The following is a 57,671-nucleotide window of genomic DNA, read 5'->3' as shown; positions in this document are numbered from 1 at the left end:
CAGCGTCCAGCGCTTGCGCCGCATAGCGTCCATCGCCGCGTTGCGCGCGATCGCCGTCAGCCAGGTACGCGGAGAAGAGTCCCCTTTGAACGTGTGCAGATTGCGGTACGCCTTGATAAAGACCTCCTGCAAAATATCTTCCGCTTCGCCGCCGCGATCCCCCAGCATAAAGTACAGGTACTGATAAATCTGGTCGTAATACAGGTCGAACCACTCGTTGATCTGCCGTTCCCCGTCGTTTTCCCGCATCTGCGCGGCTCCGGCTTCTTCCCCGTACCCCGCCGATGTTTCTTCACTCAACGCCGCTCCCCCTCTCCCGTGCTTCTTTTTTTATATTAGACGGTTATACTCGCAAAAGTATGACACTTCGCCTGCCGCGGCAGAGTTGTTTTGCGGTTCGCGGCCGGTGTAGGATGGACGATGGAACAAAAAAACTTCGTTAAAGGAGAGATTTCCATACAAGTCCGTTTAAGCGAGTATACCCCGGATTGGGCGCTGCGGTTCGAGCGGGAAGCGGCGTTTCTGCGCGGCGTGTTCGGCGGCGAAATCCTGCGCTTCGAGCACTTCGGCAGCACCTCGGTTCCCGGCATGAAAGCCAAACCCGTGATCGATATGATGGCGATCGTGCGCGATATTTCGGCGATCGACGGCTACAACGACGAGATGATCGCGCTCGGCTACGACGCCGCGGGCGACTGGGGCATCCCGGGCCGGCGGCTCTTCCGCAAAGGCGGCGAGGAGCGCACGCACCATATCCACTTTTACGAAGCCGGCAGCCCGCAGATCGCGCGGCATCTTGCGCTCCGCGACTATCTGCGCGCCCGCCCGGACGAAGCCGCGGCGTACAGCTCGTTTAAAGAAGAGCTGGCGGCGCGTTTCGAAGAAACGAGCGGCTACAGCCCGGCGAAGAAAGCTTTTGTGAGCGAACTGGAAAAAAGGGCGCTGGCGTGGGAGAACGGGCGGAAACGCAGAGGGGAATAAGGAATGTTGGCGCAGGCCCGGGAGCGGAAACGCGGCGGCGAGCAAGGAGCGCGCAAGCGCAAACAGCCCGGACGGCGGTCCGGGCTTTCGCGTTTGCAGGCGGGCGGATTCGTTAAATGCCGGCTGTGCGCAGATACGGATCGCTAACGGACATGCGATCCGTTACAGCGATTCGCAGCGGCATTTGCTGGTTTACCGCCTTTCTTCCGCATAAACAGATCCCTTTACGGTCGCTTGATACCGCGCGCTTGATGCCCCGGCGGCGATCAGGCCTTGTCCTCGATCTCGATCGAGACTGGGGTGCGCTGGAGGCCGCTTCCATTCAAAAGCTCGACGTTCCACCGATCCGCGGCCGGGTCGTACTCCGCCCCGCGCACAATCGCAAAGTCGCCTTCGTCGATGTCGATCTGCCCGATCGCCGCGCGGATAACGTCCGCTTCCGGCAGATCGGCGCCTTCCGGCGCATCGGCCTGCAGGATATTCACCTTCTCGGCTCCGGCCTGGCCGGGGTAAGATTCCAGAACTACATTTCCTTTGGCCCAGGCTTCCACTTTCATGCCAATTTGAATCTCTTCCGGCGCGCCGCTGAACCAGGTCGCGTCGTAATATTCCGAATCGCCTCCGTTTGCGCTGAAGTCTTGCGATTTCGGCGAAACGACCAGAATGCCGGTGCCGCTCTTCTCGACCACGTAGCCGACCAGCCCGGGAAACTCTTCCCCGGGTTCGACGTCCCCGTCCGCGTCGCTGCCGCCGGAAGACCCGCCGGCGGAATCGGCTCCCTGGCCCTGCGCCGGCTGCCGCGGTGCGTCCGGTTGGACGTTTTTAGCACCGCACGCTCCCAATCCCCATGCAAACAGCAGCAGCGCAAGAAACGGAGCAGCCCTCAAAATCGCCATCCGCTTTTGCCGATTCCTCCCGTTCCGTCCGACAGGTCCCGCTGTCCGTATTCCTTTTCTCAACAAGATCGCCTCCTCGTTATCCGGTTTCTTTTCAGACGCAAACGGCGGCGCGGAAGTTGCCCCGAAATGAAAAGACAGTCCGAAACGAAAGTCCGAAACGACAAAAAGTCTTCCGCCGCACCCGAGGGAAGGCAAAAGACTTTTTTACAACGGCTTGCTTGCGGTTTGTTTAAGCGCGGCGCGGCAATGATGCAAATCCGCATCAATTTGGGCCGATTGGTAAGGAGCTACCGGGCAATCGTGCATATGCGCATCATTTTTCGGCAAATCAGGGCTTTTATCGGCTTAACCGGCTCTTTGCCCGTCAAATTGATGCCTATACGCACAAACCGCTCGAATAAATCCGTTTTCCGGCGAAAATGATGCGTATATGCAGCAATGATACGACATCCGCGAGCAGAAGAGGCTTTGTGCGACGGGCTTTCGCTCAAACGGTCCGCTACATTCCCAATTTCGCTTCGCGCAGCCCGCGCCGCAGTCCGTCGAGATCCAATCCGTCCGCCGCGAAAGCGGCTCGGATCAGGGCCGGCGGCGTAAACTCGTCGTATTTGCCGAGATAAGGCGCTTCGAATTCGTCCAGCAGCGCGATCGAATCTTCCATGCGCTCGCTTTCCGATACGATCAGATGCTCCAGTTCGGCGGCGTCGGTGCGTCCGGCGACCACCATGTAATGCGGCTCCATCGGCACGATCGAGCGCAGCGACAGCTGCTGCGACAGATTGTTCTTGAGCAGGCGCTCCAGCGTGCGGAATTCGCGGCTGCCGACCCACGGCATCACGAACAGCGAATCGCCGCCCGCCGGCAGCACCAGGCGCTCGGTCAGGCCGGTCTCGCGCGACAAACGCCGGGCGCGTTCGAGCCGGGCCGCCGCGTTGGGCGCGAGATACGGGTAAAGCGTGCTTTCCCGCAAAATATCGCGCATCTTGCGCACGATCCGCGTGTGCATATCGCCGCCGGCGCCGAGCCAGAGCGTATCGACTTTGCCTTTGGCGTGCTTGACGTAGACGGCTTTGTGGCGGTTGTCCACTTCTTCGACTTTCCAAAGCCGGCCCGCGAGCGAGAAACAGTAACCCGCCGGCGGCACGGTCGTGATCGAACCGATCTCTTCCGAACCGTCGTACACCGAATGTTCTTCTTCATCCTGAAATACGGCGTAGAAGCGGTAATGGCCGGACACCCGCTCGCCCATCAGGCCGACGATCAGATTGCCTTCTTCGGTCTGCTCGATGTGGTCCGTCGCCAGCAAATACTCCAGCAGCTCGCGGTACTGGTCCGTCGTAAAGTTGGCGAACGGAGGCAGCGTCAGCACGGAGCGCGCAAGCTCCGACGCTTCCGCTTCGCCGAAGCTGCGCAGCACGCTCATCGTCTGGTGGTACAGCAGCCCGAGCGGAAGTTTGCGGACGACCTGCGGCTCGATCCATTTTTCTTTGACGTACAGCTCGCACACCGCGATCGCCCGCAGCAAAGTCCACGGCATGCGCGCCGGAAGCTGCGCTTCCTCGTCGTCTTCTTCCGCGCAGACGAACATCATCTCCGCGACCGCGCCTTCGCGGCGGCCGGAACGGCCGAGCCGCTGGACGAAGCTCGCGCAGGAGTAAGGCGCGCCGAGCTGCATCACCCGCTCCAGGCTGCCCAGGTCGATGCCCAGCTCCAGCGTCAGCGTCGCCGCCGCGACCGCCGGGCCGTAGCCTTCGCGCAGCGCGGCTTCGGCTTCCTCGCGCAGCATGGCGGAGATGCTGCCGTGATGCACGTGGAACACATCCGGCTGCTCGCGCTGCGCCGCGATGCGGCGCATCTCCAGAATCGTCGTCTCGGCGACGGTGCGGCTGTTGGTGAACACCAGCGCTTTCTTCAGATGCGTATGGTCATAGATAAAGTTGTTGTACGACTTCTTCGCGTTCTCCAGCGCTTCCGCCTGCCGCTCGTCGCGGGCATCCGGCATGGCGAAGTTCTCGATCGACAGGCGCAGCTTGCGCCCGCCCTGCGGCGAGACCAGATCGACCGGGGTATGCGTGCCGCCGGCCAGCCAGGACTTGACGGACTCGTAGTCGCCGAGCGTCGCCGACAGGCCGATGCGGCGCGGCGAGCAGCCCGCCATGCGCGACAGCCGCTCCAGCTGGCTCAGCACCTGCGCGCCGCGGTCCGCGCCCATGAAGGCGTGCACTTCGTCGATCACGATAAAGCGCAGATCGCCGAACAGCGCCGGAATCGCGTTGGGGCGGTTCATCAGCAGCCCTTCCAGCGATTCGGGCGTAATCTGGAGCACGCCGGACGGATTGCGCATGACTTTCGTTTTCTCCGACTGCGGCACGTCGCCGTGCCAGTGCCAGACCGGGATATGCGCGTCGCGCAGCAGTCCTTCGAGGCGCTGGAACTGGTCGTTGATCAGCGCTTTGAGCGGCCCGATATACAGGATGCCGACCGAACGCGACGGCTCCCGGTCGAGCAGCGTCAGCGCCGGGAAGAACGCCGCTTCCGTTTTGCCGGACGCCGTGCCCGACGCAATCAGCATATGATGGCTTGTGTCCAGCACGACCCGGCCGGCTTCCACCTGCACTTCGCGCAGTTCTTCCCAGCCGTTGCGGTAGATATATTCCTGGATAAACGGCGCCAGCCGGTAAAACGGATGATCCGCGCTCACAGGTCAAGCTCCGCAAGAATATCGCCTTGATTCTCGGGCGGCTCGCTTTGCGAAGACGAAGCCTCCGGCGGGGCTTCGCCGTGATGCGAAGGCGAGGCGTCGGCCGGGACGCGCAGCGTCTCGACGTTCTCGCCGCCGCGGAAGCCCCCGCCGCGCGGACGAGGCGCGGCGGGGGTCTCCGGCTGCGCCGCGCCGGAGCCGTTAAGGGCGGTGTCCGCTTCATTGGCGGACACGCCGTATTGCGTCCGCTCCGTGCTTGGAGCGGACAGCGCGTTCCCGCCGGCCGCGTAGCCGTCGGCGAACAGGTCGCCGCGCGGACGAGGCGGTTCGCCCGGTCCGGCCGCAGCGCCGCGCGCTCCGCGGGCTTCGGGCGAATCGGAGCCCGAAGCGTAGCCGCCGTAACCGCGGCCCGGCCCGTAGCTCTGCGCGCTCCCGGCTTCGCCGCCGGAAGAGCCCGCGCTTCTGCCGCCCTGCGGGCCGTAGCCGCCCGGAGCCGGGCTGCCGGAAACGAAGCCCGTTTCACCGGCGCTCCGCTCCGCGCGGTCCGCGTCCGCGGCGGACGGAGACCCGCCGCTTTCTCCGCCGCGCGCGCCCAGTCCGGCGAACGCGCCGCCCGGAGCCGGACGGTTCATCGCGTCCGGCAGCAGCTGGTCGAATCCGCGCTCCGGATACTGGTGCAGCGTGTTGAGCAGGTCCATGAAGTCGCGCACGACTTCGCGCGTCGTCAGCAGCGCGTCCGCGCCCATCCGGCCGAGCTCGGATTCCATAAAGCGCATCAGCTGCCCCTGATCCAGCGCCGCCGCGTAGCCGTAATGCGACGCGTGCAGATCGCGCAGCTTCTCCAGCAGCACGAGGATTTCCGCGTGCGACAGCATCTCCAGCCGCAGGATCGGGCCGGCGTAATGCAGCATGCCCGCGCCTTCGCCGAAGCGTCCGGCGACCAGGCGCGAGCGCAGCGCGTCGTAGCTGAACAGCCCGCGCCGCTGGTCTTCCACGAACTGCGGCGTGCCGCCGAGGAAGATGCCCAGATGCTGCGCTTTGCCCTGCATCGTATCGTTGAAGATCGTCAGCAGCTTTTCATAATTGCTCTGCCGGGAAACGGTATTCGTAATCTTGTACAGATTGACGCCTTCGTCGATAAACAGCAGCAGTCCCTTGTAGCCGATCTGCGCCATGAACTCCGCCCACAGCTTCGTGTAATCGTACCAGTTGTCGTCGTCGACGATCACCCCGACCCCGAGCGCTTTGCGCGCTTCGGTCTTGGTCGGGAACTCGCCGCGCAGCCAGCGCAGCGCATTCTGCTTCAGCTCGTCGTCGGACAGCTTGTAGCCGTTCCAGTAGGCCGACAGCACGCGCGCGAAGTCGAACCCGTGCACCATATGTTCCATATTTCCGGTCACTTCGAAAATGCGGCGTTCCACTTCCAGCGGCAGTTTCTCGTCGTCCGGACGCAGACCGCTTTCCGCCATCGCCTGCTGCTGAAGCGCGCCGAACCATTTTTGCAGCACCGCTTCCAGCGCTCCGCCGTCCGGCCGCGTACGCGTGGACAGATGGGTCATCAGCTCGCGGTACGTCGCCAGACCCTGTCCTTTCGTGCCGACCAGCCGCCGTTCCGGCGACAAATCCGCGTCCGCCACGACAAAGTCGCGGTCCATCGCATAGTTGCGCAGAATCTGGATCAGGAAACTTTTCCCGCTGCCGTACCGGCCCGTAATCAGTTTAAACGCCGCGCCGCCTTCGGCCACGCTGCCCAGTTCCCGCAGTACCGATTCGATCTCCAGCCTGCGTCCGACCGCTATATATTCAAGTCCGATCCGCGGCACCACGCCCGCGCTCAGCGAGTTCACCAGCGCCGACGAAATCCGTTTGGGGATCTTCGTTTGATTCATGTCAGTCACCTCCGAATGTTGCCCTGCCCCTGTCTTTACCCTGCCATCCCCATACTTTCGTGTTGTATTCTAAGCTGTCGTCGTCGCCTTTGTCCACCCGATCGGGAACCGAAAGCAGGGATCGAACCGGGCCGAAAGCCGATTTCTCTCGCCCGCGCAGCTCGAACGGCAGTAATCCGCTTGAATGCTCCGTCTGAACGCTCCGCTTGTCCGCCAAATCGACGCATGTAATGCAAAAATCCAACTAAATGTTCCGCCTACTCGCCTACTCGGCATATAGCATGCAGTTATCCACTTTATCCGTCTTCATTCCCTCCAAAATGAGCGAGAACAAGTAAATAAGATGGATTTTCGCAGCTCATTCAGGCATCGGCGGCTTTTGATCGGAAACGAAGCGGATTTTTGCGCTTTATTATCGCGCGCCGGCTTTATTCCAATTCCGGCGCCTGTTCTTCCGCTCGCCGGACACGATACAGGCATTCCGCTACGTTCCGCGCAGCCCTTCCAGCATCGGGATGTATTCTTCCAGCACTTCGCCGCCGTCGATCAGCAGATCGCCGATCGCGTCCATCGCCGCTTCGTTGATGCGGTCGACCAGCGTTTCGGGCAGCTCGCCCGAAGCGCCGGCGATAAGCATCCGCTCGGCGTCGCTCAGCCCGAGCAGCACGGCGCGGATCATGCCGCGCTCGGCCGGGCCGAGCAGCGCGGCGAAGCTCCGCCACTCGTCGTCCAGACCGGACACGTCCCAGCCGTCCGCCGCCGCTTCGCCGGCGGAAGCGGCAGGAGCCGAGGACGGTTCGGCCTGTCCGGACGAAAGCGCTCCGCCGGCGGCATCCGGCGCAGGCGCAGCGTCCGGAGCCTGTTCCGCAGCGGATCGCGCAGCCGCTTCTTCCGGCGGCCGGACGCCGGGATCGGCGCTCCGGTCGGAGAACCGATCCGCAGCCTCCGCCCCAGCTGTATTGGAACCGGTGTCCGCCGGCATCTGTCCAAGTCCGCCGTCCGGCTCCGCGTTCGGAGCCGACGCCCGGTACTCCGGACGCGCTCCTTGAAGCGCAGCTTCATCCGCGTTTCCGTCCCGCCCGTCCGCGGCTTCGCCCGGATCGAACGAAAGAGCGCCGGGAACCGGCTCGTCCTCATGGCGTTCCGGCTCGAACGAACCGGACTCTTCAAACTCCGCGTCCTGTTCGAGCTGTTCGAGCGTTTCTTCTTCCATGCTTCCCGCCGGCTGCCGCGGCGCGCCGACTCCCGGCTCCGCGCTTTTCGCTTCGCTTTGGGCAGCCGGTTCCCCGGCCGCGCCGCCGGTCATCAGGTCCCCGGTCAGCATGCGCATGACATCGTCCGAGTCCCGGCGCAGCTTGTCCAGTTCGGCCAGATCGAGCTTGACCTCCGGCCGCTTGGGCGGTTCGGGCAGCACGCGTTCTTCCGGCGGCAGGAATTCGCGCTCCGCCGCCTCGGCGATGACTTCGACCAGCTCTTTGTCGAGCTGGATGCCGCGCAGCCGGCCGCCGAACTTGAAGCGGGCGCGCAGCTCGTTCTCGGTCTGGCGCAGCAGCTGCGTCATAAACTGGCGCAGAGGCGCATGCAGACCGAGCTTCGGCGCGCGGACCAGGAACGTCCGGCCGTACAATTCGGGATCGTAAACGGCGCTGCGGAACAAATAGCGCTCCGTAATCCGGTTATCGGCCGCGCGGAACAATCCCGTGAGGCGAATGCCGCGCGTGCGAACCAGATAGTCGTCCACCGCCGCGACGATACGAGGCGCAACGCGGCGCATCGTTTTTTTGCCGGATTCTTTGTAGAAACGGCCCGCTGCCGCGTCGTAATCGGATAACCGCGCGATCAAATCCCAGTTCAGGTCCACCGGTTCGGCCGCGAACCGTCCTTCCAGTTCCAGATCGAGCAGTTCGCCTTTGAGCTGGCCCGCGGTCTGCTCCAGCGCCGGCGAATCCGGCAGGTCGAGCGCATGCACGAGCGCAAACTCGCGCGCCCAATCGCCCATATAACCGTCCAGCCGGCGAAACCGCGCCCGATACGCTTCCCAGACGCGAATCATTTCGTCCAGTCCGGCGCGCGGGTCGTCCCATCCTATGCCATTAATCAGTTCGTAAATATATAAGAAGAGATACGACAGATCCGTCTCGTGCTTGCGCCCTGCGCGGAATTCGCTTCTCCAATAAAAATACCATCGCTCCTGCTCCGGCTTCATTGCCCCGTAAGTCGGCCAGTAGCTGGAAAACGGCACAAACGGCGCTTCCGGCCCGATCCGGTCCGCCGTCTCGCGCGCGAGCCGGACGAACTCCCGCTCGGCCGACTGCGGCTGCACCGGGCGCACGGGACGGGCGTCGCCGCCTTGAGCGCGGCCCGGCGGCTTGCGGCCCGCGCGGCGCGCTTCCGCTTCGCGGCTTCCGGCGCTTCCCGGCTGCCGCCCGGACGAAGGCTCCGGCTTCGACGTGCGCGTATCCCGCGGGTCCGGCTGCGGCCATGCGGCCTCTCCGGCACGCGGCGGAATCGCCAGTCCGCGCCCCGGCTTCGCGGCCGGTTCGACCGTTTCTCCGTCGAGAAACAACTCCGCCATGCCGCCGCTTTCGCGCTTAGGCGGACCGAGCCGCAGATCCGGCACATCCCGCAGCGCGGGTCTTGCGCTTGTCCGCGGCGCGGACTCCCGGTTCGGGTCCAGCAGCAGGGCGCCGCGCGTCAGCGAATCGAACAGCTTCAACAGCCGGATTTGCACCGCCCGCACCCGCGCGTCGTGCATAAAGCCTTCTTCCGAATAAACCGCGATCCGCAGCCTCGCTTCGGCCGAGTCCAGCCGGCTGAACAGCCTCGTCTCGTCCGAGCGGACCGCGATATCCGGTTCCAGCATCAGCAGAATATCCGCTTTGAGCACTTCGTCGAAGTCGGTCCGCTGGAGCAGGGAAGAAGGAAGCAGCGTCAGTCCGCCGCTTCGTCCGGCACGGTCCGAGGCGCTGCCGGAGAGGCTTTGATCGGCCGGGCTTTGATCCGATGCTTCCGCTCCGTCTGGCGAACGATCCGAATCGTCGCTGCCGTCGGTTTCCTGTGCGGCGGCAGCCGTGCCGGAACCCGAGTCTTTCCGCAGCCCTCCGCCGGCCGTTCCGGATTCGCTTCCGGGAACCGACCGCGTTTCGCCTTGCGGCTCCGGCCGGGTTTCGCCTGCCTCCGCCGTCCGCGCGTCGCCGACCAGCGGCGCTCCGCCCAAACCGGCCGCTTCGGCCAGCGCCGTCAGCAGTTCGCGCCGCCCGACCACGAGCAGCCGGCAGTCCGGCGCTTCGGCCAACTTCTCGGCCGCCCAGATCCCCAGCTCCGCCAGCTGCCGCTCGGCTCCGCCGTACAGGCCGCCGTTCATGCCCCAGCCGGCCAGGTAGCGCAGATGCGCCAGCGCCGGCCGCTCTTCGCCGGCCTCCGCGCGCTTCGGCCCTTCAAGCTCAAGCGGCAGCTCCCCGGCCGCGCGTTCGCCCGGCAGCCCGAGGCGCTGCCGGTAAGAAAAGCCGGCCGAGATCAGGCCGGCGGACCCTCCGCCCGCGCCGTGCTCGCGCAGGCTCCGGGCAAATTCAGGCGCTTCGAGGTCGATCCATCCGTCCTCGAAGCGCAGATACCGGCGCCCCTCCGTCCAGGCGCCGGTCAGCTCGGCGGCCGTAAAGCGCCGCCCGCCCGCGCTCAGCACGGGCTCGGCGCGCACGACGCCCACGCCGCGCTCCATGACGGGGCCGCCGCGGAGCGACCAGCTCCAGTCGGCCGCGTCGTAGAGCCGGTGCAGGTCGTGGAACTTCGCCGCGCCCTCTCCCGTCACGAGCGGAGCCCAGTCCCGCTCGACCAGATGCGCGAACGCGGCCAGTTCGTCGCCGCGGACCGTTCCGCCGCTTTCCGAGCCGAGCAGCCGCTGGACTTTGCCCGGCTCCGGCGCCGGACGCAGCCGCAGCGCCGGGCTTTGCATCGGCTCGCCATGATCCGCCGCGGCTCCGCCTTCCACCAGCACATACCCGTCCAGCTCCGGCATCTTCCGCGCACGTTCGCCGTACGATACCCGAACCTCGGCAAAATCCGGGCCGCAGTCCGGAATCTCCACTTTTCCCGCCGGCTCCGGCTCGTATTCGATCTCGCTGCGGACGATTACGCCGCGACCTCGCATATCCGGCACCGCGCGCGTCAGCAGTTCTTCCCATTCGTCCGCTCCGATCCGCCGCCCGATCCAGTCCAGATCGTCTTCCTCGAAGCCCGGCAGGTGAATCAGTTCGTAACCGTGGTCGCCGAAGCGCCCGAACCAGCCGGGCTCCAGATACAAAGACTCGGGCAGACGGCCGATCAACGAAGTCCGCTCTCCGTCCAGAAAGAACGTCAGCGCAAAATCTTCTTCGCCTTCGACGATCATCGCCAGTTCGACCTCGTCGCTCATATGCAGATGCAGCCCCGCGGCCGCTCCCTGTGCGATCGCTTTGAGCAGCGTGTCGCGCACGACAAGCAGCCGCGAAGGCCGGATCGGCGTTTCTTCCCGGTTCAGCCGGTACTCCGGCAGTATATATCGCGGCAGCGGGGACAGGGCGTCGCGCAGCAGCACGGGTCCTTCCCCGTCGGTCGCGCTGAGCCAGAACCGTCCCTGATTATCCGCACTCAAATACAGGTGGTAAGAATAAGTCGCCGGTCTTGCAAAAAAATCGCTCATTTCCCGCCCCTAGTTTCGTAAAGTAGTGGATGCTCGGATCCATAGATTCTCCTGATTTTTCGATTCGTTCATTATACCATCGTTTGCGCCCGGATGAACGGATTTCGATCATAAAAGGCGAACCTGTTTTCGCTTCTTTCCGCGTATCCCAAAAAGCCGTCTCCGGACGCGGTAGGGTTCGACCCTTGCCCGGCATCGGAGACGGCCTGCTCATTTTTGGGGGATCTTCGTTTGAAAACGAAAGGTTCGGCTTCCGGCGATCAAGGCTTCGCCTTCATCAGCAGCTGCACGACTTCCGCGCGCGTCGCCGACTCGCCCGGCGCAAACTTCCCGCCTGTCCGCCCTTGAATCAGGCCGGCTTCGTTCAAAGCCGCCGCCGCCGGACGCGCCCAGGCCGGAATCGACGCCGCGTCGTTGAAGGCTGTCGCCTGCCCGCCTGCCGGCAGTCCCAGCGCCCGGCTCAATACGACCGCCATCTCGGCGCGCGTGATCGGCGCATTCGGACGGAACGCGCCGCCGGCGTCGCCCTGGATCCAGCCCAGCGCGTACGCCTGCGCGATATCGCTTTTCGCCCAGGCGCGGATCGCGCCGACATCCTTGAACGCAGGCAGCGCCGCTTCTTTGCCGGAGCTTTCCGAAGGGATAAGCGTCCGCGCCAGCATCGCGACGAACTCCGCGCGCGTTACCGCGCCCGACGGACGGAACGTGCCGTCCGCATAGCCTTTGACGATGCCCCGGGCAGCCGCCTGGCGGATACCGCTTTCCGCCCAGTGCCCGGCCGTATCCGTGAATTCGACGGCCGCCTCGCCGGTTCCGGCGCTGCCCGCGCCCGGTTCGGATACCGGGTTGTCGTTAACGGCCAGCACCGCGAAGCGGGTAAAGTGATTCACTTCGACCGTGATCCGTCCGCCGTCGATCTTCGTATCCGCTCCGCCGATTCGTACCCACGGCGTATTCGGCTCGGTCTGATAGAACGCCGCCGCCTGCTCGCCGCCCGCCAGCAGCGCCGGATCGAACGCCAGCGTCAGGCTAACCGGAAGCAGGAAGTTCGACGGCACGCTTTTGGTCAGCTCATAGACCGTGCCGAGCGGCTTCGCCTCGGCGGCAAGGCCGTTGTCCGCAGAAGCCAGCGCCCGCATCCCGATCTGCATCGGCTGATTCGTCGCCCCCGCCGGAATCTTCAGCAGGATATCCGCGCCCAGACTCACTTCGCCGGCGCTGCCGGCCGGAAGGGTCAGGCTGCCGGCCGTCGAACGAACGGGAAGATTCACCGCCGGTTCCGGAGTCGTCACGGTATTTACCGGGCCGGAGTATGCCGGAACCTCGGTCACAGGAGGATTCACCGGAGGAAGCACGGGCGGAATCGCAGGCGCTTTCTCGACCGTTACTTTACGCACCGCTTCGCCCGTCTGGCCGAGCGGATTCTTGACCGTGTAGCGCAGCGCATACGTTCCCGGCTCGCGGTTATTGACCGTTCCTTCAACCTGAATCCGATCCGTCAAATCTTTGTAAAATTCATCCGCCGCCGTCGCCAGAGGATCGATAAACGCTTCGCCTTCTTTGATCGTCATTTCCGCTTCGCCGAGCAGCGTTACGACCGGAGGATCAATGACATGCACGATTCGTTTGACCTCGGACGATTCGTTGCCCGCCAGGTCCGTTACCCGGTAATTCAACTCGTATTTGCCCGGGCGCTTCGTATCTACCGCTTCGATTCCTTCCACGACGATCGAGTCGGTCAAAGGTGTTCCCAGCGCATCCTGCGCGGCCGCTCCCGGATCGGAGAAGGTACCGCCAAGCGCTGCGGCCATCGGATTATCGCCATTCAGCGTGATGCTCGGCGCTTTGGTGTTGTAGACCACTGTCAGAGTGTTCGAGGCTCCGCCGACATTGTTCGCATCGTCCGTTAGCGTTCCTCCCGGCACTCGTACATGAACTTCGCCTTCCTTATCGGGCGTAACGGTAAACGTGTAGGTCGCGCGGTCTACCGTATCGAAGTTCGATAGTTTGCCGTTATCGGCCTCGACCTCCGAAAGGCCAAACCCTTTAACCGATTCGCTAAACTTCGCGGTCGCTTTAAAAGGCTTGTTCGTCGGAGTTCCCGATTCCGAGGTCAACTCCACAGTTGGACTTACGGTATCGTAAATCACGCTTGCCGGCAAAGAAGCCGTATTCGGATTGTTGTCCGCGTCGTAAGCCGCGCCCGCGGCCACGCTAACCGTAACCGGTCCGTCGGACTGCGGAACCACTTTAAAGCTGTAGGTCTTCCCGCTGCCCGCAAACTCCTGCACTTCCGCGCCGACCGCCGACACGCCCGCTGCGGTAAAGCGCGTCACGTCCTTGCTGAATGTAACATGCGCGGTAAAAGGCCGATTGATAACCGGATCCGAATCCAGCGTTAACGTCGCGGCGGGCGGCGTGAGATCTTTCCAATGCGCGAAAAGCGTCAAGTCCTTATCGAGCGCGGAAGCTTCCGTAATGCGAACGCCTCCGGCACGTTCCGTATACCATCCGTCAAAGCCGAAGCCCTCATAAGCCGACGGTACGGGAAAATTAATATTTCCCGCCGACGCTGTTTTGGCGTACACGATCTTTTCGGGAAACGTTGCAGCCGGCCCGTTCGCATCGAATTTCAGCGCATACCGATTGCCCGTCACCGGTACGGCGATTGCGCCCTGATTGATCATGCTTCCGTCGTTTTGGATACTCCCCTGGCCGCCGATGGTTCCCAGGTTGGTGACCGTTGTGCCGACGGGTACGATCAGTCTTTTGCCCGCTGCGATATTAATTGCGCCCGCGTTGCTGAGGGAGAATGTCGGATTGGAACTACCAGCTCCCGCCCCAATCGCTGAAGCCTTTGAATCTCCTCCTGTCGATACGGTGACATTTCCGCTTGCGATAGAGATATTTCCTCCTTCGCGCCCATAGCCTCCCCCGATTCCAGCAGCATGGTTCCCTCCTATCGCGGTTACCGTTGCTTGAGAGATGTTTATGGTTTCCGGTGCCGACCGGTATCCCCCGCCGATTCCGGCGCCGCCTTCTCCCCCAACCGCTGTTATCGTTCCCCCTGATATGTTAATTGTTCTTATTGATCCGCCCATGCTGCTTCCGATTCCTGCGCCATTCGACCCTCCGTTTGCCGTCACAGTTCCGCCGGATACATCGATCGTCCTTCCCGATCCGGATAAGCCGGTGCCGATTCCCGCAGCATGCATGTCTCCGCTCGCCGTCACTGTTCCTGCATGGATTTGTATTGCATCGTATGTGCCTGAAAAACCTGCGCCGATTCCCGGTGCATTAAGTCCGCCCGCTGCTGTTACATTTCCGCCGTTGATGATAATCTTCCCGACTGAAGCACCTGATCGGCCTCCGATTCCTGCGGAATTATGGCCTCCTTGTGCTATCAGCGTTCCTCCGCCGTTTGCTTCAAGCGTAAAAGAAGCTCCCTGCTGTACTTCAACTGCCGCCGCAATATAACTATCATCATTAACAATCGACAGATTATATCTCGCAAGGTCCAGCGTCAGATCTTTCCCGAAAGGAACGGTCAGTATACTATTCGTTCTTGAAATATCTTCTTCCAGCACAATCGTATCCCCGCTCGCTGCATTTGCAAAAGCCGCCGTCAGCGAATCCCAATCTTTTACCCCGATAGTCTGCGCGTGCGCAAACTTGATGCCGCTTCCGAGCAGCATGCCCGGAACGATCGCCAGGATCAGCGCGAGGCGAACCAATCTATGTGCCGACGTCCAAGCCGTGCGAAGTCCCGCTTTACTTTTCATGTTTGTATTTATCCCCTCTCGCGGCACGAGAAAATCGCTTCCCGACTCGCTTTGTCGTATTGCAAGTATAAGAAGAATATACGCATTTGAATACATCTATTTTCAGATAAAATTCAAGGCAAAACAGGCATCCGATCCGCCCGGTTTAAGGGACGTTCGGACGCCTGTGACGGATTTAAATCTTGAACTGCCGGATGATCCGGTTCAGACGCTCCGCGCTGTCGTTGGTTTTCTGCGCTTCTCCGGCTATGCCGCTTGCTTTATTCACAACCGTATTCGTTTTGTCCGCGATCTCTTCCGTGCCTTCCGCCGAATCGTTGTTGGACGTCGAGATTTCGTCGATCGCCTGCGCCAGGTTCTGGACGGACGCGCTCAGCTGCTCGCTGGTCGAACTGAATTCGGAGACCATCCGGTCCATATAGTTCGCGTCGTTCAAGTAAGATTCGCTCGTTCGGCTCATCGTCGCATAGTCTTCGATAATCCGCCCCGTCAGCAGTTCCATCAGGCGCTGCGTATACTGCTGCAAGTCGCTTACCGACCCCGTCACATTGCCGGTAATCGATTGAATCTGGCCGACGGTGTTCTTGGAAGCGTCGGCCAGCTTGCGGATTTCGTCCGCGACCACGGCGAATCCTTTGCCCGCTTCGCCGGCTCTCGCGGCTTCGATCGAAGCGTTGAGCGCGAGCAGATTGGTTTGCTGGGTAATTTGCAGAATCGACTCGCTGAGTTCCTTGATCGAATCGACGGATCTGGAATTTTCCAGCGCTTCGTGCAATCCCGGTTTGACTTCTTCGTACACGTCTTTCATTTCGGCGATCGACTGCTCCAGCGCGATCTTCAGATCGCCCGCGCGCTTACTGATTGCCGCCGCTTCTTCCGCGCCTTGTTGGGCGCCGCGGGCGATCGATTGGATCGCTTTTTCGAACTCGTTGGTGGAAGCGTTGATCTGCTGCGCGGACGCTGCCGTTTCTTCCATGCCCGCGGACATATTTTGCGTCGTGGCCGATACGTCCTGCAGTTCTTTGTCCATATCCGTAAACATAAAATGCACGGTATCGGACACTTCTTTGAGATACGACGATTCCTGATTGACCGATTCAATCACATTTTTCGTGTTGTCGTGCATTTTGTTCATCGCGCGAATCAGCACGCCCGTCTCGCCCGCGCTGTTTTCGTATTTTTGCGGCAGCCGCCGGGAGAAGTCTCCCTGGGCCATCACTTCCAGCTGCTCGGACGCCAGGCGGATCGGCCGGACGATGCCGCGCACCAACAGGAAAAGCACGGTTAATGCAACAAGCAGAGCGACGACGGTAATTGCGATCATAGTCGCCAGCATATGATACAGGCTGTTCATATAGCTGCTCACCGGCAGATAGGTGACCACATTCATGCCCAGAGCGTCCAGTTTGACGAACGAAGCCATATAGCGGACTCCGTCGATCGTGACGTAACCCGTGCCGTTTTCGGCTGTGGAGATCTGCTGCAATCCTTGCTCGTTGTCGAGTCGGGTAAAGTCCGTTTTGAGCACCTGGTCAGTATCGTGCGACGCGATCACGATTCCTTTGTCGTCCGTGACTACGGTGCTGATGATCCCGTCGTCTTCTTTTTGCGTAATTTCGCCCAGCCAGACATTCACATTGATAGGCAGCGCAAACACGCTCAATATTCGGTTCGTGGCCGGGTCTTTGACGGGCGCCGCGATCGCGATGGCGGGAAGCCCCGTCACTGGCGAAGTTTGCAGATCGCCTACAACGAGATCGCCGCTGTCCAGAACGGGCTTGTACCACGGCGAAGTCGAGAACATATCCGTTCCCTGCGATTTGCCGGCTATGCCGTCCAGATAGACTTTGTCCTGATACGTGAAAAAGATATTCTCATACAATCCGTCGGAAGCATTCAGCTTTTCGGTGAGATTGTCTTGAATCCGCTTGAAGTCCGCCTGATCGGCCGCTCCGGTTTCATTCAGGTTTTTGAAAAAATCGACGTTGAACAGTTCCCGGGAAATCGAGGTCGTCATATTTTTTTGAGCCGCGATCGTCATTTCAAGTTCGGTTATTTTCTCATTCGCTACTCGTGTCAACGAATCGGTATTCATCGTTTCGTATGAACGGGTCGTCATGTACCCGATCGCGATAACGGAAACGACCATGGATACCACGATACACAAAGCGGCAATCGTCAATATCCTTGCAAACAAGCTTTGCGTTCTGCTTCGAAACCATTTCATCACTACTTTTGCTCCTCTGATTTAATTTTAGTGAATGATCTATGCTGCGACTTATCAAAATCAGTTCCCGGCAGACAGAGATTTTGCTCCCTAACTGTCCGTATCTGTTCTTCGGCATTTGAGCCGGAAGTATGTATAGTTCGCTCTATTTAAATCGCGAAATCCAGGCTAGTACCTTGTCAACACTAAAGGTAGGAATACGCTCCCCTGAGATTCGTACCTGAAGCGTGTACGAAGTCTCCGACGGAATCGCACCTAAAGCGTGTGCGTTTCAGGAAAACGTAAACCTGTGATTAAGAGTTGAAAGGGTACTAACCGAAAGCCTTTTCTGCTTTGGACGCCAAAAAATCCGCTTCGTTCCTTGCATGTTTCAATCCACGGACAGAAGTTCCAATCCCAAGCGTCGTCCTTCCGCCAACGCTTCTTCGCGGCTGCCGACTTTCAGTTTGGCGTAAAGGTTGCGGATATGCGTCCGCACCGTCTCGTAACGAATGCCGAGTTCCGCCGCGATCTCTTTATTGGTCCGATTGCCGCCGATCAGCGTTAGCACTTCGATCTCCTGCCCGGTCAAAATAAGCGCCAGCGCTTCGCTTTCGTCGGATACGCCGCCGAAGCGGGCCAGCAGCAATCGGGCGTAAGCCAGCGAAGGACGCTTTTCTTCCCGATTGTCTTTGCGCGACGCCATCAGACCGGACAGCAGTTTGCGGATCGGTTCGCCTTGATCGACGAAAACGCGAACGAATCCGTGCGGCTCCGCTTCGAAAAGCACGCCGCCCAGACGGTCGTAGGCTGCTTCGCGCCGGCCTTCCCGCTCCAGCAGTATCGTATCCAGCACGCCGATCGCCACCTGTAGATACACATTCCCGCGTACAAACGCGTCTTCGCTCAACCGATCGAGCAAAAAGCGCGCTTCCGCATTGTCCTCCAGTGCCGTGCGAATACGCAGCAGATCGAATCGCCGACGAAAGTCGGCCGCTGGCGATACGGGTTCGGAGGCTTCCGGCGGCCCGGCGAAGCGCCGCACCCATTCATGGGCGAGTACCGGTTCTTCTTCGTCCAAAGCCAGCAGCGCCAGCTCGGCGGCGCAGGCGCAATCCGCTTCCTGCAGCCGCAAACGCGGAAGATCTTTGCGCAAACGCAGCAGCGCGTATTTCGCCTGGGTTCGCTCGCCCAGCGCCCGATACGCGCGCGACAACGCCAATCCGGCAGCCGGGGCGCAAAAAGCGGCGGATCGGCGGCCCGATACGGCCCCCGTGTAAGCCTGCTCCGCGACGCGCGCCGCTTCGGCCGCTTCGTCGTATTCGTATAGCGCTTCGGCGCGCGCCGCCGCGATCACTGCCGCTATTTCGTGGCCGCCCAGCAGCGCGGACAGCTCGTCCAACACCGGCAGCATAGCATTTTTGCCGATCGCCGGCGCGCCGTTTGCCGGTTCCCGGCCGTAAGCCCACAGCAGCGAAAAAGCCGCCGGAAGCGCAAGTCTCGCGAACGCCGGCTGTTCTTTTTCCCGATCGTCGAACGGACCGGCCGAACGCGCGAATTGCAGCATCGGTTCGAAATCCCGATTTGCGACAGCCGCGTATAACGCGTTCAGCGCGTCGATCGTTTGCCGAACCGCTTCGACCCGGGCTTCGCGTTCATGCCCGGCTTCGCCCTGCAAGGGTTCGCGGCCTATCCGCCGGGCTTCGTCCAGCAGATGCCGCGCGCGGACCCTATCCCGCTCCCCGAGCAGCACCGCATAGACAAGCGAAAAATACAAAAAAGGATCGGCCCGCAGATGCCGGACCGGAATATCCGCCAGCCGGGCCGACAGCCAGGCGGCGTTCACGCTCTCGCCGCGCCCCGAATCGACGGCCGGCAAACGAAGCGTCCGTCCGGCTTCGGCGTAATGTCCGCCGTCGAGATCGTGCTCCAGCGCGGCGCTGTACCGGCCTTCCCGAAGAAACGCTTCGGCGGCAAAACGCAGCAGCGTCCGCCGGCGCCCCGGCGATTCCCGGTCCAAGCGCCGCCGCAAAAAGCCGGCAAATCTCCCGTGCAGGCGAAACCAGCCTTGTTCCGGTCCGCAGGGCACGATCAACAGCTCCGTGCTCCTGAACAATTCTTCCGGCAGCGGACCGGTTTCGCCGTGCCCGAGCGCGCGGAGAATTCGTCCGTTCATGCTTCGGAGTACCGAAGCATCCAGCAGGAAGCGCTGCGTATCCTCGTCCGCCTGCGCCCAGATCTGTTCGTCCAGATACCGGTCAAGTTCGGCATCGCTTCGATCCATCGCCGCGATCCATCCTTCGGCCGACCGCGTTCGGTCGCGTGCGTCTTCACGGGAGATCGCCTCGGCTTGACGTCCGGAGCGGCCGAAGTAAAAAGACTCGCCTTCTTTTTCGGTAAAACGCAGCTCGCCTTGTCCCAGCAAAGCGATACGCTGACGCGCGATCAGGCGCGCCGCCGCAAAAGGCGGATAGCCCCGGCCCGCCGCCATCACCCGCAGCGAAGCCGGCTTGTGCTCGGCGAAAAAAGCGATCGACTCAAGCAGGCTGCCGCTGCGCAGCACATGCAGGTTATCCCATATCAGCGTCGGCCGTCCCGATATCCGTTCCAATTCGTCCAGCAGCAGCGCGATTCCGGATTCATTTTGCCCGATGCGAAAATATGCGAGCGCCTCGCCCGCACGCTCGGCAAATTCCTGGCCTGCTGCATCGTCCAGCGCTTGAACGGTACGCGTCCAAAATGCCGCAGCGGAATCGTCCCGCGCTTCGACCGCGATATAGGCAGCCGCTGCTGCGTTTCGCTCCGACCACTGCTTCAGCAGCGTCGTTTTTCCGTATCCGGCCGGGGCGGTCACATAGACGAGCTGATCTTGCGACAGCTCGTCCAACCGTGCGATCAGCCTCGGACGTTCCACAAGCCGAAGCGCTTCGGATTCCGGTTGGCGATTCGACGTTTCCGTATCTTTTTTTCGTTTCATCCCCGCTTCTCCTCCCGGCCGAATTTTACTTTCATTATAAAGAAATACGCGTCGAATGAAATCACAAATTGCGAAGGATTTAGGCTTCTTCCTGTCGAATTCCCTTTTCAAGTTCAATCATTTTAAAATTGAAAAGAAACGAAATCCGGTTCTTCTCCACCTCTTCCACGATTTTCGTTTCCTCTCCGGGAGTGAATCTCAGCATGAATACGCCGCCCGTTTCTTTTTCCGTTACGCCTTCCGTCGTTCCTTTATTGAAAACCAAATTGGCCGCGCCCCGTTCCGCCGCCGACGCGATCGTCCGCCAACGCCTGATCGAACGCCTGAACGAAGCCTCGGATCGGCGCGTCGTTCGGATCGTCGCTCCGGCCGGCTTCGGCAAATCGACCCTGCTGGAGCAGTGGTCCGCAGGATCCGGCCGCGCGACCGCCTGGCTGTCGCTGGATGCCGCCGACAACGATACCGTCCGCTTCTGGTCGTACGTTTCGGCCGCGATCGACGTCGTGCTGCCGGGCTTCGCCGAAGCTTCGGCCGATGCGATCCGGTTGATTCAGCCGGGGCGGCACGAGATGCCAATCTTGCGTTTGCTTGATGCTTTTCACGACATGACCGAACCGCTCGCGTTGATTTGGGACGATTTCCATCTGATTTCGGAACGCTCGCTGTTGGAGTCTATCGCTTTTTTTGCGGACCGTCTTCCAGACGGCGTTCAATTGATCTTGTCGTCCAGACACGAAGAAGAGTTCGAACTTTTCAAAACGGACGGCCCGTCCCTTATCCTCGTCGACCGCGACCAACTGCGTTTCCGCCCGGACGAAGGGATCGATTTCTATAGGGTCGGCATGTCGCTTCAATTGTCCTCCGACGAGTCGCTGACCTGGGTCAGACGCACCGAAGGTTGGATTACCGCGATGAAGCTGGCCGCTTTGTCCATGCGCGGCGGACAGCGTTCGTCGGAGCTGCTTCAACGTTTCTCCGGTTCGTCGCACCTGATGGAACATTATCTGATGGAAGAAGTGTTCGAGCGGCAAAGTCCCGAACATCGACGCTTTTTGCTGGACTGCTCGATTCTTCGCCGGATGAATGTCGCTCTGTGCGAAGCCGTAACCGAAGACCCGTCAAGCGGCGACAAACTGCTTCAGCTGCAAAAAGCCGACCTGTTCTTGATTCCGTTGGACGACGAAGGGCGATGGTTCCGATTCCATCATCTGTTCGGGGAATTTTTGCGCGAACGGCTGGAACGGGAATCCCGGGACCGGATCAAAGCGCTGCTGTCCAGAGCCGGAGCATGGAGCGAACAAGCGGGATCGTTCGAAGAAGCGCTGCAATATTATTTGTCCGGCGAACGTTACCGCGAGGCAGTCGCTTTATTGGAAGAAATGCTCGGCAAAGTCAGCAGCATGGACGATATATGGATGAGCCGCCAGTTCGCTTGTATTCCGGAAAATATTTTGTTGGAAAAACCGCTGCTGTATTTTTCTTATCTTCATCTGGTACTGCTTGCGGAAGAAAACATCCCGGCGGCGGTGCATATGCTGGACATGGCCGAGCGTTATCTGACCGAAAACGAAAAAAACTGGAACGAAAAGAAAAAAAACGATTACCGCGGCATCTTTTATTTTTTGAAAATGCTCTACGCAGCCACGATGAGAGATCAGGAGATGGCGGGTTACTATATGCAGGAGTCCAAAAAATTCGCGCCTTCGGGGATCAAACTGATCTTCGCGCGTTCCAAAAACTCCGGCGTGCCGAGCGTGTCCAAAGAACATATGCAGCAGGAAGGCATGGTTGCCGGCGAATTCCTCGTTCCTTTTTTGCAGCAGATGATCCAGCCGATGAATCAGTTGGGATTGGCCGGACCGATCATCGCCTGCCTGGCGGAAACGCAGTATCAATACGACGAGCTGGAAAATGCCGAAACCAACGCCAGACTGGCTTTCGAAGCGACGGAACCGGGTCTGGTCGGTTTTCTCGCCGAACTGCTGCTCCCCGCCGGCTTTACGTTGTCCCGCTCGCTGCTGGCGCAGCATCGGATCGAAGAAGCCCGGCGGGCGTTGGAATATACGCGTCGTCAGGCGATCGAGCTCGGCATGACGCATTCGATCGTGTATTGCGACGCCGAGATCGCCATCATGGATTGGCAGGCGGGCCGAAAACAACCGGTAGAAGACTGGCTTCGGTTGTACGGCATGTCCGAAAGCAGCGACCCGGAAGATTTCGATTCTTCCAATCTTTACGAGCATCAGTATCTGGCGAAATTTTTGGTCTGGCAAAATCGGGACGAACGGGCCTGGGCGCTGACGAACGCTATGCGGCTTTCGGCCAAACGCAATAAAAGATTCCAACAGCAGATCGAGATCGAGCTGCTGCAGTGCGTTTTGCTGGAACGCGCTTCGCAAAACGGCGCGGATCAGGCGGCAGATCTGCTGCTGCGGATGCTGCACGACACGGAGGCTCACGGTTTTCTGCGTCTGTATCTGGATGCCGGCTCCGTTATCGAACGTCTGCTGATCCGCATCGGCGAGCAGTGGACCGGCAAAAGCGAAGGTCAAACCCCTTCCGCCGCGTATGTGCATGCGCTGCTAAGCAAGCTGGGCCGCGGCGATCTGCCGCGCGAAAGCGCCGATCCTTCTTCGCCGCTGACGGCGAAAGAACGGGAAGTGCTGACCCAGATCGTCCAGGGACGCACCAACCAGGAGATCGCGGAGCGGTTGAACGTGAGCCGCGGCACGATTCGGGCGCATATCAACAATATTTACGGCAAACTGTACGTCGGGACGCGCGACGAAGCGGTGCGGCGGGGCAAGCTGTTGGGGCTTTGAAAAGTCCAATCTTGAAAGTGCGCAAAAAGCCTTTTCCCGATATCGATTCGGGAAAAGGCTTTTCTTCGATTATCCGGGTACTGCCGGGATTGCGATTCGTTGAGCGATTACTGATAGGCTCTCATCAGCACTTGTACCGTTTCCGCACGCGTCGCCGCCGCGTTCGGCGCAAAAGCTCCGCCGCTTCCGCCCTGCAGGATCCCGGTCGCCGTCAGCGCGGCTGCCGCTTCGCGCGCCCAGGCCGGGATGGCGTTTGCATCGTTGAAGCGATTCAAGGCGGATTCGTCCGCACCTTTGAGCGTCAACGCCCGGTACAGCATCGCCGCCATTTCCGCCCGCGTGACCGCATCGTTCGGCCGGAAGTTGCCGCCCCGGTCGCCCTGGACCCAGTCCAGAAGGCGGGCTTGCGCGATAGAAGCGCCGGCCCAATCGCGGATCGACGATTGATCCGCGAACGGCGCGGCGGCGAGAGGTGTCTTTGCTCCGCCGTTTGCCGCCTCGTCATTCGCGATCGGCGAAAACGCACGGACCAGCATCGTCGTGAACTCCGCTCGCGTGACGGCTCCCGACGGACGGAACGTGCCGTCCGCATAGCCGTTCACAAGACCGAGCGACGCCGCTTCGCGAATCGCGCCCGCGGCCCAATGACCGGTGATGTCCGTGAACGCAATCGCCGGAGTATTTCCGGTATCGTCGGTATCGTTCGGGTTCGGCGCGGCGGCGGTATCGCTTACCGCCAGTACCGCGAACTTTGTAAAGTGATCCGTTTGAACGGTGATTGCAGCGACGCTTGGCGCCGCCGAACCCACCGCGTTTCGGCCCTGCTCGATCGCGCCGCCGTCCATCCGTACCCACGGGCTTCCGTCTTCATTCCGGTAGAAGACGACGGCTTGTTCGCCCTCCTCCAGCTTCGACGGATCGAACGAGAGCGTCAGCCCGACCGGAAGCAGGAAGTTGGCGGGCGCGGTCTTGGTGAGTTGATACACCGCGCTCAGCGGTTTGGCTTCGGCGGGCAAGCCGTTATTGGCCGCCGTCAATACGTTCATGCGAACCTGCATCTGTTGATTCGTCGCGCCTGCCGGAATTTGCAGCCGGGCATCGCTTCCCAGGCTGACCTGTCCGGCTTGTCCCGCCGCCAGTGTCAGGTTGCCGTCGGTCGAAGCGATCGGACCCGGCAGCGAAGGAACAGGCACACTTGGCGTCGCGGAGGACGGTGGATTTTTAGCCGGAGGCTGGACGACCGGCGGTTCGACGACCGGCGGTTCCGCTTTTTTCGTCACCGTCACCTGCCGCTGCGCGTTTCCCGTTTGCCCGATCGGATTCGTAACCGTGTAGTTCAGCGTGTACACGCCCGGCTTGCCGGTATCCACGCCGCCTTCCGTGACCACCGTATCGCTCAGATCGCCGTGGAACGCATCCGATGCGGTCGCCCCCGGATCGACAAAACTCGCGCCTTCTTCAAGCGTTATCGCCGCTTCGCCGTTCAATTTCACCACCGGCGGTTCGATCACGTACACCGAACGCGTGACGGTGGACGTATTCGCTGCCGAATCGCTGACGCTATACGTCAACTCGTACGTGCCGGCTTTGTCCGTATATACATCACCTGTCACGCCGATAAATTCGATCAAATCTTCACCCTGCGCATCCCGCGCCGTCGCCAACGGATCGACGAACGGGGTATCCAGCGCAACCGCCATTCGCGCCGAACCGTTCAACGTCAGCGTGGGGGCGGTCGTATTGTAGTTCAGGCTCAGCGTATTCGAAGCCTCGCTGGGATTGCCCGCCGCGTCCCGGGCCGCTCCCGTCAGCAGGTTCACCGTGACCGAACCTTGCTCGGTCGGCGTCACCTCGAACTCATACACGCGTTCGCTCACCGTTCCCACCGCTCCAACCGTGCCGCCCGTTACCTCGATCTTGCTTGCATCGAAACCGGTCACGTCTTCATCGAACGTCGCGATGACGTCAAACGGCCGGTTGGTCGGATTGCCCGCATTCGTCGTCAGTTCGACAAGCGGCGAACGATTCTCGCTCCACTTGGCGTATAAGGTCGTGTTGACCGTAACCCGAGTCGAAAAGTCGAAAACATGCACTCCGTCGGCGTCGGTATACCAACCGTCAAAGCGATACCCTTCCCGCGTCGGATCGACCGCGGGTTTGGCAACAAGATCCGTTACGGGATCGGCTTTCGCATCGATCACCGGCGTTCCGCCTTGACTGTCGAAGCGTACCACAGCCTGTTTCGGTGCTATCAGGAACGACGTGTGAAGTCCGGCTGCCACCTGCTGCACCGATCGCATATTCGGAATCTTGATCGGTCTGTACTGACTGTAGGTGTGACCCAAACCCAGTTGGCCAGACCCGTTATTACCAAACGCATATACCTCGCCGTTTTCCATGAGCGCCAACGTATGATACGCTCCTGCTGCGATTTGTTTCACTTCGCTTAAATTCGGGATTTCGGTCGGCGTTAATCGATTGACGTTATCGCTTAAACCCAGTTGGCCATAATAGTTATAGCCAAACGCATACACCTTCCCGTTTTCCATCAGCGCCAACGTATGATACTCTCCTGCTGCGATCTGTTTCACTCCGCTTAAATTCGGGATTTCGGTCGGCGTTAATTGATAGCCTATAGCGCCTACACCGAGTTCGCCAGAACTATTCATACCAAATGCATACACCTTCCCGTTTTCCATCAGCGCTAACGTATACACCCCTCCTGCTGCGATCTGTTTCACTCCGCTTAAATTTGGGATTTCGGTCGGCGTTAATCGATAGCCGGTATTGCCCAGACCCAGTTGTCCAGCATTATTCCCACCAAACGCATATACCTTCCCGCTCTCTGTCAGCGCCAACGTATGATACATTCCTGCCGCTACCTGTTTCACTCCACTCAAATTCGGGATTTCGGTCGGCATGGATCGATTAACAATATCGCTTAAACCCAGTTGACCGTAGGTGTTATCGCCAAACGCGTATACATTACCGCTTTCCGTCAGTGCTAACGAGAAGTTGTATCCCGCCGCCACCTGTTTCACTCCGCTTAAATTCGGGATTTCGATCGGCGTCAATCGATTGAGGGTATCGCTTAAACCCAATTGACCAGATTCATTGGAACCGGACGCATACACCTTCCCGCTTTCCGTCAAGATCAATGCATAGCCAAGACTTCCTGCCACCTGTTTGATCGACCCTGACGAGGTCAGCTCCGTCGGCAGCACTCTATGCCTGGTATCGCCCAACCCCAGTTGACCATAAGTATTACTCCCAAACCCATACACAGCCGTATTTCCTTCCGACGCTTGCGTCGTCTGTGCTTGCACCCTGGTTTCCCCGCCGATTCGACCACCCGCAAAAGGCCAGCTCAAAAGAACCAGCGCCAACACCAACATGACTTTGATTGCTGTCGCGCTTGTTCGGGTTACTTTCTTCAATCTCATATTCGTGCTCCTTCGTCGAGGTTCATCCTCTGTAATGGTCTAGTTTTTTATCAGTATAAAAAGAAGGCGGCAGTTTGAACACCACCCCCTGGGTAGATTGCCGTTTTTCTTTTCAACGCAAAAAAACCGATTCCCGCCACTTGCGACGGGAATCGGTTCTTGAAAAGCAAAACGTTCATGTACGTATCCGTGCTCTAATCGCTTACTTCTGCCCCAGCGTCACGTGCACCACGTCGCCGGCTTTGCCGCCGAAGACGATCATGCCGCCTTCCGGCAGCACGGCCCGGTTGGAACCGCTGGCGGTCGAGATGTTGACCGGCGTGCCGTCGGCGTCGTAGACCGCGAAGCCGGCGCCCTGCGGGGCATCGACCGTCAGCGTTTTGCCCGCCGCGCTTGTCGGAAGCTTGAACCAGCGAGCATCGCCGGAAGCCGGGATGGTCACGATGGAGGAATGGCCGGCGTACAGCTTGGCCAAGCCGTCTTCGCCGATATAGGTCCGGCCGTCGGCCTGGAGATATTCGGCTCCGCCTTCATGCGTGAAGTCCAGATCGAACACGTCGCGTCCGGTCATGACCGGGATCTCGATCGCGTTGACCGCGTGATCCGCGTCGACGATCTTCGTGCTGTTCGCATACTCGGCGTCCTGGTCGAGCGTAATCGTCTTCGACAGCACCGACGGCGAGAGGTAGAAGAACGAATTGATCTTCTCGTCCAGCGCGTAATACGTTTTGCCTTCGCGCGCTTTCCAGGCTGCGGTCACGTCTGCGCTCAGCTTGTTGTCGCCGAGCTTCTGGTATTCGTAGTACGCCATCAGCGGACGGCCGAGACCCGGCAGTTCCATGCTGCTGCGGATACGGATATACGTGTGGCCGTTCGTCTGGTCGTCGAAGCTGAGCAGCGTCGTGCCGTCTTCGCTGGTAAATTCCTTGTCTCCGGTGTACACATAAGTTTGCGCCGGAATCAGGTCGCTCATTAGGGCCGGCAGTTTGATTTCGCCGTTCTCGATCGCGATCTCGCGCGTCGCGCCCTGGTTGCCGTACAGGCCGGAATAGTTGTTCAGCTCGGCCGGCATTTCTTTTTTCACCGGTTTCTCGAACTTGTCTTCCGGCAGGATTTCTTTAATATTTCCTTTCTGCTTCAGGTACTCCAGCAGAATATTGCTTGCGGCGGTCGTGTTGAAGATCGACGAACCGCCGGAGCTGAGGACCGCGATCGAAATGTCTTCTTTCGGCAGGGCGACCAGCGCCGAGTGGTACATGATCGTATCGCCGCCTTTGGTCACGGCCTGGATGCCGTACTCGCCGAACGGTTCAAGATTCACCGCGTCCCATCCGAGCCCGAAGCCGAAGCTGTTGTCTTCGTCTTTGACCCAGACGCCTTTGCGGTATTCTTTCTGAAGCATCGCCTGCGTCGATTTCTCGGACAGGATCTGCGGATATTCGCCCGTCAGCACTTCCGAGAACTTGGTCAGTTCTTCCGCGCTCGCATACACGCCGCCGGTACCCAGGATATTCGCGTTCTCCGCCGGCATCGCTTTTTCAAACAGCGGGAAGCGGACCGGCTCGAGCAGCTCGCGGTCGAACCGGTTCAGCGGCGTCTTGGTCGAAGTCAGCTCAAGCGGCGCGCTGACATAGCGCTCCAGATACTCGGTGTAGCTCATGCCGCTGACGCGTTCGACCATCAGCTCCAGCAGTTGGAATCCGTCGTTCTCGTACACGGAATATTCGCCCGGATCGGACTTGAGCTTCTCCGTGCGCAGATTGGTCAGCAGCGTATCGTGGTTCTGCGTATCGTTGTCGTTCATCAGGATCGTGTTCTTGTAATGCGAACCGTACAGGCCGGCCGAGTGGTTCATCAGCATCCGCGGCGTAATCTGCTTGTAGCGCTCGTCCGCCATCTGGAACTCCGGAATATAATCGGTCAGCGGACGGTCGATATCCACTTTGCCCTGGTCGACCAGCATCATCGCCGCGGCGGTCACGTACATTTTGCTGACCGAGCCGATGCCGAACATCTCGTTTTGGGAGATCGCCTGCTTCTGCCCCGCGTCGTCCAGCGTCGTTCCTCCGGATAAGACCAGTTTACCTTTGTCGCGAATCGCGTACTGCACGCCGGTTACGCCGTAATTGCTCATCAGCGCTTCGATCATTTCCTGCGCTTTGCCCTCGACCGGATCTTTTTCTTTCGCAGCCGTCGTTGTCGCCGCGGAAGCTTCCGCCGCCCAAGCCGTTCCCTGTCCTTCCGCTACCGGCAGCGCCAGCAGCAGAGCAGCCATGGCGGCCGCGCCTGTTTTTTTCAATCCTTTTATCGTATTCATCGTCATTTCTCCTTCCGGGGTTGTCGGTTTCTTTTTTATGTTCCCAGCATACTGGAAAAAGCGAAAAAGCGCGTATAAATGCCCCGAAACGAAAAAAACGATCCCTGAACGACACTTTTGCCGCGGGATCGTTTTTCATTTTTTATTTGGGAAAAGGCAGCACCACCATATTGTCGAAGGTCAGATTCTCCGTCTCGACCGTCATATGGCCGCCGTATTTGTCGCACATGCGCTCGATATTCGTCAGGCCGAAGCCGTGATCGTCCGAAGCCGGCTTGCGGCTGCTCAGGTCCGTTACTTCGCGCTCCGTCCGGTTGCGGATCCGGATAAACAGCCCGGTCTCGCTCGAACGAATCTGGATGCGGACACGGCGGTCTTCGGCGACTTTGACTTTTTTGGACGCTTCGACGGCATTGTCCAGCATATTGCCGAGCACCACGCACAGATCGTAGCGCTCGATCGGCAGCTCCGACTCGCGCAGGCTCAGCTCCGTATCCATGCGGATGCCGTTGGCCTGCCCGACGTTCAGCGCGTTCGTCACCAGCGCGTCGACGACCAGGTTGCCCGTATTCACGCGGCGGTACGCATTGTCGATCTGGTTCAGCGTGGTCCGGATATGCTCGCGCGCTTCCTCCGTCCGCCCCCGCTCGATGCACTCGGCCACAAACAGAAACTGCTGGTTCGTATCGTGGATAATCCGCTTGATTTCTTTGAAGCTGTGCACCGTTTTCTCGTAATTGGCGTCCTGGTAATCCATCTGGTTCTGGAGCTGCATATTCTGGTTGGACAGCTGGAATCTGGCGATGACGGTATCGAGCACGTATACGACCAGCACATTCAAGACGATAAACCCGAACACGGATACGAAATAATGAATATTTTTCTCCATATAAGCGGTAAGGACGTTGACCTGGTACACGCTGACGACCGGCACGCCGAGAAACAGCAGCGAGTAGCGAGATTCCAGCGGAAAGCTGCGGCGCTTGACGACAAGCCGGATGATCTGGATAACCGCGAACATGACGGTGCAGCCGATCAGCAGACTGCCCGCGACGAGCAGCCGGCCCGGATCTTCCAGCGGCGCTTGGCCGGTCGGCGAAAATACGGGATCGAGCAGATACAGCGAAATGGAATTGATGAGCGTAAGCAGCACGGCGTACAGCACGGCGAACACGATCTTGAGCCGCAGCTGCGCGTAGTAGCCCTGGGCGAGTACGAAGATGACGAACAGCGCGAGCAGCGAGGAAGCGGCCGGCGGCAGGTTGGTGGACAGATACACAAAGTTCAGCGGGACGAAAGCGGCGATCCAGTACTTTTTGGACGGCTTGCTTTTCTCGCGGCCGAACACGGCATTGAAGTAAAAATTCACCTGCACCGCCATCACCAGCGCGATTCCCAGGTTGAGCAGCGGCAGCATGAGATTCATTTCCCTACCCTCCTCACTCCGCCTTCATGACCATGAATTTGGTGCAGGCGTCTTTGACTTCCTTGATCTTCGAGCGTCCGATCGGCAGTTCCGTCCCGTTCGACATGACGACCCGCGATCCGGCAAACTTGTGCACATGCAGCAGATTGATCAGGATCGAACGGTGAATTTGCAAAAAGCGGCCGTCTTTCAGCGTTTCGACGTAACTGGAAATCAACCCCCGGCCGTCGTGCACCCCGCGCGTGGTCGTGATTTTGAGTTTGTTTTTGACGGTCAGGCTTTTCGCCACTTCGATCGCAATAATCTCTTCGTGCCGCAGCACCAGCTCGCCTTCCGCCGATTTGACGATCAGGATCTCGCGCTCTTTTTCTTCGAAATAACGAAACAGCTTGAGCATCTTCTCTTCGAACACGTCCGGGTCGACCGGTTTGAGCAGGTACTGGAACGTCATCACGTCGAAGCTCTCCAGCATGTATTCGGCGTAGCCGGTCAGGAAAATAATCTGTTCGCTCCGCCGCTTCATATCCCTGAGCTTATGCGCGGTCTCGATGCCGGTCAGCCCGTTCATTTCGATATCGAGAATGAGAATATGAAAAGGCTCGCCGCCCCGTTCGTAATGATCGATCAGCGCTTCGCCCGAAGCGAACTCGCCGGTTTCGAAGTCGATGCCGGACTTGACCGACAGATCGAGCAGCATCCGCCGGACGTCTTCCCTCCGCGGCTGCTCGTCGTCGCAAATGGCAATGCGGTACATGGATGGCGGCCCCCTGTGCGTTTTTGTGTTTATTATAGCGCAGAGAAGGCGGGCCGGTCAGGATGGCGGGTAAAAATAGCCGTTGAAATCTTGTCCCGCGCCTCCGGCGAACGTCTCGCGCATCTCGCTGCGGACGCGCTGCGCCTGCTCTGCGTTTTCCGCTCCGCCGGTAATCAGCACGGTCCGCCCCGCTTGCCTCGATTCGCCGATCCAGTCTTCGGAAGACGCCCACAGATGCACCCGGTCGAACGATTCGTCGAACCAGACGCCGGCCGTTCTTGAATCCGCCGTCGAGAGGATAATAGGTGTAAAATATCGTGCCCTGGTAAATCCCGCCGCGGTCCGTCAGCACCATCGGCCGGCCCGGTTCATGGGTGCTCATCCAGTCGAAGCCGTCCACCGTGATCCGCACGTTGAATTCCGGTTTGCGCAGCAGCTTCCGGTACATTTCGCCTTTGACATGGATCACCGTCGGCGTGTCGTCGTACTCTTTGCCGGCCCATCCTTCCGAGGCTTCCGAACTTTCGGACTGCGGGATCTCGACGGACAGCACGGCGGGAATATCCCGGTCGATCGCTTTCGGAAACGGATAGACCCAGAGAAAGATTCCCAGAATACACAGCAAACCGATTCCGATCGCATGGGTGGTTTTCATGATACGACCTCCGTTTCTTTTGTTTTTTCGCAAAAAAAGCATTACGGTTTGAACGCGCCGCGGCAGCGGTTGGTTTCGTTATTCGCATAAATAAAGAAACCTCCGCGCGCATGGCGGAGGTTTCGGATAGGGGAAATTCTTTTTTTAATATACTTTTTGTACGCTGTATTTGCTTGCTTCTTTGGCGAAACCGATCGACTTGCCGGCTTTCTTGTACGCGGCGTCGACGGTAGTGTCCACGATTACCCACTTGCCGTCCAGGTACACTTCGTTCCACGCGTGATACTCTTTGACGTAAGACGTGCTGCCCATCACCAGTTTGGTCGGGATACCCGAACTTCTCAGCATCACGGCCATCAGGGACGAATAATCGTAGCAGATGCCTTTTTTGGAAGACAGCGTTTGGTCGGCGGAAGGCAGATAGACGCTGCCCAAATTTTTCGCCAGATCGTAGTCGTAACTGACGTTCGAGATCACGTAGTTGTAGATGGCCTGCGCTTTTTCTTTGTCGGTCTTCTTGCCTGCGGTCAGCTTCTGCGCCAGAGCCGTTGCGTTCTTGGCGTCTTTCCAGTTCACGTTCTGCACCGAACCCAGGAATACTTCGTTGGCGCTCGGCGAAGTCAGCTCGACGGAAGACGAACCGATCTTTTTGTAGCTGGTGCCGCTTGTATTCTCGAGCAGCGTTACTTCGTACGAACCGTTGCCGGATTGCAGCGGGAAGCTTTCGGAAGCTTTGGATGTATTGAGATCGTAAGTGTATACGGTGCTCGCTTTGGAGATCATGACTTTGACTCGTTTGGAGGTTGCTCCGCTGTAGCTCACGCCGACCGTGCCCTGTTGGAGGGTAGTGGTATCGAGCCAGGGAGCGTCGACCGAAGCGGCCGAAGCGGGATGCGCGATCGCTGGCGCCAAGCCGGCAGCCAAGCTCAGAGCGAGGGTTATCTTAACAATCCATGAACGCATGGAAGAAACTCCTTTCGGTAGCTGGCTGCCAACCCGTGCGGGTAAGGCCCTTTAGCTTTGCGTCCCTGTCTTTCGATCAGGTTTGCCTTTGTCGTTTTAGTTTTTCCTTGTCTTATAGCTTATATATCGGCGAGATGAAACCTTTCACATATGAGTACAAAGGACCATTTTTTAATCTGCGATTTTAAAAGAAATAGTTATAAACCTTGCAGCTGCGGCAATCGAGAACCCATTTCATTCATTTTCTTATGAAAAGTTGTCTTTATAGATCCATAGTACCTACAGATAAGGAATTTAGCAAGGAGTAACAAACAATATTTGCGCCAAAAGACCCGTTTCAGGCCCTCGAAATCTGGAATAACACAACCAAATTCCTGCTTTCCTATGCAAAAAGCCTATCGACTTGCTAAAATTTCGAAGCGCACGCACAAAAAAACCGCCGCGATCGAATATCGCGGCGGTTCTGCGGCGGCGTCCCGAAGCGGGGACGACGCCGGATAAAAGCTGTATGTACCGGGCATGCCGCCCGGCCTTCGCTTGGTGTTTACTTTTTCAAAACGGCATGCACGATCAGACGGTGCGTCGGGTTCACCAGCGGATCGCAGGTAATCAGCGTCAGCGCGGTTTCGCCCGGCGTCGGATTGAGCACCGATACTTCCGTCGGCTCCACGATATGGATCTTGTCGACTTCGTAGGTGTACGTTTGGCCGCCCTGATCGACCTCGAGGGTATCGCCGACTTCGGCTTCGCCGAGCCGGTTGAACAAACGGCCCGTCTTGTGCGCCCGGTGCGCCGCTACGGCCATATTGCCTTCAACGCCGGCCAGTCCGGTACCGGTAACGTGCACGGCCGCGCTTTTCATATTCTGCTTGGTCGCGCCTTCGACGATCGGCAGCTTGATATCGAGCTTCCCGTAGCGGATTACGCCCAGCACTTCCCCGTCCTTGAGCGAATCGGGATCGAGCGGTTCGACTTCCTCGGACGCTTCGTCGTCATCGCCTTCGTCCAGCAGGTTCGAGATTTTCTGGTAATCCGGCACCGCCGATTCGCTCGATACCCGGGTGAGGTCCAGCGGCTTCCGGCTTTGGACTTCGGCTTCTTTCAGCAGTTGGGCCTGGGCGCGATCGTCCAGCCAATTGTTGACGGTGGGATACAGAATGACGCAAAGCCCCAGCAGCATAATGACATACGACCATTTCTTCAATGCCGTTCCTCCTTATCTTCTATAGAGAGATACGGCGCAGCCGCCGCATAATGTGCGTAGCCTCTAACTCATTATAACCTCAAAAGCAGGACATAAAGCGAAAGCCGTATTCAAGGTTCCCCCGAATACGGACTGCCTTTATCCTTTATTTCGGCAAAACAAACACGATTGTGCAGCGGAATCGCCGAATCAATTCCGTTTCGCGATCCGGTCGAAAGCTTCGTCCGCCGTCAGGGTTTCTTTGTCGGCGTCGGAGCGCTTTTTGAATTCCACCCGCTTCTCCGCGGCTTCGCGTCCGACGACGATCCGATGCGGGATGCCGAGCAGGTCGGCGTCTTTGAACTTCACGCCGGCGCGTTCGTCGCGATCGTCCAGCAGCACGTCCACTCCGGCCGCGCGGAAGCGCTCGTACAGCTCCAGCGCAAGTTCCATCTGCGCGGCGTCTTTGGCCGAAGCCGGCACGATATGCACGGCGGCCGGCGCAATCTCTTCCGGCCAGCGAATCCCGTTCTCGTCGTAATTCTGCTCGACGACGGCGGACAGAATCCGCGAGATGCCGATGCCGTAGCAGCCCATGATCGCGGTCCGGCGGCGGCCGGAATCGTCCAGATACGCCGCGCCCAGCTTCTCGCTGTATTTGGTGCCGAGCTTGAATACATGCCCGACTTCGATGCCGCGGTAGAACTTCAGCGGTCCGCTTCCGTCCGGACTGAGATCGCCTTCGGCCGCGTTGCGGTAATCGCCGACGAGGTCGGCCGCGAAATCGCGGTCCGGCTTGACGTTCTCCACATGGTAATCCGTTTCGTTCGCGCCCGCGATCGCCGACGGCATCGCCGCGGCTTCGCGGTCGACGAGCACTTTGACCCCTTCAAGCCCGGCGGGACCGGCAAAGCCGACTTCCGCTCCGGTCAGTCTGCGTACGGCTGCGTCGTCGGCCAGTTCGATCCGCTCGCCGCCGAGTGCGTTCTGCACCTTCGTTTCGTTGACCTCGCGATCGCCGCGCACCACGACCGCGACCGGCCGGTCGTCTACCAGATAAAGCATCGTTTTGATAAACGCCGAAGCTTCCAGGCCGAAATGTTCGCGCAGCTGATCGATCGAATGCGCGCCGGGCGTGTGAACGCGGTTCATCGGCGGCGCTTCTTCGCCCGATCCCGCAGGCGGCTCCCAGAACATCTCCGCTTTTTCCAGATTCGCGGCGTACGTTCCGTTCTCGCTGACGACGATCGTGTCTTCGCCGATCTCGGCCAGCGCCATAAACTCGTGCGTTTCGCCTTCGCCGCCGATCGCGCCCGCATCCGCCTGCACGGCGCGGAAATCGAGGCCGACGCGGGTGAAGATCCGGGTGTAGGCTTCGTACATGGCGCGGTACGTCTCGTCCAGTTCTTCCCAGCTCCGCCCGAAGGAATAGGCGTCCTTCATCAGGAACTCGCGCCCGCGCAGCAGCCCGAAGCGCGGACGCCGCTCGTCGCGGAATTTGGTCTGGATCTGGTACAGGGTCAGCGGAAGCTGGCGGTACGAGCTGATCTCGTCCGCCACCAGCGACGTGATGACTTCCTCGTGCGTGGGCCCGAGCGCGAATTCGCGGTCGTGCCGGTCTTTCAGCCGCACCAGTTCGGGACCGTAGACGTCGTAGCGGCCGGATTCTTTCCAGAGCTCGGCCGGCTGCATGGCCGGCATCAGCAGTTCCTGCGCGCCGGCGCGGTCCATTTCTTCGCGCACGATCTCCTGCACTTTCTTGAGCACGCGGAATCCGAGCGGCAGATACGTATACACGCCCGAAGCGAGCTGGCGGATCAATCCGGCGCGCAGCATCAGCTTGTGGCTGACCGCCTCGGCGTCCGCCGGCGCTTCGCGCAGGGTCGGGATAAGCAGTTGGCTTTGTTTCATGGGGGAATCTCTCCTTTTGGGTTTTGTTTTATTGAGTCGGTTCGCGTTTTGGGCTACATTGCTTTTTGGGACATGTAGGCGGTCTGTAAGCGGTTCTGTTCAAGCTGCATTGCCTAAAAAGCAGTGTAGAGAGTAATTTGAGCGCATTGGCTTCCATTTGCCGCTTCTACGCTTCTTAATTGTCAACGTAGCTGCATGTATGCGAGGATTTCGTCTTCTACGTTGCTTTTTGAGCAGCGTGGCACCGATCTCGCCTGCCGCTTCATCCTTTCAAGCATCCAAGCACGCAAAAAAGACACACTCGTTAGGGACGAATGTGTCTTCGCGGTACCACCCTGGTTTCCCGGACGCGCGGCGGATAAACGTAAACGGCTCGGGCCGAACGCGAAAAGCTCCGCATTCGGCCGCCGCTGCCGCCGAAGCGCGAACAGGCTCGAAGTCCGGTAACGGGGACGTCCGGCGGCGTTTGGAGCGCCGCAGCTCTCGGGATAGGACTTCGCGCTTCTGCCGGGAATCCTCGCAGCCCAGGGGATCCTTCTCTGACGGCAGACTTCGCGCCGCTCCGGATATCGCCCGGCCGGCGCTCGCGAGGCATGGCCCCGGTCGTTGCTGTTGCTTCGTGATTGGACTCTCGTGATCCGTTATACACCGGGCCGGCCGGCGGCGTCAAGCTTTAAACCGGCACTCGGCCGGCTGCGGCGGACCTGGAGGCGAACCCGGAGGCGGCGTTAAAAGCGCGGGCCGCGCTTGCTCCGCCGGCCGCCGCTGCGCGGCCGGGACGCTCCGGCACGGACAGGCGCCGACCCGCGGCGCGGCGCTTGGCCGCAGACGGCCGGAGGACCGGCGCTTCGGCTCCGCCGCCGGTCCCGGGCGCCGGGGGCGCCGCCCGCCGAACGGTTACCCGTTCGGCACGACCGTGCCCGGCACGGTCGGCACCGCCGGAGCGGGCTGCGCCGGCTCGACGGGCCCCGTCGTTCCCGGCACGGGCGCTGCCGGGACGCTTTCCGCCGGGGCAGTCTCTGCCGGCGGGTTTGCCGCCGGCGGTTCGGTCTCGACCGGCTCGATCGGCTCGATCGCGACCGGCGGGCTGGTCAGCGACAGAGTTCCCGTCGCCCGGTCCAGCGCCAGCGACGCGCCCGTCGCCTGGCCGACGAGGCGCGCGGGCACATAGATCTGCCCTTCGTGCATGCGCGGCGCGGCGCTCAGCGTCACGGCTTTGCCGCCGATCAGCGCCTGCTTGCTGCCGAGCGTGAAGCGCACCGTGCCCAGCGGCCCGCTCGACGTTACCGTCTTGGACGCGCCGTCCCACGACGCGCGGTAGCCGAACGCCGACAGCAGCGGCTTATGCAGCACATAAGTCGTGCCGCCTTCTACGAAGGCCGCCGGTTCGCCGGCGATCTTCCGCCCGTCGAGCAGCACGTCGACCGGTTTCACCGCGTTCTTGTTCTTCTCCGCCCACAGCGCATAACCTTCCTGCGCGATCCACAGCCCGATCTTCTTGTTGCGCCGCCACTCTTCGGTGAACGCCGACAGCGGCAGGCTCGTTTCGCCGTTCTTTATCCCGATCTCCGGCGTAAACGCCGGGCGGCCGAACTGCTGGATAAACCAGTCGGTATACCCGCCCCCGCCGTTCGCGTTGAAGCTCGGACTGACCTGGCTGTAGCCCGTCAGGCTCGTAAAAATATCCGCCAGCCGCTTGTCGCGCGCGTAATTGACGGCCGGCGTGCGGAAATTCCAGTACAGAATCCGCCCCGCCGAATGATACGATACCGCGATTTCCGGATCGATCTCGTACGTGAACGCCACCAGCGCTTTGTTTTCCAAAGTGGTCACCGGAGCCGTTCCCTTATGCCCCATCCAGTGCGGATTGTAGTAGTTGTTGACCAGATTCGCCCAGTTGGTGTCGTACTGCCGGTTGAGGTCGATGCCCTGCGCGTTCGCTTTCCAGCGTTTAAAATTGTCGCTCCCGTCGTTCATCGCGATCAGGGCTTTGTGCGCGCTGACCGGAAACGATTGCAGTCCCGCCTGCTGAAGCGCCACGCCGTCCGGATTGACCATCGGAACGAACCAGATTTTCGTTTTGCCGAGCAGATCGCGCACGTTGTAGCCTTCGAATGTACCGCCCGCCGTGTAAGCCATCGCATACTGTTCGATCATCGTCATATTCAGCGTCGTCGTGAGCCATTCGCGCGCGTGATGCGACCCGTTGAAGAACACCGCCGCTTCGCCGCCGCCCAGACCGACCGCCCAGATCTCGCGTCCGTACGGCGTTTTGCCGATGGATTGGTATTCGATCAGCTCCGGGTACCGCTCGGCCAGTTCGCGAATATCCCGCGTCAGCACGCCGTACGTATATACCTCCGACGAATTGACGATTTTCGCGCTCGCCGCCTGAATTCCCCCTGCGGGCGCCAGTATCGGCACCGCGATCGCCAGCGCCAGCAGCGCCGTCCAAAACTTTTTCATCGCAACCCCCTGCGGTTTTTTCTCGATATTTCCGTTATGTACGCGGCCCCGTCGGAATTTTTTGGCTTTTCCCTGTTTGCATCCGCGGCCGTCCATCCGTTTTCTTACGATTCGTGTTCGAATGCCGCGATTCCTGCACGTTCCCTTTTTTTCCAAACTTGTTGACAGGGCATCATGCCTAGTCTTACAATACATAGTAAATCTATGTATAGATAAAAAGGAGACGAATACGGCATGAAAGTAAGCAAAGAGCTGCTGAAAGGATCGACGGGAACGCTGGTGCTGACCGTGCTGTCGAACAAAAGCATGTACGGCTACGAGCTGATCAAAGAACTGGAAACCCGCTCGGACGGGGTTTTTGCACTGAAAGAAGGCACGCTGTACCCGATCCTGCACGCTATGGAAGCGGAGCGCTGGGTGGACTCGTACTGGGAAGAAAGCGGCGGGCGAAAACGCAAATACTACACGGTGACCGAATCCGGAAAAAAGCGGCTTAGCGAAAAAACGGAGGAATGGCGCATCTTCAGCGGCGCGGTCAACGCGGTGCTCGGGGAGGGCCGGGTATGAGCGAAAACACCCCACGTAACCGAAGCGAACGTGAAACCGCGCTGGCCGAAAAAGCGGCCGCGACCGATATCCAGGCCTACCTCGACCGCCTGTGCGCCCGCGTCAAAGCGAAGGAACTGCATCCCGAACTGCGGGAAGAGATGCGCGGGCATATCGAGGAACTGATGGCGGGCAAAATGGACCAAGGCGCTCCGCCCGACGAAGCCGCCGAATGGGCGCTGGCGCAGATGGGCGACGCGGACGAGGTGGGCGGCACCCTGGGACGTGTGCACCGGCCGAGGCTGAATTGGCTGCTGTTCGTTCCTCTGGCGGTGATGATCGCGATCGGAATGACGGCCATTTTCTCGCTGGACGCAAGCCCGGATTCCCAAATGATCTACAGCATGATTGCCGGTTCTCAGGCTTTTTATTACGGACTGGGGGCGGCTGTTCTTATTGCCTGCCGTTTGTTCGATTACCGGCTGTTCAAAAAGTACGCGGTTGTTCTTTATGCTTTTACCGTTTTGTTTACGATGTTTGCGATGACCTATGCGTCGGTACGGATAAACGGCAATCTGGGCTGGATCAATATCGGCGGGGTATCGCTGAACTGGCCGCTCTGCATGTTCGTCCTGCTGCTGATCGCTTTGCCCGGCGTATTCGAACGTTTAAGACTGCGCGGGCGAAGCCGGTATCATTACCGGCAGATCGGCGCTGTCGTTCTGCTGGTTATACCGGCCGCTCTTCATCTTCACTTTCATATGCTCGGCTGGCTGCTCATGCTGCTTTATCTGGCGGCGGGACTGCTGATTTATATTCGCGCGGGCGGAACGCGGCTTTACGCTTTCGCGGTTCCGGCGGGCGCGGCTGCGTTCATGACCGCCATCTATCTGCGCAGCGATTACTGGCAGATGAAATTCCGGGCTGTGCTCGCCCCGGGTACGGGAGAAGCGCAAGAATCGTACGTCAATAACGCTATGTCCGCCGCAATTCGCGAAGCCGGATGGTGGGGGCACGGCTTCGGAAGCCGGAACCGCGCTCTCCCTTATGCCCATGCGGAATCCATTTTCCCTTACGTAACTTACAGCTTCGGCTGGATCGTCGCGGGCGTGCTGGCGGCGGCTATTATCGGGCTGACTGTCGTTCTGTTCCGCACGCTTCTCGCAATCCGGGAGCATTACGGCCGCTCGCTTGCGATCGGGCTGTCCGTTCTGCTGGCGGGCCAACTGCTGTACGGACTGGGCGCTTCGTTCAGCCTGCTGCCTTTTACCACGCTGCTTATGCCGTTTATCGGCTCCGGCGGAAGTTCGACGCTTGTGCACTGCGCGATCGTCGGCCTGATTCTCGGCGTCTATCGGCGCAAAGACATGCTGCCGTACGCGCCGCGAGCCGCCGCCAAGGAAGCCGGCGGTCTTGAGGACCGCGCCGCTGTCAGCGGTACCGGCAGGGTCGGCGGACAGCGATAAAGGCCGGCTTGGTGCAAAATGGTGCGGAGATACAACATTTTCGGCGCATGGAGCGTTAAAGTGCGGATATGTTGCGCACATGCATCATTTTGCGGTTCTATACGGCTTACGGGGCAAAACGAGCAAAAATGATGTACCTGAGCATCATTTGGACTTTTTCTACCCGTTTTCGGCCAAAATGATGTACCCCCGCAGCATTAGTCCGGCGCAAACGGCTGTCTGCGAGTACGCCGGCGCAGTCTGCGCCGGTCCGGCGCGTTCGGTTGATAGGGTCCGACGCCTGCTGTAGGTTCGACCTATCCAACCGGGAAGGGAGTGAGTAAGCCTTATGAAAACGCAACTTCATCGCTTCTCGCTCCCTTACGGCCGAATGCAGACAGACCCGATGATTGTCGGAGGTTTGACCCGGGAGCCCGGACATTTCGATGTCCGGGCTTTTCTTTTTTGGAACGCGCGCTTTCCGCCCGAAAGCCGCGCGTCCGGCGAAGCGATCGTCCGGCTGTGGCGTCACGACGCGGGCAGCGTTCGCCTGCGAAGGATCAGCTCCAATGTCCGCTGCACGCTGGACGTGGACGGAGAACGGCACTTTCTGCGCTGCGTGCCGGAAGGCGAACGCAGCCAGACCGGGGTGGAAGCGGAAATCCGCCTGCTTCGCGCTTTGGACGGCGGGCCCGCAAGAGCCGCGCAGCCCGTTCCTTCGCTGGACGGCCGGCTGGTCGAAACGGCCCGGCGGGAGGGCGCGGCCTATTACGCCGTGTTGTTCGAAAGCGTCCGGCGGAAAGCGGCGGCGCTGGCGGAAGCCGCGGAACAGGCGGTTCAAGCCCGTCCGGCCGCGCCGATCCATTTCGACTTTGAAATGGACAATCCGCTGCGGCACGGGGAACAAATCGGCGCGATCGACTTCGACGACTGCCGGCTGTATCCGCCGAGCGCGGATATCGAATACGCGACCGGCGATCTGCGGGAAGCGGAGCTTGCAGCACGCGCCGAAGCCGGAACGCTTGAAAGCGGGAACCCGCCCGAAGCACCGGGCCTGCTCCCGGCGGGCCGTACTTTTTCAATCGTTTAAAATAGTCGCCGTATACGTGGCGCCGTCCGTTTTGTAGTCGACGGTTCGGCTTCCGTCCGGCCGGACGGCGTAGTTCATGCCGTAATCGTCCAGGTAGAAACTTCCGCCGCTGTCAAGATCGTAGGCGGCCGCCTCCCCGCCCGCCTCTCCGGTACGGCCCGCTTGCTCCGTATCGTAGGACTGGCGGTAATAAAGCAGGCGCTGATTGTCCGCGTCGTAAGCCAATTCAAACGTCTCGCCGCCCGCCGAACGGTAGTCGGTTATCGCCCTGACGTCCAAAAGAGTTCCGTCTTGGCGGGTGGTCGGAAGCCCTTCCGTGTCCACAACCCAGACTTTCTCGTCTTTGCGCTGCGGCGCTCCTTTAACGTGAATACTCGTCGTGTAGACGACGTACCGCCCCGCCGCCCAGAGATCGTCGATGTAAGGATAGCCGTCCGGATTCCCCAGCGTGGTCAGCGGCAGCTCCAGCAGCTTCAGCGATTCTTCCTCGCTCAGCTCCTGCTTGTCGGGACCGCTCAAATAAAGCTTGAACGACGTTTCGGGATGATCGTCCATCTTCATATCGTGGATCGTGTTCGCGGTGCCGCTCATCTGCGGCGCGGGCGTCCAGACGATTCCCGCGGCCGTGCGCACGGCGCGCGTCCATTCGGGAATCCGGGCGTACGCATCGTCGAAAAAGTAGGTCCGGCCGCCCAGCGGAAAAGTCGATGTGCCCGCCGGCGGCACGACTTCTTCGAAATGCCGGCCGGACGCCGGCTGCGAAACGCCGGACGCGGCGGGAACTTCCGGCCGCCACTGCGACCAGTGCGAAGCCGCGTAAGCGCCGCTTCCGCCCAGCAGCAGAATCAAAGCCGCCGCCGAAGCCAGGCGCGCGTTGTGCCCGCCGCGCCCCGAACCGGCCGGTCGGCCCGCTTTCTCTCGCGGCGCTTCCGCGCCCGACGCGGCGGACCGCTCGACGCGGCGCATCATCTCCTCCGTGAAAGGCTCGCGTTCAAAAGGACCGTCCTGCGCCCGCTTGTACCACTCGGGCCGATTCGCTTCCGGTTTGTTTGCGTTCATCGCCGCTCCTCCTTCAATCGTTTGCCTACTTTGTCCCTGGCCCGAAACAGCCTCGACTTGACCGTCCCTTCCGCGATGCCCAGCAGCCGCGAGATCTCGGCCAGCGGCAGTCCGTGCTTCAGGTCCAGCACCAGCACTTCGCGGTACCGGTCCGGCAGCTTCATAACGATGCGCCAGATTTCTTCGTTATCGCTGCGGCGCATATAATCGTCTTCGGCCGACGCCGCCGTTTCCCGTTCGGGCGGCTCGGCCATCAGCACGGCGCGGCGCGCAAACGCCGATCTCCGGCGGCTGAACGCCGCGTTGCGCGCAATCGACAGCAGCCAGGTTTTTATAGCGGCTTCTCCCCGAAACGAATCCATCGAGGCGTACGCTTTGACGAATGTATCCTGCGCGATATCGTCGGCCAGATCCCGGCTGCGCGTCAGAAAGTAGGCGTAGTGCCAGACGTCGCCGCCATACAGTTCCATAAGCCGTCTAAGCCGGACTCCTCCGTCCGCTTCCGCCCCGGCGTCCTCGCCTGCCGACCCGCCGCGGACCGGTTCGCGGTTGTGCTCCATCTCGAATCCCCCTCTGCCGCCGCTCCGCATTCTTGCGGACTCTCTGCCAATAAGACTTCGCAGCGAAGCAAAAGTTCCCGATTTTCATAAAAAAGATTTCCGTATAACAATCCGCGCAAAAAAGCGGGCCCCGGAAATCCGGAACCCGAAACGGAGGGAGAAGGAAGAAGACGCCGGGCAAACGGCTTACTTGCGGCCGAGCAGCGATTTGGTCGTGCCGCCGAGCACGGCGCCGGTCGTGCCGCTCGCTGCCGGAGCGGAAGCTGCCGGAGCCGATGCGGCCGGTGTCGTCGCGGCCGGCGCGGATACGGCCGGTACGGTCGTGCTTGGCGCGGAAGCTGCAGGCGTCGCAGTGCTTGCAGCCGCCGGAGCCGCGGCGGAAGCGCCCGTCGATGCGGCCGGAGCCGGGGAAGCGGCCGCTGCCGTTGTGTTCGTCAGGCCGAGCGCGTTGGTCAAGCCGGTGACGATAGCGCCCAGCGTGTTCGAAGATGCCGGAGTCGTCGCGCTTTGCGACGGCGTCGTTGAGGCTGGCGTCGTCGGGCTTTGCGACGGCGCCGTTGGGGCTGGCGTCGTCGGGCTTTGCGACGGCGCCGTTGGGGCTGGCGTCGTCGGGCTTTGCGACGGCGCCGTTGGGGCTGGCGTCGTCGGGCTTTGCGACGGCGCCGTTGGGGCTGGCGTCGTCGGGCTTTGCGACGGCGCCGTTGGGGCTGGCGTCGTCGGGCTTTGCGACGGCGCGCTCGCAGCCGGCGCCGAAGATTCCTGCGGCGACGGGCTCGCGGTCTGCGCCGGCGTAGCCTGAGACGGCGCGCTCGCGGCCGGGGCCGAAGATTCCTGCGGCGACGGGCTCGCGGCCGGGGCCGAAGATTCCTGCGGCGACGGGCTCGCGGTCTGCGACGGCGTAGCCTGAGACGGCGCGCTTGCGGCCGGGGCCGAAGATTCCTGCGGCGACGGGCCTGGCGGCTGTTCCTGCGCCGCCGGAACGGCTGCCGGTTCCGGCGAAGCGGCGGACGGAGCGGGAGCGAATGTCGTCTGCGGAACATGGATATCGGCAGCGGCCGCGGCGGTTTCGCCGGACGGCGCTGCGGCGGTGTTGGAGGTTCCCGCGACGGCGGCTTCGACGTCCGAGCCCGCTGCGGTTCCCGGGACGAACGCGCCCGTTGTTGTTTGCGCGGAAGATTCGGCGCCCGTTCCCGCCGAGGCTGCTCCCGAAGCGATCGTGCCGGCTGCCGAACCGTAAGAAACGGCTCCCGAAACGACCGATCCCGCTGCATTTGCCGCACCCGGAACCGCTGCCGCAGACGTCGAAACGGCTGTTTTGACCGCGGTCTTGACGCTGTTCGCCGCGCCGGAGACAGTGCCCGTAACCGTGGCCGATACCTCGGAAACCGCCGCTTTGACCGACGAATACGTATCGTTATACATCTTGTACGACTCGCTGCTGATGTCCATTCTTAATTGATGCAGCTGCGATTTCCAGCTTACGCCGTTCTTGGACACCTGCTGGTCGACGGCCCGCTCGGCCAGGTTCTTCATGGTGCTCTTGAAGTTGTCGGCGGTCAGGTTGAAGCCTTTTTGCGAGTAAATCGATTGAAGCAGTTCGTACTGCTGCTGACGGGTTTTATCGATCTTCGCATAAAATTCCGTTTTTTCTTTTTTGATCTCCGCGTCGGTCCGTTTGTCCGTTTTGCTTGCGGCGGCCGAATTGACGGTTTTATCTTTTGTCGTATCGTAAGTTTTCGCGTTATCTTTGTCTTTGCTGTAAGCCGTGGACGATGCTCCTCCATAATCGTTGGATCGGCTTTGACCCGACGGCGAAGAGTAGGCGGAAAGTGTACTCATCGTTTCAACTCCCTCTCTGTTCTCTGTGTGTGCTTGGCAACCTCTACAGGAACAGTTTACTATCTTTTGGAAAAGAAAGGGAATGAGAGGCGGTTCCCGACTCGCTTCACTTCAAAAAAGCAAGGAAACAGGACGTACAGACTGACTTTTTAGACACCTATCCTGGTTTTTCCAATCTTGATTCGTTTTAATTTTTCATTATCCGAGGCGATTCGACTGCGTTCGACGAATTGCAAAGAAGCATTCTCAAAAATTAAATTGCATAAAATATTTTTATAAACCGCTTTGAAAAAGCCCTTTCCTATTTCCGCTTTCCTTTTCCGGCCCTTCACGCCTGCTTTTTCCTGCCCAGTTACAAAATTGTTACTCATAAATTGGCGGTAAAAGGTTGTCGGCCTGCTCAAAACCCGATATATTCAGAAGCGTATGCCCAAAAAGCCTAATTTGCTTGTCCGGCCCGCTTTTTGCGCTTCGATTGGGGCTTCAACCCGCCGTATAATAATGCTTACATAACGTTTGCAGACGACAAAGCCAACCGTTTGAAAATCATCCTTAGCCGGATTTTGGAAAGGAATTTTACTTTTATGCTGCGTAGAAACTGGAAAAAGCTGACCCTTGCCGCACTCGCCGCATTTGTGCTGCTTGCCGGAGCGGGACTTTTTACTTTCCGCCACCTTCAGCACTCTCTTCTCGTCAACCACGGCGTTCCCGAAGAGCTTCTTCCCGTCGTCTCCGTAGAGACGGTATCGGACGAATACGACGTCGTCGTCGCCGGCACCGATCCGGAAGGCGTCACCGCCGCAATCTCGTCCGCCCGCAACGGCCTCAAGGTGCTGCTGGTCGACGGACACGATCGGCAGATCCTCGGCGGCTTGATGACCGTGGGCTGGCTGAATATGATCGATCTCAACTATTCGCCGAAGCAGCCGTTCTTTTTCCCGCAGCTGCGCGAACCCCATTATTTGAACAAAGGCATTTTCCAGGAATGGTACAACGCGTTCGACGGCACCTCGTTCGACGTGAACGTGGCCGCCAACGCTTTCTATAAAATGGTCAAAGCCGAGCCGAACATCGATCTGCTGATGGAAACGCAAAGCATGGAGCCGGTGGTGGAAACCGCAGACGGGGAAAGCAAAGTCACGGGCATGAATCTGGTGCTGAAAGACGGTTCCCGCAAAACGGTGCAAGCTTCGGCGGTGATCGACGCGACCCAGAACGCCGATGTCGCGGCCGCGGCCGGCGCCGGATTCACGCTGGGACGCGAAGATATCGGGGACACCAAAAGCGTCATGGCTTCCACGCTCGTCTTCCGCATGAAAGGCGTGACCCAGGAAATCTGGCAGAAGCTCGGCAAACACGAAGACACGGGCATCGACCGCATGAGCGTCTGGGGATATAACGAAGCGCGCGAGTACACGCCGAGCGATCCGACGCTCGTGCGCATGCGCGGGCTGAATATCGGGCGTCAGAACGACGGCACTATCCTGATCAACTCCATGCAGCTGTTCGGCGTCGATCCGCTCGATCCCGAGTCGATCCAAAAAGGCATCGAAGTCGGCACGGCAGAAGCGCCGCGTATCGTCGAATACCTCAAGCAGCGCTTCCCGGAGATGGCGACGCTCGAATACGACGGCGTGGCCAGCGAGCTTTACTTACGCGAATCGCGCCATCTCAAGTCCGAATACCGGCTGACGCTGGCGGACGTGATGGAGAACCGCACGCACTGGGACGATATCGCCTTCGGTTCGTACCCGGTCGATATCCAGAGCACGAACGACGGCCGCATCGGCACGGTGCTGATGAAGCCGAGCCAGTACGGCGTCCCGCTGCGCACCCTGATCCCGCAGAACCTGGAAGGGCTGCTCGTCGTCGGCCGCTCCGCCGGATTCGACACGGCGCCGCACGGCAGCTCGCGCACGATTCCGGTCGGCATGGCGACCGCCCAGGCGGCGGGCGCGGCCGTCAAGCTGGCGCAGTACAAGCACATCACGCTGCACGAACTGGCCGCTTCCGAATCGGAAGTCGCGGAGCTGCAGAAGATGCTGCGCAAGCAGGGCATGGACCTGTCGCGGCCGGATCTGCCGGAGCCGGAATATATGAAGCATAAAGACTATGCGGGCCTGCTGACCGTCGCCAATATGTACCTGACGTCGGGCGGCTACGAAAACGACGGCTGGAATATCGACGGCGACGCCAACGTCCAGCGGTTCTTCAACGCCGTGCGGGTCGTGCGCTCGCTGCATCCGGATTTCTTCCCGGGCGAGATGCAGGGCGTGCTTGCGAGCTTCGCCGATCCGGCGGCGCAGGCGCTGACGCTGGAGACGGCCGCCGGCCTGATCGCAAGCGCGATGGACCTGAGCGTGCCGCAGGGCGGAGCGTTGGACGCGCTGGTCGCGGACGGCCTGCTGCAAAGCGGTACGCTGGAATCGATCGGCGACACGAACAAGCTGACCAACGGCGATTTCTACATGCTGCTGCACGATCTGGCCGCGCATTTTCTGACGCCGGAGAATCCGGACGACGCTCTGAAGCCTTGACTTGACGCCTTGAAGCCCAATCGGACAGACCGGCCGCGCTTTCGCCGGGCGGAAGCCGCGCGCCGAACCTCGTACACGTCAAAAAGGACACTCGCCGGAGTGTCCTTTAAAGTGTCGGGAAACGATTTGCTGTAACCCTAATGCGGCAACAAGAATCTAAAATAGCTGCGTATATGCCTTTATTCAAGCTTAATCTTACGTTTTCGAGAAAATAGCTGCGCTCATACACTTATTTCGAGCTTTTTCGCTTTGATTCGGCCTTTGGCTCCCGAATAGCTGCACCTGCGTCGCTATTTGAAGAAATCGAAGGGTTTCGTCCAAAATAAGTGTACCTATGCCGCTATTTTTCGTTTGGAACAATATCCGGCTGTCGAGAAAGTCCTATTCGCAAAATCAGATTAAGGGCTACAGGAGAAATTCGTTCCGGTCGTGTGTTGAAATCGGGAAGAAGGATTAGATTTTAGGGGAATCTTCCCGATTTCAAAGGCGAACGCTATCAAGCATAGGCTTCCGAAGTGACTTTCTCCGAAAGTCTGTACCTCCACTGAATTTCTCCCTCCGCCCTTTCGCTTTGCTCAGAACCAGACTTTCTCGACACGTTGAGGACACTCCCCGGAGTGTCCTTTTTCTATGCGCTTTGTTTCCGCTTCGTTCTCGCCTGCGCTCCTGCCGAATTCGGCTTCGGTCCCGCTCAGCGCTTCCCGTGCAGTTCCGCCTGCAAATCCTGCAGCAGCCGGCCCGCCTCGACGATCGCCGAGTCGCTGTTGTTGTAGAAGACCGCCGCCTTCACGCCGTCCTGCGTCAGTCTCGGCAGGATCTTCTCCATGAAGGCGTGCAGATCGAGCGGCCGGCTCGAATAGCCGGACCATTCGCCGATCGCGCAGTGCTGGGCGAACTCGCTTTCCGGCCACAGCGGCAGCACCGGCAGGTCTTCCGCGTCTTCCGTCATGGCCCAGCCTTCGTTGTACAGTCCCCACAGCATTTCCGTGGACGCCGCTTTTTGGATAAAGTAAGCGTATCTCGAATCCGCCGGACGCTGGACGACGGCATTGAATTCTTTTAGGTTCATAAAGCCTCCCGTATGATTGGATCGCCAGAAATGGGTATGCCGCGTTTTCTAATCATTTACCCATAACGGGAGGCGAAGTCGTCAGGTCCGGCCGCTGCGATTTCCTTCTATTCTATATGCTTTCGCTGCGCGCGGCGCTTTCGTCCGGTTCGAACTGCCCGCGCACCAGTTTCCGGTAGAACGCGTGCGAAGCCAGCAGTTCCTCGTGCGTGCCCTGTCCGGTGGCGCGGCCGTCCTCGATCACGACAAGCTTGTCCGCGCCGCGCACGGTGGACAGGCGATGCGCGATCACGAGCGTGGTCCGCCCGCGCATCAAGGCGTCGAGCGCCTGCTGCACGAGCGCTTCGGACGCGCTGTCCAGATGCGCCGTCGCTTCGTCCAGCAGCAGGATGGCCGGATCGCGCAGGATCGCCCGGGCGATTGCCAGGCGCTGGCGCTGTCCGCCGGACAGCTTGACGCCGCGTTCTCCCGCCTGCGTTTCCAGCCCCTGCGGCAGCGACGAGATAAACGACTCCAGATTCGCCAGGCGCACCGCTTCTTCCACCGCCGCGTCCGGCGCGCTTTCCAGTCCGTAGGTCAGGTTCTCGCGGATCGTGCCGGCCATCACCGGACTTTCCTGCGACACGTAAGCGATCCGGCCGCGCCATTCCCGCAGCGGCATGTCCGCCGTCCGCGACGCGCCGTACCGAATTCGTCCTTCGCTCGGTTCGTAGAAGCGTTCGATCAGCGAGAAGATCGTCGTCTTGCCCGCTCCGCTCGGCCCCACGAACGCCGTCGTCTGCCCCGCTTCGGCCGTGAAGCTCAACTCCCGCAGAATCGGCTTGTCGGACGAGTAGCCGAAGCTTACCCGATCAAAAGCAAGCGGAAGCTGGGCGAAGCGTCCGCTTGAAGCAAGCGGACCGGATGCGGCGGCCGCTCCGGCCGGCGTCGCAGCAGCGGCCGGAGCCGCGGCGCCGTCCGGCGCGGTTTGCCGGCGCGAAGCCGCGTTTGCTTCTTCCGCCGATGCGCCGGCTTCTTCGCGCTTCTTCGGCTTTGCCGCTGCCGCAGCTCCCGCCGTTTCCGCCCGATTCCCGGCCGCCGCCGGTCTCTCCGCTTCTGCGGCGTTCTCCGCTTCCTCCGGCGCAAGCTCCATAATCTCGCGAATGCGTTCGGTCGCGCCGAGCGCTTTCTGGAACTGGGTAAAGAAGGTCGCGAGCTGCGTGAACGGCACGACGATCTGGAACATGTACAGGATAATCGCCACCAGCGAGCCCGCGGTCAGCGCGCCGCGCGCCACCTGCGCGCCGCCGTAGCCGATCAGGGCGACCAGCATCAGCAGCATGATCGTCATCATCAGCGGCGATACGATCGACTGGATGCGCGCTTCGCGCAGGCCGAAGCCCATCAGCCCGGAGATCCGCTTCTCTCCCTGCGCCGCTTCGCCCGGTTCGGCCAGCGAGGACTTGACCAGGCGGATATCGGCCAGCACGCGGCCCAGATCGCCCTGGAACTGCGCCGTTTCCTGCTGGGTATCGCGCGAGATGCGGTACATGCGGCGGCCGACCGGCCACAGCAGCAGCATGGCGGCGGGAATCGCCAGCAGCGCGAACAGCGTCATTTTCCAGTCGATGGTCAGCAGGATGGCGACCGAGCCGACGATGGCGACGATGCCGGACAGAAACGAAATGATCTGTCCCGTAATAAAGTCGCGCACGATATTGGTATCGTTCGTTACCCGGCTCATCGTTTCGCCCGAAGCGCTGCGGTCGAAGAACGGGATCGGCAGCTTCAGCACCCTGCGCCACAGGTCGCGCCGCAGCCCGGCCACGATAAACTGTCCGACGTAAGACATCGTGTACATGGCGAAGCCGGACATGACCGCCTGCGCGAGAAACGCGGCCGCCAGCAGCGCGATCGTGCGTCCGGTCAGGTCGGCTGCCGAGAATCCGTCCACCATCCGGCTGGTCAGCAGCGGAATCGCCAGCGTGAATATCGTTTCGAACAGTCCCAGCACAACCGCCGCCGCGACCAGCCAGTTTCGGGGCATGTACTTCGCCACCAGACTCCAGAAGCCTTTCCAGCCCGGCGACGCCGGAGCCGTCCTTTCCTCTGTTGTCGCAGTCTGCTCCGCCGCTTTATTCCGCTGCGTCCGGACATCCCGCTCCGACCCGCTGCTGCGCCACGTCCTTTCTCCCCGATCGTCCTCGCGTTTATCTTCGTTCATGTTCCGCTCCTCCTTCGTTTTCCGCTTCGGTTCTATCGCTTTCCGGCAGCGGCTGCCCGTTCTCCATCGCCTCGGCCGCTTCGGCCGCCAGCTCCCACACCCGTTCGAGATAGCGTTCCTCGTCCGCCGTAAACGTCACCGGGAAGCTGAACGGATAAGGCGGTTCCATCCGGCCCAGCGCTTCCAGCTTCCGCAGCTCGTCTTTGGACAAAGGCCGTTCGAGCTTCGACATCACTCCGCCGATCCGCAGCATCAGATCGAGCGCGAACTGCCGCACCCGCGGATCTTCCGGCGGTACTCCTTCGCGCATCAGCTTCTTGATGCGCGAGATCCACTGCATCGATTCCCGTTCGAACGCCTGCCACTTCCCCGTGGAATCTTCTTCCGGCAGGAACATCTCCGTCAGCGACGCCGGCAGCCGCTCCCGCACCCAGCGGCGCTGTTCGCGTTCGGTCGATACGGACTGGATCATCAGCAGCAGAATCTCCGCGTCCCAGATATCCGTTTCGCCGTCTTCGGCCAGTTCGAGCGTATAGTCCAGCGTGTGCAGCATGCGGTCGAGCTGTTCTTTTTTGCCGCGCAGCAGCGTTCTCTGGCGTTCCAGCGACTGCTTGAGTTCGCCGCCTTCCGCTTCCAGCTCCCGGGCGATCCGCTCCAGCGGGTAGTCCAGGAATTTGAGCGTTAGAATCTGCTGAAGCCGGATCAGGTCGCGCCCGGTGTACAGCCGATGCCCCAGCTCGTTGTAGCCGGACGGCTCAAGCAGTCCTTTTTTATGGTAAAAACGCAGCGTCCGCTCCGTCACTCCCGTCAATTTGGCGAATGCGCCGACCGTGTAGACCTTGTCTTCCGGCTTTTTGCAGCCCGCGTTTTCTTCCGAATCTTCCTCGCAGATCCTTTTGGCCGATTCGATATCTCCGTCCATTTCGTTCACTCCTTTTATCCCGCCTGAATTCAGTATAGGGGTTGACGTAACGTCATGCGCAAGCGCGAACTTCGGATTTACGGATTTCTGCAAAAAAAATGCCGCCGGAACGCTTTTTGTTCGTTCGCCGGACGCAAAAAGGGTTAAAGGATTAAGCGTTTCCATTTAAACGGACGCAAAACTTCGACAAACCAGAAGCCGAGGAGGATGTTCGCACATGAACTACAGGACACTGGGCAAAACGGGCTTGAACATATCGGAGATCGGGTACGGGGCATGGGGGATCGGCAATACGGGCTGGCGCGGCGCGGACGACGCGGAATCGCTGCGCGCCCTGAACCGGGCGGTCGACCTGGGGCTGAACTTTATCGATACGGCACTCGGGTACGGGGACGGACACAGCGAGAAGCTGGTCGGCCAGGTGGTGCGCGAGCGCTCCGAGACCGTCTATGTGGCATCCAAGATCCCGCCGAAGAACGGACAGTGGCCGGCGCGAGCGGGCGTGCCGTCAAGCGAAGCGTTTACCGCCGAGCATGTGATCTCTTCCACCGAAACCAGTCTGCGCAACCTCGGTCTCGACACGATCGACGTGCAGCAGTTCCACGTATGGTCGGACGAATGGGTCGGACAGGGCGATTGGCTGGAAGGCGTGCGGAAGCTCAAAGAGCAGGGCAAGATCCGCCATTTCGGCGTCTCGATCAACGACAACCAGCCGGCGAACGCGATCAAACTGATCGAAAGCGGCGTCGTGGACAGCGTGCAGGTAATCTACAACATTTTCGAACAGGCGCCCGAAGACGAACTGCTGCCGGCGTGCGAGAAGCATAATGTCGGCGTCATTGTACGCGTCGCGCTGGACGAAGGCGGGCTGACGGGCAGCATCGAGCCGGACACGACGTTCGACGAAGACGACTTCCGCAGCCACTACTTCCGCGGCGAGCGCAAGCAGCAGGTGTACGACCGCGTGCAGAAGATCGTGTCGGACCTCGGTATCGGCGAAGACCGTATTGCGGAAACGGCGCTGCGCTACGTGCTCAGCCATCCGGCCGTCTCGACCGTCATCCCGGGCATGAGATCCGTGCGCAACGTGGAGCGGAACATGAAGATCGGCGACGGCCGCGGCCTGCCGAAAGAGCAGATCGAACTGCTGAAGAAGCACCGCTGGGAGCGGAATTTCTACGCATAAACCATTTACTTGGGATCATCGCGAAAACAAAGCCATTCAAAATTAAATTTCCCGGAATACGCCGAATAAAGCATACTGCTTGATACTTTGTCCCACTTCAAATGACGAGCGTAGCCTTACACTCATTTGGGATCAAGTACCAGCGGTATGCTTTCTTTGACGTCTTTTCATCCTATCTCAGCAGCTCTTGCGCTTTTTCGATGAATGGGGGAAAGCTTATCGGACAGTTCTTTTCCATAGTATCGATATTGATGTTTTCAACAATCTCACAGAAGGTTTCTCTGCTGGCTGACTGTCCAATGGATTCCAAAATTTTTTGCAGTTTGTTTTTCGGAAAATCACTATTGGGATTATGACGGTCTCCCCATAACAGTTCAGGTCGGCCTGGAAGTGTTACCCGTCTATTAAAAGCCTTTAAAAAAGCCTCGGGGTCGGATAACAACCAGGATTCCAGCATTCTTAAAGGAATAATTGGAATACCGTTAATTCTTAAAAATGAAAATGCCGAAACCGCTTCGTTATACGCATCCCGAGAAGCGGAACGGGCTTGAACTTCGCTGTTGCGAGTCCCCGTTTCCCGGTCGGTATCTCCATAATAAGCAATAATATCGTATTTCATCTCGTGCATACCCGCATAAATAAAAAGCTTTTGTATGATCTTAGCGTGCCCTTCCAAACGGGGCTGTCCTTTCTTTTTCAAAGTATTGATTTGAGTAATTTCTTTTTTATGAGGCGGCTTTATAAATTCAAGAGATATCTGAGGATTTATTTTTTGAAGAAGTCTAACGATGCAACCTTGTGACCAATTCCCATACGGGTCCACCGTTCCTACATCCGTCGGTCCTTCCCCGTAAATCAGGACTTTTTTAATTAGCATCTTTTTCTCCCGAATGAACCAAGGTTTTCATTAGCGCTTCTTCAATTTCAGCTTGTTCGAAGTTAAGCCAAATCTCTCCGGGATTCATATAGTCGAGCTGTCTGGCTAATTCAGGACTTTCAAACATTTTTTGCGCATGTACTCTTCCCTTGCTTGTCCTCCACAAGTAAACGATATTGTCCCGGTTAAAGTAATTCAATATGACCGGACTATGCGTTGTAACAAATATCTGCTTCTGCATGCTCTGCCCGATTTCACTTAAATAATTTACAAGTTCCGCAGCAAGATTAGGATTTATTCCATCTTCAATTTCATCCAATAAAAGGACTCTATGATTTTCTCCCAAAGCTCCCAGAGAAACGATAGCCATGATCCGAAGCAGTCCGTCGCTTACATAATTCGAATTTACAGGGTATGGGTCCGAACCGAAGAACTTCTCGCTAAGGCCCAAATGAACGTGACCATACTGCTTTTTTTGCGTAAATACTTTTTCTAAATAAGGATAGTAATCTTTGAGCTTTGAATTGATTTTATCTTTGTTTTCCTGAGATAAATTATGAAGAAACGATCCCAGCCTTTCTCCGCCGATCCCAAGATCGTTGGAGTCGTATCGGCTGGTTTTACGCATAAAATCCGGCGAAAGCAATTCAAACGACTTGATGCTGGAAATATATTCTTTCAACATACTGAGCTGAGGAAACCTGTACGTGTAATCTTCCTGGGAAGGATCGATAAGCGAAAGCATAGATCCGTTAAGCTGCATTTCGGGAAAAGTATCGAATTTGCTTTTTGAGAAATCAAACCATCCTAAACTTTTACTGTCTCTCGCTAAAAGTATCGTTCGTTCGTGTCCAACCGTTATCTTCTCGCGAATACAGGTAAGCTCGTTCTTTTTAGCCACAAGAGTAAAATCCCATTGCAAGTTCTGATCTTCCAAAGCAAAGCGAACAGAAAAATTCATATTTCTTTTGGATGCATGATAAAGCTTCGATTTCAGTTCTGCCGCTTTCCAGTTATGTTTATACAAGTAATCTTCCAGCTTTCCTATACCAAAATACGAAAGCAGATCTACAGCCTGCAGCACCGTACTTTTACCTACGGAATTTGTGCCTATGAAAACAGTTAATCGACTGGTGAATTCAATCTCGAAATCTTGCAGCGACTTAAAGTTGTCCACGTATAAACTTTTGATCAAGGAGATCACCTCCGCTATTAACATTGCTTGTCGCTTCATTATATCTTAAACACATGGATTTCGCGCAAGTTGTAGTCGTCGAAGAAAAGTTCTTGAAATGGAATGTTAGCGCTACAATCCTTTTATGGTTATATTGATTCCTTTCCATTCATTCGAATAAAAACGGCCCTGTCTTTATGTCAATTATGGTATAATATACGTTCATGAAAAAGGAGGCGAGATCGTGGGTATTCATCATCTGTTTCAACTGGACTATCTGCTTCGGCTGATTGCCGCTTCGGCGTGCGGGGCTTCGATCGGGTACGAGCGCAAGAACCGGATGAAAGAAGCCGGCGTGCGCACCCACTTTATCGTGGCGATCGGCTCGGCGCTGATGATGATCGTCTCGAAATACGGCTTCCAGGATCAGATCGGCTGGGATAATATGTCGCTCGATCCGTCGCGGGTCGCGGCGCAGGTCGTATCCGGCGTGGGCTTTCTCGGAGCCGGCATCATCTTCATGCAGCGCGAAACGATCAAAGGGCTGACCACGGCCGCGGGTATCTGGGCGACGGCGGGCATCGGGCTCGCGGTCGGCTCGGGTCTGTATTTCGTCGGCATCGCCGCCACGCTGCTTGTGATCTTCGGACAGGTTCTGCTGCACGGCAAATTCAAATGGCTGTCCTCGCTGTCTTCGCCCAAAACGGAAGTGCTCACGCTCCAGATCCTCAACGAACCGGGTTCGGCGCAGCATCTGCGCGAAATCTTCCAGCGGCACAGCGCCGCGATCCTGAGCTTGAAGATCAAAGACAGCAAAAAGACCGCCGGCACGCTGGATGTCAAAGCGGTCATCCGCGTCGCGGGCGGGTTCGATACGCCACAGCTTGTCTGCCGGCTCCAGGACGATCCGCAGGTGGCGGCGGTGGAGTATTGAACGGGGCGGAAGCGCCGATTCAATAAGCTTCCGCCAGATCCACCGGACCTCCTTTTCCCGGAATTTCTCTAGAAATCATACCGTTCGTTCACAAAATGCGTCAGCAGCCGGGTCGCGTGGTCCACGTCTTTCAGACTCGCCAGCGTATTCGCGCAGTGCGCATAGCGGGTCACGACGGACAAACCGGCCGCTTTGACGCCGAAATGCGACTGGTTGATCGAGCTGGCGTCCGTGCCGCCGACGTAGATCACATCGAGCTGATACGGAATACCGTTTTGCTCGCTCAGCTTTTTCAGCGTGGAGACCAGCAGCTCGTCGCAGATCACCGAAGTGTCGGACACTTTGATCGCCGGCCCGGCTCCGACCGCGTTGCTGCCCGTCAGATCGCCGGGCGTGTCGTGCGCGGGCGTAATATCGACCGCAAGACCGATATCCGGCTTGATCCGCTCGGCGGCGACCCTCGATCCCCGGCAGCCCACTTCTTCCTGCACCGTAAACACGAAATACACGTCGTTGTAGCATTCCTTCAGCGATTTGAGCGACTCGATCATCATATGGCAGCCGACCCGGTCGTCGATCGCTTTGGCTACCGCAAACCCTCCGGCCAGCTCGGTGTAAGGCCCGATGTACACCGCGTTGTCGCCCACATTCACGTGCTTTTTGACTTCTTCTTCGCTTCTGAGCCCGATATCCACATACAGCTGGGTAAAATGCTTGAGGTCGTCGGGCGGCACGCTGCTGCCGATTACGCCGACCGTGCCGTTGGTAAATACGATTCTCGACATATACGCGCTGCGCAGATGGGAGTAGCCGAGAAACTTGATGCGGATCAGTCCGTCTTTCTCGATCTTGATGACCTGGAAGCCTACCTCGTCCATATGCGCCGCGGCCATAATGGTCTTCTTGTGTTCGCCGGTTCCTTTCTTGAACACGATCAGATTGCCGATGGCGTCGGTGGTTACTTCGTCGGCATACGGAGCGACCTGCTCCTCGATAAACGTTCGCACTTCTCCTTCATACCCGCTCAAACCGCTGATCTGCGTCAATTGCTCAAACGACATAACGGATCTCTTCCTTCCTCTGCGAGAGTAATAAATAGGGGATGCTTCAATAACCAATAAACAATGAGATCCGAAATAAACGATGAATCCCGCGATGAAATCGAAAATTAAGAAGAATGAAGAATATACAAGAATATAAATGACAGGCGAAGTTATGCCCGTGCGAGGCTTCCACCGGCCCGGGCTTGAGCGTCCCGCAGATCGGCATAACCTCCTAATCGTTCGGCTCTGCGCTTCGGTTCCACCGCGCTTTGGCAAACAGCCGCTCCTTCGTTTTGCGATCCTGCTCGCCGGCTTCCGGTTCGGCGAAGCGGCGCAGCGCTTCCGGCCGGACCGCCCGCCGGTCGAGCGCGTAATCCAGCGTAGAGAACGCGCGCAGACGCAGCAGACGCGACACTTCTTCGGCGTCCAATTCCCCGCCCGCTTTTACTTTCTCCCTGCACCGGAACGCCGCCGATTCTTTGACGAAAGCTTTGGCTTCCATGACTTCCGCCAGCCGCTCGATCTGCGTTTCGGTAACACGGTCTTCTTTCAAACCCTGCACGACAAGACTCTCCACCGCGATATAGCGGTTAGCCCGGTACTCCGCGACGATCCGCTGCACGAATTCGTCTGTCCAGATCTCGCCCCGCCGTTTGGATTCGTGCAAAAAATGCGTCCATACGATATGTTCCCGGGCCTCCCGCTCCAGCACGGTATCGTTCAGGATCGGATAGAGGTTCGACAGCGCCCGCGCGGATAAACAGCCGTTCAGTGTCATTCGCTCGCCGCGATCCATCTTCGTCAGCACGCGGTTGATCGCGGCGGCGGTTTGGCGGGCATCCGGCGGGGAGGCGGGATCGGCGCGGGAGTCGAAATGGGGATCGAAACGTGAAGCCGGGATTGGAGCGTTAAGCAGGTGTTCGATCGCTTCGATGTTGTTCATGCTTGCCCTCCTTATCGGGTTGTGCGGACGCTGGGTTAGCGAGCATCGACCGCCTAGAGAAAAATAACGTCGCAGATACACTTAATTCTCTCTAAAAACGCTCTTTTGCGAAAATAACTGCAGGAGTAGTTACTACTTAGCACCCCACCAGCGAGGTACGGTGGCGTAAGGCGTAGGTCAACGAATCGAGG

General features: G+C 59.3%; 36 protein-coding genes, 2 pseudogenes and 1 riboswitch (1 of these 39 running past the window's edge). Of the genes and pseudogenes, 10 read left to right on the top strand and 28 right to left on the bottom strand.

From position 1 onward, the window contains the following. A protein-coding gene (locus QWJ34_RS16095; RefSeq protein WP_302729348.1) for an RNA polymerase sigma factor crosses the window boundary here: on the bottom strand, nucleotides 1-300 show its 5' portion. Its footprint begins 297 nt before the window's first position; the window shows 300 of its 597 coding nt (coding positions 1-300); the start codon lies at nucleotides 298-300; its stop codon lies off the left edge, out of view. A gap of 156 nt (nucleotides 301-456) precedes the next feature. Here QWJ34_RS16095 and QWJ34_RS16090 point away from each other — a divergent pair, with 156 nt between their 5' ends. Further along, the gene (locus QWJ34_RS16090) at nucleotides 457-981 is read left to right on the top strand and encodes a GrpB family protein (RefSeq protein ID WP_302729632.1); all 525 of its coding nucleotides are present in this window, start codon (nucleotides 457-459) and stop codon (nucleotides 979-981) included. Between the two features lie 266 nt (nucleotides 982-1,247). On the opposite strand, the gene QWJ34_RS16085 is transcribed toward QWJ34_RS16090, so the two are convergent. Then, a complete protein-coding gene (locus tag QWJ34_RS16085) occupies nucleotides 1,248-1,877 on the bottom strand; it encodes a YobA family protein (protein ID WP_302729346.1) in 630 nt (209 codons plus the stop codon). A 129-nt stretch (nucleotides 1,878-2,006) separates the two neighbouring features. On the opposite strand from QWJ34_RS16085, the gene QWJ34_RS16080 reads away from it, so the two are divergent. Next, nucleotides 2,007-2,303, top strand: coding sequence for a hypothetical protein (locus QWJ34_RS16080; protein WP_302729344.1), 297 nt, complete (start codon nucleotides 2,007-2,009; stop codon nucleotides 2,301-2,303). 76 nt (nucleotides 2,304-2,379) lie between these two features. Here QWJ34_RS16080 and QWJ34_RS16075 read toward each other — a convergent pair whose 3' ends face one another. The 7 genes and pseudogenes from QWJ34_RS16075 to QWJ34_RS16050 all read right to left on the bottom strand — a co-directional run bounded on the left by QWJ34_RS16075 (nucleotide 2,380) and on the right by QWJ34_RS16050 (nucleotide 20,113). Continuing rightward, nucleotides 2,380-4,581: a DEAD/DEAH box helicase gene (locus QWJ34_RS16075; protein ID WP_302729341.1), complete on the bottom strand. Its 2,202-nt coding sequence runs from the start codon at nucleotides 4,579-4,581 to the stop codon at nucleotides 2,380-2,382. 641 nt (nucleotides 4,582-5,222) lie between these two features. Next, nucleotides 5,223-6,470 (bottom strand): annotated as a pseudogene (locus tag QWJ34_RS16070) (ATP-binding protein); the annotation flags it as partial. 484 nt (nucleotides 6,471-6,954) lie between these two features. Beyond that, a complete protein-coding gene (locus QWJ34_RS16065; protein WP_302729340.1) occupies nucleotides 6,955-11,148 on the bottom strand; it encodes a TerB N-terminal domain-containing protein in 4,194 nt (1,397 codons plus the stop codon). Between the two features lie 260 nt (nucleotides 11,149-11,408). Further along, the gene (locus QWJ34_RS16060) at nucleotides 11,409-13,835 is read right to left on the bottom strand and encodes an S-layer homology domain-containing protein (protein ID WP_302729338.1); all 2,427 of its coding nucleotides are present in this window, start codon (nucleotides 13,833-13,835) and stop codon (nucleotides 11,409-11,411) included. A 240-nt stretch (nucleotides 13,836-14,075) separates the two neighbouring features. Next, nucleotides 14,076-14,843 (bottom strand): annotated as a pseudogene (locus tag QWJ34_RS27115) (hypothetical protein); the annotation flags it as partial. A 262-nt stretch (nucleotides 14,844-15,105) separates the two neighbouring features. Further along, nucleotides 15,106-17,157 (bottom strand): methyl-accepting chemotaxis protein, encoded by a 2,052-nt coding sequence (locus QWJ34_RS16055; protein ID WP_302729336.1) that lies wholly within the window; start codon nucleotides 17,155-17,157, stop codon nucleotides 15,106-15,108. Between the two features lie 370 nt (nucleotides 17,158-17,527). Beyond that, nucleotides 17,528-20,113: a winged helix-turn-helix domain-containing protein gene (locus QWJ34_RS16050; RefSeq protein ID WP_302729335.1), complete on the bottom strand. Its 2,586-nt coding sequence runs from the start codon at nucleotides 20,111-20,113 to the stop codon at nucleotides 17,528-17,530. A 203-nt stretch (nucleotides 20,114-20,316) separates the two neighbouring features. On the opposite strand from QWJ34_RS16050, the gene QWJ34_RS16045 reads away from it, so the two are divergent. Next, nucleotides 20,317-22,935, top strand: a complete 2,619-nt coding sequence (locus QWJ34_RS16045) for a winged helix-turn-helix domain-containing protein (RefSeq protein WP_302729333.1) — start codon at nucleotides 20,317-20,319, stop codon at nucleotides 22,933-22,935. Between the two features lie 107 nt (nucleotides 22,936-23,042). Here the strand turns inward: QWJ34_RS16045 and QWJ34_RS16040 are convergent, their stop codons facing one another. From QWJ34_RS16040 to QWJ34_RS16020, 5 genes are all read right to left on the bottom strand, one after another. Further along, the gene (locus tag QWJ34_RS16040) at nucleotides 23,043-26,378 is read right to left on the bottom strand and encodes an RCC1 domain-containing protein (RefSeq protein WP_302729332.1); all 3,336 of its coding nucleotides are present in this window, start codon (nucleotides 26,376-26,378) and stop codon (nucleotides 23,043-23,045) included. A gap of 202 nt (nucleotides 26,379-26,580) precedes the next feature. Further along, nucleotides 26,581-28,695 (bottom strand): serine hydrolase domain-containing protein, encoded by a 2,115-nt coding sequence (locus tag QWJ34_RS16035; RefSeq protein WP_302729330.1) that lies wholly within the window; start codon nucleotides 28,693-28,695, stop codon nucleotides 26,581-26,583. Nucleotides 28,696-28,837: 142 nt separating this feature from the next. Continuing rightward, nucleotides 28,838-30,121: a sensor histidine kinase gene (locus QWJ34_RS16030; RefSeq protein ID WP_302729328.1), complete on the bottom strand. Its 1,284-nt coding sequence runs from the start codon at nucleotides 30,119-30,121 to the stop codon at nucleotides 28,838-28,840. Between the two features lie 13 nt (nucleotides 30,122-30,134). Next, on the bottom strand, nucleotides 30,135-30,875 hold the full coding sequence (locus QWJ34_RS16025; RefSeq protein ID WP_302729326.1) for a LytR/AlgR family response regulator transcription factor: 741 nt from the start codon (nucleotides 30,873-30,875) through the stop codon (nucleotides 30,135-30,137). 57 nt (nucleotides 30,876-30,932) lie between these two features. Then, the gene (locus QWJ34_RS16020; protein ID WP_302729324.1) at nucleotides 30,933-31,115 is read right to left on the bottom strand and encodes a hypothetical protein; all 183 of its coding nucleotides are present in this window, start codon (nucleotides 31,113-31,115) and stop codon (nucleotides 30,933-30,935) included. 130 nt (nucleotides 31,116-31,245) lie between these two features. On the opposite strand from QWJ34_RS16020, the gene QWJ34_RS16015 reads away from it, so the two are divergent. Next, nucleotides 31,246-31,620 carry a hypothetical protein gene (locus tag QWJ34_RS16015; protein ID WP_302729322.1) on the top strand — a complete coding sequence of 125 codons (375 nt, stop codon included), beginning with the start codon at nucleotides 31,246-31,248 and terminating at the stop codon, nucleotides 31,618-31,620. A gap of 54 nt (nucleotides 31,621-31,674) precedes the next feature. Here the strand turns inward: QWJ34_RS16015 and QWJ34_RS16010 are convergent, their stop codons facing one another. The 4 genes from QWJ34_RS16010 to QWJ34_RS15995 all read right to left on the bottom strand — a co-directional run bounded on the left by QWJ34_RS16010 (nucleotide 31,675) and on the right by QWJ34_RS15995 (nucleotide 38,053). Further along, on the bottom strand, nucleotides 31,675-32,493 hold the full coding sequence (locus QWJ34_RS16010) for a transglutaminase-like domain-containing protein (protein WP_302729320.1): 819 nt from the start codon (nucleotides 32,491-32,493) through the stop codon (nucleotides 31,675-31,677). Nucleotides 32,494-32,506: 13 nt separating this feature from the next. Beyond that, a riboswitch (cyclic di-GMP riboswitch) is annotated at nucleotides 32,507-32,590 on the bottom strand. Between the two features lie 447 nt (nucleotides 32,591-33,037). Next, on the bottom strand, nucleotides 33,038-33,697 hold the full coding sequence (locus QWJ34_RS16005; RefSeq protein ID WP_302729318.1) for a class D sortase: 660 nt from the start codon (nucleotides 33,695-33,697) through the stop codon (nucleotides 33,038-33,040). 189 nt (nucleotides 33,698-33,886) lie between these two features. Beyond that, nucleotides 33,887-35,587 (bottom strand): proline--tRNA ligase, encoded by a 1,701-nt coding sequence (locus tag QWJ34_RS16000; RefSeq protein ID WP_302729316.1) that lies wholly within the window; start codon nucleotides 35,585-35,587, stop codon nucleotides 33,887-33,889. Nucleotides 35,588-36,484: 897 nt separating this feature from the next. Continuing rightward, nucleotides 36,485-38,053 carry a M14 family zinc carboxypeptidase gene (locus QWJ34_RS15995; protein WP_302729314.1) on the bottom strand — a complete coding sequence of 523 codons (1,569 nt, stop codon included), beginning with the start codon at nucleotides 38,051-38,053 and terminating at the stop codon, nucleotides 36,485-36,487. A gap of 234 nt (nucleotides 38,054-38,287) precedes the next feature. Between QWJ34_RS15995 and QWJ34_RS15990 the strand changes: the two genes are divergently transcribed. The 3 genes from QWJ34_RS15990 (at nucleotide 38,288) to QWJ34_RS15980 (ending at nucleotide 41,134) form a co-directional block, all read left to right on the top strand. Then, nucleotides 38,288-38,620 (top strand): PadR family transcriptional regulator, encoded by a 333-nt coding sequence (locus QWJ34_RS15990; RefSeq protein WP_302729312.1) that lies wholly within the window; start codon nucleotides 38,288-38,290, stop codon nucleotides 38,618-38,620. Further along, nucleotides 38,617-40,065, top strand: coding sequence for an FtsW/RodA/SpoVE family cell cycle protein (locus tag QWJ34_RS15985; RefSeq protein ID WP_302729310.1), 1,449 nt, complete (start codon nucleotides 38,617-38,619; stop codon nucleotides 40,063-40,065). Before QWJ34_RS15990 ends, QWJ34_RS15985 begins: the two co-directional genes overlap by 4 nt. A 328-nt stretch (nucleotides 40,066-40,393) precedes the next feature. Continuing rightward, nucleotides 40,394-41,134, top strand: coding sequence for a phosphotransferase (locus tag QWJ34_RS15980; protein WP_302729308.1), 741 nt, complete (start codon nucleotides 40,394-40,396; stop codon nucleotides 41,132-41,134). On the opposite strand, the gene QWJ34_RS15975 is transcribed toward QWJ34_RS15980, so the two are convergent. From QWJ34_RS15975 to QWJ34_RS15965, 3 genes are all read right to left on the bottom strand, one after another. Then, nucleotides 41,123-42,193 carry a hypothetical protein gene (locus tag QWJ34_RS15975; protein WP_302729306.1) on the bottom strand — a complete coding sequence of 357 codons (1,071 nt, stop codon included), beginning with the start codon at nucleotides 42,191-42,193 and terminating at the stop codon, nucleotides 41,123-41,125. The genes QWJ34_RS15980 and QWJ34_RS15975 overlap by 12 nt on opposite strands. Beyond that, a complete protein-coding gene (locus QWJ34_RS15970; protein ID WP_302729305.1) occupies nucleotides 42,190-42,753 on the bottom strand; it encodes an RNA polymerase sigma factor in 564 nt (187 codons plus the stop codon). The genes QWJ34_RS15975 and QWJ34_RS15970 overlap by 4 nt, the downstream gene beginning before the upstream one ends. Nucleotides 42,754-42,939: 186 nt before the next feature. Then, nucleotides 42,940-44,592: a TrbL/VirB6 family protein gene (locus QWJ34_RS15965; protein WP_302729303.1), complete on the bottom strand. Its 1,653-nt coding sequence runs from the start codon at nucleotides 44,590-44,592 to the stop codon at nucleotides 42,940-42,942. A 584-nt stretch (nucleotides 44,593-45,176) separates the two neighbouring features. On the opposite strand from QWJ34_RS15965, the gene QWJ34_RS15960 reads away from it, so the two are divergent. Next, entirely contained in the window at nucleotides 45,177-47,129 is a 1,953-nt protein-coding gene (locus QWJ34_RS15960) for an FAD-dependent oxidoreductase (RefSeq protein ID WP_302729301.1), read from the top strand. Nucleotides 47,130-47,820: 691 nt separating this feature from the next. On the opposite strand, the gene QWJ34_RS15955 is transcribed toward QWJ34_RS15960, so the two are convergent. The 3 genes from QWJ34_RS15955 to QWJ34_RS15945 form a co-directional block, all read right to left on the bottom strand. Then, complete coding sequence (locus QWJ34_RS15955; protein WP_302729299.1) at nucleotides 47,821-48,198, bottom strand: DUF2750 domain-containing protein; 378 nt, start codon at nucleotides 48,196-48,198, stop codon at nucleotides 47,821-47,823. A gap of 112 nt (nucleotides 48,199-48,310) precedes the next feature. Then, the gene (locus QWJ34_RS15950; protein WP_302729298.1) at nucleotides 48,311-50,401 is read right to left on the bottom strand and encodes an ABC transporter ATP-binding protein; all 2,091 of its coding nucleotides are present in this window, start codon (nucleotides 50,399-50,401) and stop codon (nucleotides 48,311-48,313) included. Next, nucleotides 50,388-51,323 (bottom strand): MerR family transcriptional regulator, encoded by a 936-nt coding sequence (locus tag QWJ34_RS15945; protein WP_302729297.1) that lies wholly within the window; start codon nucleotides 51,321-51,323, stop codon nucleotides 50,388-50,390. Before QWJ34_RS15945 ends, QWJ34_RS15950 begins: the two co-directional genes overlap by 14 nt. Nucleotides 51,324-51,540: 217 nt before the next feature. Between QWJ34_RS15945 and QWJ34_RS15940 the strand changes: the two genes are divergently transcribed. Continuing rightward, nucleotides 51,541-52,509 carry an aldo/keto reductase gene (locus QWJ34_RS15940; RefSeq protein ID WP_302729295.1) on the top strand — a complete coding sequence of 323 codons (969 nt, stop codon included), beginning with the start codon at nucleotides 51,541-51,543 and terminating at the stop codon, nucleotides 52,507-52,509. 172 nt (nucleotides 52,510-52,681) lie between these two features. On the opposite strand, the gene QWJ34_RS15935 is transcribed toward QWJ34_RS15940, so the two are convergent. Next, the gene (locus tag QWJ34_RS15935; protein WP_302729294.1) at nucleotides 52,682-53,386 is read right to left on the bottom strand and encodes a DUF4276 family protein; all 705 of its coding nucleotides are present in this window, start codon (nucleotides 53,384-53,386) and stop codon (nucleotides 52,682-52,684) included. Next, the gene (locus QWJ34_RS15930) at nucleotides 53,376-54,581 is read right to left on the bottom strand and encodes an AAA family ATPase (RefSeq protein ID WP_302729293.1); all 1,206 of its coding nucleotides are present in this window, start codon (nucleotides 54,579-54,581) and stop codon (nucleotides 53,376-53,378) included. The genes QWJ34_RS15935 and QWJ34_RS15930 overlap by 11 nt, the downstream gene beginning before the upstream one ends. 238 nt (nucleotides 54,582-54,819) lie before the next feature. On the opposite strand from QWJ34_RS15930, the gene QWJ34_RS15925 reads away from it, so the two are divergent. Then, a complete protein-coding gene (locus tag QWJ34_RS15925) occupies nucleotides 54,820-55,494 on the top strand; it encodes an MgtC/SapB family protein (RefSeq protein ID WP_302729631.1) in 675 nt (224 codons plus the stop codon). A gap of 68 nt (nucleotides 55,495-55,562) precedes the next feature. Here QWJ34_RS15925 and QWJ34_RS15920 read toward each other — a convergent pair whose 3' ends face one another. Both QWJ34_RS15920 and QWJ34_RS15915 read right to left on the bottom strand, forming a co-directional pair. Beyond that, entirely contained in the window at nucleotides 55,563-56,555 is a 993-nt protein-coding gene (locus QWJ34_RS15920) for a M42 family metallopeptidase (RefSeq protein WP_302729292.1), read from the bottom strand. Between the two features lie 214 nt (nucleotides 56,556-56,769). Then, nucleotides 56,770-57,480, bottom strand: a complete 711-nt coding sequence (locus QWJ34_RS15915; RefSeq protein ID WP_302729290.1) for a hypothetical protein — start codon at nucleotides 57,478-57,480, stop codon at nucleotides 56,770-56,772. Nucleotides 57,481-57,671 lie beyond the last annotated feature (191 nt).

The sequence above is a fragment of the Saccharibacillus sp. CPCC 101409 genome, assembly GCF_030518235.1.
Lineage (GTDB): Bacteria > Bacillota > Bacilli > Paenibacillales > Paenibacillaceae > Saccharibacillus.
This window is presented reverse-complemented; position numbering and strand designations above follow the sequence as displayed.

Bases quoted from the DNA above. Each gene is read 5' to 3' on its own strand.
- QWJ34_RS15985 (WP_302729310.1), top strand. From the start codon at position 38,617: ATGAGCGAAAACACCCCACGTAACCGAAGCGAACGTGAAACCGCGCTG.
- QWJ34_RS15940 (WP_302729295.1), top strand. From the start codon at position 51,541: ATGAACTACAGGACACTGGGCAAAACGGGCTTGAACATATCGGAGATC.
- QWJ34_RS16055 (WP_302729336.1), bottom strand. From the start codon at position 17,157: ATGAAATGGTTTCGAAGCAGAACGCAAAGCTTGTTTGCAAGGATATTG.
- QWJ34_RS15950 (WP_302729298.1), bottom strand. From the start codon at position 50,401: ATGAACGAAGATAAACGCGAGGACGATCGGGGAGAAAGGACGTGGCGC.
- QWJ34_RS15990 (WP_302729312.1), top strand. From the start codon at position 38,288: ATGAAAGTAAGCAAAGAGCTGCTGAAAGGATCGACGGGAACGCTGGTG.
- QWJ34_RS16085 (WP_302729346.1), bottom strand. From the start codon at position 1,877: ATGGCGATTTTGAGGGCTGCTCCGTTTCTTGCGCTGCTGCTGTTTGCA.
- QWJ34_RS16065 (WP_302729340.1), bottom strand. From the start codon at position 11,148: ATGAGCGATTTTTTTGCAAGACCGGCGACTTATTCTTACCACCTGTAT.
- QWJ34_RS16025 (WP_302729326.1), bottom strand. From the start codon at position 30,875: ATGTACCGCATTGCCATTTGCGACGACGAGCAGCCGCGGAGGGAAGAC.
- QWJ34_RS16050 (WP_302729335.1), bottom strand. From the start codon at position 20,113: ATGAAACGAAAAAAAGATACGGAAACGTCGAATCGCCAACCGGAATCC.
- QWJ34_RS16035 (WP_302729330.1), bottom strand. From the start codon at position 28,695: ATGAATACGATAAAAGGATTGAAAAAAACAGGCGCGGCCGCCATGGCT.
- QWJ34_RS16040 (WP_302729332.1), bottom strand. From the start codon at position 26,378: ATGAGATTGAAGAAAGTAACCCGAACAAGCGCGACAGCAATCAAAGTC.
- QWJ34_RS15935 (WP_302729294.1), bottom strand. From the start codon at position 53,386: ATGCTAATTAAAAAAGTCCTGATTTACGGGGAAGGACCGACGGATGTA.
- QWJ34_RS15965 (WP_302729303.1), bottom strand. From the start codon at position 44,592: ATGAGTACACTTTCCGCCTACTCTTCGCCGTCGGGTCAAAGCCGATCC.
- QWJ34_RS16060 (WP_302729338.1), bottom strand. From the start codon at position 13,835: ATGATCAATCAGGGCGCAATCGCCGTACCGGTGACGGGCAATCGGTAT.
- QWJ34_RS15970 (WP_302729305.1), bottom strand. From the start codon at position 42,753: ATGGAGCACAACCGCGAACCGGTCCGCGGCGGGTCGGCAGGCGAGGAC.
- QWJ34_RS15920 (WP_302729292.1), bottom strand. From the start codon at position 56,555: ATGTCGTTTGAGCAATTGACGCAGATCAGCGGTTTGAGCGGGTATGAA.
- QWJ34_RS16010 (WP_302729320.1), bottom strand. From the start codon at position 32,493: ATGCGTTCATGGATTGTTAAGATAACCCTCGCTCTGAGCTTGGCTGCC.
- QWJ34_RS15915 (WP_302729290.1), bottom strand. From the start codon at position 57,480: ATGAACAACATCGAAGCGATCGAACACCTGCTTAACGCTCCAATCCCG.
- QWJ34_RS15995 (WP_302729314.1), bottom strand. From the start codon at position 38,053: ATGAAAAAGTTTTGGACGGCGCTGCTGGCGCTGGCGATCGCGGTGCCG.
- QWJ34_RS15945 (WP_302729297.1), bottom strand. From the start codon at position 51,323: ATGGACGGAGATATCGAATCGGCCAAAAGGATCTGCGAGGAAGATTCG.
- QWJ34_RS15980 (WP_302729308.1), top strand. From the start codon at position 40,394: ATGAAAACGCAACTTCATCGCTTCTCGCTCCCTTACGGCCGAATGCAG.
- QWJ34_RS16080 (WP_302729344.1), top strand. From the start codon at position 2,007: ATGAAAAGACAGTCCGAAACGAAAGTCCGAAACGACAAAAAGTCTTCC.
- QWJ34_RS15960 (WP_302729301.1), top strand. From the start codon at position 45,177: ATGCTGCGTAGAAACTGGAAAAAGCTGACCCTTGCCGCACTCGCCGCA.
- QWJ34_RS16045 (WP_302729333.1), top strand. From the start codon at position 20,317: ATGAATACGCCGCCCGTTTCTTTTTCCGTTACGCCTTCCGTCGTTCCT.
- QWJ34_RS15955 (WP_302729299.1), bottom strand. From the start codon at position 48,198: ATGAACCTAAAAGAATTCAATGCCGTCGTCCAGCGTCCGGCGGATTCG.
- QWJ34_RS16030 (WP_302729328.1), bottom strand. From the start codon at position 30,121: ATGAATCTCATGCTGCCGCTGCTCAACCTGGGAATCGCGCTGGTGATG.
- QWJ34_RS16000 (WP_302729316.1), bottom strand. From the start codon at position 35,587: ATGAAACAAAGCCAACTGCTTATCCCGACCCTGCGCGAAGCGCCGGCG.
- QWJ34_RS16015 (WP_302729322.1), top strand. From the start codon at position 31,246: ATGGGTGCTCATCCAGTCGAAGCCGTCCACCGTGATCCGCACGTTGAA.
- QWJ34_RS15975 (WP_302729306.1), bottom strand. From the start codon at position 42,193: ATGAACGCAAACAAACCGGAAGCGAATCGGCCCGAGTGGTACAAGCGG.